The organism is Streptomyces atratus, from assembly GCF_014648655.1.
GTDB classification, from domain to species: domain Bacteria; phylum Actinomycetota; class Actinomycetes; order Streptomycetales; family Streptomycetaceae; genus Streptomyces; species Streptomyces atratus.
Map to the genome: position 1 here is coordinate 1 of NZ_BMRN01000047.1, position 42,148 is coordinate 42,148.

General features: G+C 67.1%; 50 protein-coding genes and 7 pseudogenes. 40 read left to right on the forward strand and 17 right to left on the reverse strand.

Annotation, left to right across the window (positions count from 1 at the left end; all coding sequences use genetic code 11):
• Positions 1-59: 59 nt before the first annotated feature.
• Positions 60-434, reverse strand: a complete 375-nt coding sequence (locus tag IEZ15_RS36815; protein WP_373302698.1) for a transposase — start codon at positions 432-434, stop codon at positions 60-62.
• A 378-nt stretch (positions 435-812) separates the two neighbouring features.
• Here IEZ15_RS36815 and IEZ15_RS36820 point away from each other — a divergent pair, with 378 nt between their 5' ends.
• Genes IEZ15_RS36820 through IEZ15_RS36830 form a run of 3 tightly spaced genes read left to right on the forward strand, consistent with a single transcriptional unit; the run spans position 813 to position 3,604 of the window.
• A complete protein-coding gene (locus tag IEZ15_RS36820) occupies positions 813-1,022 on the forward strand; it encodes a ferredoxin (protein WP_189281207.1) in 210 nt (69 codons plus the stop codon).
• Complete coding sequence (locus tag IEZ15_RS36825) at positions 1,012-2,385, forward strand: NAD(P)/FAD-dependent oxidoreductase (protein ID WP_189281208.1); 1,374 nt, start codon at positions 1,012-1,014, stop codon at positions 2,383-2,385. Before IEZ15_RS36820 ends, IEZ15_RS36825 begins: the two co-directional genes overlap by 11 nt.
• 34 nt (positions 2,386-2,419) lie before the next feature.
• On the forward strand, positions 2,420-3,604 hold the full coding sequence (locus IEZ15_RS36830) for a cytochrome P450 (RefSeq protein ID WP_189281209.1): 1,185 nt from the start codon (positions 2,420-2,422) through the stop codon (positions 3,602-3,604).
• A gap of 381 nt (positions 3,605-3,985) precedes the next feature.
• Here IEZ15_RS36830 and IEZ15_RS36835 read toward each other — a convergent pair whose 3' ends face one another.
• Positions 3,986-4,159 carry a CsbD family protein gene (locus IEZ15_RS36835; protein WP_114243069.1) on the reverse strand — a complete coding sequence of 58 codons (174 nt, stop codon included), beginning with the start codon at positions 4,157-4,159 and terminating at the stop codon, positions 3,986-3,988.
• 865 nt (positions 4,160-5,024) lie between these two features.
• On the opposite strand from IEZ15_RS36835, the gene IEZ15_RS36840 reads away from it, so the two are divergent.
• Complete coding sequence (locus tag IEZ15_RS36840; protein WP_189281210.1) at positions 5,025-5,594, forward strand: type 1 glutamine amidotransferase domain-containing protein; 570 nt, start codon at positions 5,025-5,027, stop codon at positions 5,592-5,594.
• Between the two features lie 1,563 nt (positions 5,595-7,157).
• Here the strand turns inward: IEZ15_RS36840 and IEZ15_RS36845 are convergent.
• Positions 7,158-7,721: a hemerythrin domain-containing protein gene (locus tag IEZ15_RS36845; RefSeq protein ID WP_189281211.1), complete on the reverse strand. Its 564-nt coding sequence runs from the start codon at positions 7,719-7,721 to the stop codon at positions 7,158-7,160.
• A gap of 739 nt (positions 7,722-8,460) precedes the next feature.
• Between IEZ15_RS36845 and IEZ15_RS36850 the strand changes: the two genes are divergently transcribed.
• Positions 8,461-9,246, forward strand: a complete 786-nt coding sequence (locus tag IEZ15_RS36850) for a transposase (protein WP_189281212.1) — start codon at positions 8,461-8,463, stop codon at positions 9,244-9,246.
• A gap of 550 nt (positions 9,247-9,796) precedes the next feature.
• On the opposite strand, the gene IEZ15_RS36855 is transcribed toward IEZ15_RS36850, so the two are convergent.
• On the reverse strand, positions 9,797-10,585 hold the full coding sequence (locus IEZ15_RS36855; RefSeq protein WP_189281266.1) for a hypothetical protein: 789 nt from the start codon (positions 10,583-10,585) through the stop codon (positions 9,797-9,799).
• A 193-nt stretch (positions 10,586-10,778) separates the two neighbouring features.
• On the opposite strand from IEZ15_RS36855, the gene IEZ15_RS36860 reads away from it, so the two are divergent.
• Genes IEZ15_RS36860 through amaP form a run of 5 tightly spaced genes read left to right on the forward strand, consistent with a single transcriptional unit; the run spans position 10,779 to position 13,210 of the window.
• A complete protein-coding gene (locus IEZ15_RS36860; protein ID WP_189281213.1) occupies positions 10,779-11,210 on the forward strand; it encodes an Asp23/Gls24 family envelope stress response protein in 432 nt (143 codons plus the stop codon).
• A 38-nt stretch (positions 11,211-11,248) separates the two neighbouring features.
• Entirely contained in the window at positions 11,249-11,458 is a 210-nt protein-coding gene (locus IEZ15_RS36865; protein ID WP_189281214.1) for a hypothetical protein, read from the forward strand.
• Between the two features lie 14 nt (positions 11,459-11,472).
• Entirely contained in the window at positions 11,473-11,925 is a 453-nt protein-coding gene (locus IEZ15_RS36870; RefSeq protein ID WP_189281215.1) for an Asp23/Gls24 family envelope stress response protein, read from the forward strand.
• Positions 11,922-12,605, forward strand: a complete 684-nt coding sequence (locus tag IEZ15_RS36875) for a DUF6286 domain-containing protein (RefSeq protein WP_189281216.1) — start codon at positions 11,922-11,924, stop codon at positions 12,603-12,605. The genes IEZ15_RS36870 and IEZ15_RS36875 overlap by 4 nt, the downstream gene beginning before the upstream one ends.
• 8 nt (positions 12,606-12,613) lie before the next feature.
• Positions 12,614-13,210 carry an alkaline shock response membrane anchor protein AmaP gene (gene amaP, locus IEZ15_RS36880; RefSeq protein WP_189281217.1) on the forward strand — a complete coding sequence of 199 codons (597 nt, stop codon included), beginning with the start codon at positions 12,614-12,616 and terminating at the stop codon, positions 13,208-13,210.
• 115 nt (positions 13,211-13,325) lie between these two features.
• On the opposite strand, the pseudogene IEZ15_RS45605 reads toward amaP, so the two are convergent.
• Both IEZ15_RS45605 and IEZ15_RS47380 read right to left on the reverse strand, forming a co-directional pair.
• Positions 13,326-13,542 (reverse strand): annotated as a pseudogene (locus IEZ15_RS45605) (hypothetical protein); the annotation flags it as partial.
• Positions 13,543-13,570: 28 nt separating this feature from the next.
• Positions 13,571-13,666: pseudogene (locus IEZ15_RS47380) on the reverse strand (transposase); the annotation flags it as partial.
• A 277-nt stretch (positions 13,667-13,943) separates the two neighbouring features.
• Between IEZ15_RS47380 and IEZ15_RS36890 the strand changes: the two are divergent.
• Positions 13,944-14,099, forward strand: a complete 156-nt coding sequence (locus IEZ15_RS36890; RefSeq protein ID WP_164495245.1) for a DUF6131 family protein — start codon at positions 13,944-13,946, stop codon at positions 14,097-14,099.
• Positions 14,100-14,255: 156 nt separating this feature from the next.
• Positions 14,256-14,702: an SRPBCC family protein gene (locus IEZ15_RS36895; RefSeq protein ID WP_189281218.1), complete on the forward strand. Its 447-nt coding sequence runs from the start codon at positions 14,256-14,258 to the stop codon at positions 14,700-14,702.
• Between the two features lie 23 nt (positions 14,703-14,725).
• On the opposite strand, the pseudogene IEZ15_RS47715 reads toward IEZ15_RS36895, so the two are convergent.
• A pseudogene (locus IEZ15_RS47715) lies at positions 14,726-15,031 on the reverse strand (hypothetical protein); the annotation flags it as partial.
• A gap of 304 nt (positions 15,032-15,335) precedes the next feature.
• A complete protein-coding gene (locus IEZ15_RS36900; RefSeq protein ID WP_189281219.1) occupies positions 15,336-15,548 on the reverse strand; it encodes a hypothetical protein in 213 nt (70 codons plus the stop codon).
• On the opposite strand from IEZ15_RS36900, the pseudogene IEZ15_RS36905 reads away from it, so the two are divergent.
• The 3 genes and pseudogenes from IEZ15_RS36905 to IEZ15_RS36915 all read left to right on the forward strand — a co-directional run bounded on the left by IEZ15_RS36905 (position 15,547) and on the right by IEZ15_RS36915 (position 17,678).
• A pseudogene (locus IEZ15_RS36905) lies at positions 15,547-15,790 on the forward strand (gas vesicle protein GvpG). The gene IEZ15_RS36900 and the pseudogene IEZ15_RS36905 sit on opposite strands and share 2 nt — an antisense overlap.
• A 7-nt stretch (positions 15,791-15,797) precedes the next feature.
• On the forward strand, positions 15,798-16,622 hold the full coding sequence (locus IEZ15_RS36910) for a histone protein (protein ID WP_189281220.1): 825 nt from the start codon (positions 15,798-15,800) through the stop codon (positions 16,620-16,622).
• Positions 16,623-16,628: 6 nt separating this feature from the next.
• The gene (locus IEZ15_RS36915) at positions 16,629-17,678 is read left to right on the forward strand and encodes an SRPBCC family protein (RefSeq protein ID WP_189281221.1); all 1,050 of its coding nucleotides are present in this window, start codon (positions 16,629-16,631) and stop codon (positions 17,676-17,678) included.
• A gap of 175 nt (positions 17,679-17,853) precedes the next feature.
• On the opposite strand, the gene IEZ15_RS36920 is transcribed toward IEZ15_RS36915, so the two are convergent.
• Entirely contained in the window at positions 17,854-18,150 is a 297-nt protein-coding gene (locus tag IEZ15_RS36920; RefSeq protein WP_189281222.1) for a hypothetical protein, read from the reverse strand.
• A 323-nt stretch (positions 18,151-18,473) separates the two neighbouring features.
• Positions 18,474-18,709 (reverse strand): annotated as a pseudogene (locus IEZ15_RS36925) (LysR family transcriptional regulator); the annotation flags it as partial.
• A 214-nt stretch (positions 18,710-18,923) separates the two neighbouring features.
• Between IEZ15_RS36925 and IEZ15_RS36930 the strand changes: the two are divergent.
• Positions 18,924-19,313, forward strand: coding sequence for a VOC family protein (locus tag IEZ15_RS36930; protein WP_189281223.1), 390 nt, complete (start codon positions 18,924-18,926; stop codon positions 19,311-19,313).
• 444 nt (positions 19,314-19,757) lie between these two features.
• Here the strand turns inward: IEZ15_RS36930 and IEZ15_RS45620 are convergent, their stop codons facing one another.
• Entirely contained in the window at positions 19,758-19,913 is a 156-nt protein-coding gene (locus tag IEZ15_RS45620; RefSeq protein ID WP_229846355.1) for a DUF6131 family protein, read from the reverse strand.
• Positions 19,914-20,381: 468 nt separating this feature from the next.
• On the opposite strand from IEZ15_RS45620, the gene IEZ15_RS36935 reads away from it, so the two are divergent.
• The 10 genes from IEZ15_RS36935 to IEZ15_RS36980 all read left to right on the forward strand — a co-directional run bounded on the left by IEZ15_RS36935 (position 20,382) and on the right by IEZ15_RS36980 (position 25,905).
• Positions 20,382-20,777 carry a gas vesicle protein GvpO gene (locus tag IEZ15_RS36935; protein WP_189281224.1) on the forward strand — a complete coding sequence of 132 codons (396 nt, stop codon included), beginning with the start codon at positions 20,382-20,384 and terminating at the stop codon, positions 20,775-20,777.
• An 87-nt stretch (positions 20,778-20,864) separates the two neighbouring features.
• Positions 20,865-21,329: a gas vesicle structural protein GvpA gene (locus tag IEZ15_RS36940; protein WP_189281225.1), complete on the forward strand. Its 465-nt coding sequence runs from the start codon at positions 20,865-20,867 to the stop codon at positions 21,327-21,329.
• A 3-nt stretch (positions 21,330-21,332) separates the two neighbouring features.
• The gene (locus IEZ15_RS36945; RefSeq protein WP_189281226.1) at positions 21,333-22,046 is read left to right on the forward strand and encodes a GvpL/GvpF family gas vesicle protein; all 714 of its coding nucleotides are present in this window, start codon (positions 21,333-21,335) and stop codon (positions 22,044-22,046) included.
• 9 nt (positions 22,047-22,055) lie between these two features.
• Positions 22,056-22,307, forward strand: a complete 252-nt coding sequence (locus IEZ15_RS36950; RefSeq protein WP_189281227.1) for a gas vesicle protein GvpG — start codon at positions 22,056-22,058, stop codon at positions 22,305-22,307.
• A gap of 82 nt (positions 22,308-22,389) precedes the next feature.
• Entirely contained in the window at positions 22,390-22,845 is a 456-nt protein-coding gene (locus IEZ15_RS36955; protein WP_189281228.1) for a gas vesicle protein, read from the forward strand.
• Positions 22,842-23,654 (forward strand): GvpL/GvpF family gas vesicle protein, encoded by an 813-nt coding sequence (locus IEZ15_RS36960; RefSeq protein WP_189281229.1) that lies wholly within the window; start codon positions 22,842-22,844, stop codon positions 23,652-23,654. The genes IEZ15_RS36955 and IEZ15_RS36960 overlap by 4 nt, the downstream gene beginning before the upstream one ends.
• On the forward strand, positions 23,651-23,899 hold the full coding sequence (locus IEZ15_RS36965; protein ID WP_114243088.1) for a gas vesicle protein: 249 nt from the start codon (positions 23,651-23,653) through the stop codon (positions 23,897-23,899). Before IEZ15_RS36960 ends, IEZ15_RS36965 begins: the two co-directional genes overlap by 4 nt.
• Positions 23,889-24,296 (forward strand): gas vesicle protein K, encoded by a 408-nt coding sequence (locus IEZ15_RS36970; RefSeq protein WP_189281230.1) that lies wholly within the window; start codon positions 23,889-23,891, stop codon positions 24,294-24,296. Before IEZ15_RS36965 ends, IEZ15_RS36970 begins: the two co-directional genes overlap by 11 nt.
• Positions 24,297-24,312: 16 nt before the next feature.
• Positions 24,313-24,486 carry a CsbD family protein gene (locus IEZ15_RS36975; protein ID WP_114243090.1) on the forward strand — a complete coding sequence of 58 codons (174 nt, stop codon included), beginning with the start codon at positions 24,313-24,315 and terminating at the stop codon, positions 24,484-24,486.
• Positions 24,487-24,906: 420 nt separating this feature from the next.
• A complete protein-coding gene (locus IEZ15_RS36980; RefSeq protein ID WP_189281231.1) occupies positions 24,907-25,905 on the forward strand; it encodes an iron-containing redox enzyme family protein in 999 nt (332 codons plus the stop codon).
• Here IEZ15_RS36980 and IEZ15_RS36985 read toward each other — a convergent pair.
• Positions 25,885-26,088, reverse strand: coding sequence for a CDGSH iron-sulfur domain-containing protein (locus IEZ15_RS36985; RefSeq protein WP_189281233.1), 204 nt, complete (start codon positions 26,086-26,088; stop codon positions 25,885-25,887). The two genes, IEZ15_RS36980 and IEZ15_RS36985, sit on opposite strands and share 21 nt — an antisense overlap.
• 37 nt (positions 26,089-26,125) lie before the next feature.
• Positions 26,126-26,812, reverse strand: a complete 687-nt coding sequence (locus tag IEZ15_RS36990) for a HemK2/MTQ2 family protein methyltransferase (RefSeq protein WP_373302701.1) — start codon at positions 26,810-26,812, stop codon at positions 26,126-26,128.
• Between the two features lie 59 nt (positions 26,813-26,871).
• Here IEZ15_RS36990 and IEZ15_RS36995 point away from each other — a divergent pair, with 59 nt between their 5' ends.
• Positions 26,872-27,138 carry a hypothetical protein gene (locus tag IEZ15_RS36995; RefSeq protein ID WP_189281237.1) on the forward strand — a complete coding sequence of 89 codons (267 nt, stop codon included), beginning with the start codon at positions 26,872-26,874 and terminating at the stop codon, positions 27,136-27,138.
• A gap of 1,230 nt (positions 27,139-28,368) precedes the next feature.
• Here the strand turns inward: IEZ15_RS36995 and IEZ15_RS37000 are convergent.
• On the reverse strand, positions 28,369-28,752 hold the full coding sequence (locus IEZ15_RS37000) for a hypothetical protein (RefSeq protein ID WP_189281240.1): 384 nt from the start codon (positions 28,750-28,752) through the stop codon (positions 28,369-28,371).
• A gap of 156 nt (positions 28,753-28,908) precedes the next feature.
• Between IEZ15_RS37000 and IEZ15_RS47720 the strand changes: the two are divergent.
• The 4 genes and pseudogenes from IEZ15_RS47720 to IEZ15_RS37015 form a co-directional block, all read left to right on the forward strand.
• A pseudogene (locus IEZ15_RS47720) lies at positions 28,909-29,164 on the forward strand (IS701 family transposase); the annotation flags it as partial.
• A gap of 85 nt (positions 29,165-29,249) precedes the next feature.
• A pseudogene (locus tag IEZ15_RS45625) lies at positions 29,250-29,612 on the forward strand (PAS domain-containing protein); the annotation flags it as partial.
• Positions 29,613-29,845: 233 nt separating this feature from the next.
• Positions 29,846-30,991: a hypothetical protein gene (locus tag IEZ15_RS37010; RefSeq protein ID WP_189281244.1), complete on the forward strand. Its 1,146-nt coding sequence runs from the start codon at positions 29,846-29,848 to the stop codon at positions 30,989-30,991.
• A gap of 503 nt (positions 30,992-31,494) precedes the next feature.
• Positions 31,495-32,127 (forward strand): SMI1/KNR4 family protein, encoded by a 633-nt coding sequence (locus tag IEZ15_RS37015; protein ID WP_189281246.1) that lies wholly within the window; start codon positions 31,495-31,497, stop codon positions 32,125-32,127.
• A gap of 94 nt (positions 32,128-32,221) precedes the next feature.
• Here the strand turns inward: IEZ15_RS37015 and IEZ15_RS37020 are convergent, their stop codons facing one another.
• Positions 32,222-32,584, reverse strand: coding sequence for a hypothetical protein (locus tag IEZ15_RS37020; protein ID WP_189281248.1), 363 nt, complete (start codon positions 32,582-32,584; stop codon positions 32,222-32,224).
• 359 nt (positions 32,585-32,943) lie between these two features.
• On the opposite strand from IEZ15_RS37020, the gene IEZ15_RS37025 reads away from it, so the two are divergent.
• The 3 genes from IEZ15_RS37025 to IEZ15_RS37035 all read left to right on the forward strand — a co-directional run bounded on the left by IEZ15_RS37025 (position 32,944) and on the right by IEZ15_RS37035 (position 34,666).
• Positions 32,944-33,615: a hypothetical protein gene (locus IEZ15_RS37025; RefSeq protein ID WP_189281250.1), complete on the forward strand. Its 672-nt coding sequence runs from the start codon at positions 32,944-32,946 to the stop codon at positions 33,613-33,615.
• A 103-nt stretch (positions 33,616-33,718) separates the two neighbouring features.
• Positions 33,719-33,934: a hypothetical protein gene (locus IEZ15_RS37030; protein WP_373302700.1), complete on the forward strand. Its 216-nt coding sequence runs from the start codon at positions 33,719-33,721 to the stop codon at positions 33,932-33,934.
• Between the two features lie 525 nt (positions 33,935-34,459).
• A complete protein-coding gene (locus IEZ15_RS37035; RefSeq protein ID WP_189281252.1) occupies positions 34,460-34,666 on the forward strand; it encodes a hypothetical protein in 207 nt (68 codons plus the stop codon).
• Here the strand turns inward: IEZ15_RS37035 and IEZ15_RS37040 are convergent.
• Positions 34,663-35,190, reverse strand: a complete 528-nt coding sequence (locus tag IEZ15_RS37040) for a hypothetical protein (RefSeq protein ID WP_189281254.1) — start codon at positions 35,188-35,190, stop codon at positions 34,663-34,665. The genes IEZ15_RS37035 and IEZ15_RS37040 overlap by 4 nt on opposite strands.
• Before the next feature lie 131 nt (positions 35,191-35,321).
• Positions 35,322-36,080 carry a GntR family transcriptional regulator gene (locus IEZ15_RS37045; protein WP_189281256.1) on the reverse strand — a complete coding sequence of 253 codons (759 nt, stop codon included), beginning with the start codon at positions 36,078-36,080 and terminating at the stop codon, positions 35,322-35,324.
• 264 nt (positions 36,081-36,344) lie between these two features.
• On the opposite strand from IEZ15_RS37045, the gene IEZ15_RS37050 reads away from it, so the two are divergent.
• The 6 genes from IEZ15_RS37050 to IEZ15_RS37075 form a co-directional block, all read left to right on the forward strand.
• Positions 36,345-37,454: an ABC transporter substrate-binding protein gene (locus IEZ15_RS37050; protein ID WP_189281270.1), complete on the forward strand. Its 1,110-nt coding sequence runs from the start codon at positions 36,345-36,347 to the stop codon at positions 37,452-37,454.
• Positions 37,451-38,377 carry an ABC transporter permease gene (locus IEZ15_RS37055; protein WP_189281258.1) on the forward strand — a complete coding sequence of 309 codons (927 nt, stop codon included), beginning with the start codon at positions 37,451-37,453 and terminating at the stop codon, positions 38,375-38,377. Before IEZ15_RS37050 ends, IEZ15_RS37055 begins: the two co-directional genes overlap by 4 nt.
• Positions 38,365-39,192, forward strand: coding sequence for an ABC transporter permease (locus tag IEZ15_RS37060; protein WP_189281260.1), 828 nt, complete (start codon positions 38,365-38,367; stop codon positions 39,190-39,192). Before IEZ15_RS37055 ends, IEZ15_RS37060 begins: the two co-directional genes overlap by 13 nt.
• A complete protein-coding gene (locus tag IEZ15_RS37065; protein WP_189281262.1) occupies positions 39,189-40,325 on the forward strand; it encodes an ABC transporter ATP-binding protein in 1,137 nt (378 codons plus the stop codon). Before IEZ15_RS37060 ends, IEZ15_RS37065 begins: the two co-directional genes overlap by 4 nt.
• A 123-nt stretch (positions 40,326-40,448) precedes the next feature.
• On the forward strand, positions 40,449-41,138 hold the full coding sequence (locus IEZ15_RS37070; RefSeq protein ID WP_229846358.1) for an HAD family hydrolase: 690 nt from the start codon (positions 40,449-40,451) through the stop codon (positions 41,136-41,138).
• Positions 41,139-41,142: 4 nt separating this feature from the next.
• Positions 41,143-42,148 (forward strand): alkaline phosphatase family protein (locus tag IEZ15_RS37075; protein ID WP_308427481.1); only part of this gene is annotated, 1,006 nt, incomplete at its 3' end.

The window sequence follows — 42,148 nt, forward strand, 5'->3', positions numbered from 1 at the left end:
CCACGTCCCGCCCGTCGAGTACGAAGCCAACTACTACATGGAATCCACGAAACCCCAGGTCACAACCACAATCTGAGATCTCTACCGAACCCGGGGCGGTTCACGTTCTCCGCCTGCAGCTTCTCGTTCTCCTTCTCGGCGGCCGACCTGCCCGGCGGTCCGGTCGGCCTGGCGGCCAGCGCGTCGAGCGCGCCTGCGTCGCGGGCAGTCCGCCAGTCGATGATGTGGGAGTGGTACAGCCCCTCCCGACGTACCAGCGCGCCTTTCGCACCGGGCTCGGCCAGCCGCTCGTACTCCGCCACGATCCGCAGCTTGTACTCCGCGGTGAAGGATCGCCGCTTCGGCCCGCCCGCACGAGGACTCTGCTTCTTCTTGCCCACGACCTCATCGTCGGCCACACCGGTGGCCAAGAGATCGGCATTACTCAGCGTCACGCTCGAAAGATCCTGTTCTCGCCCTACTCACAACAGAAGACTCGATTGTCCTCATGTCTCACGAGAGTCTGACAGGGAGGGGCCTTCACCCACCTCGCCTTCATCAGCGCCCATTCAACCTCGACCGCGCCCTGGGCTGACCCGCGGAGCAGCTGCGTTCACTCGTTCAGCCCACCGAGTTCCTGTGCCACGGCAGCGGCCGCCCCTGCGGGATCGGCACCAGCAGGGCACCAGGGCACCGGCTGGGAACTGTTGATGGACAACCTGGCAGGCATCCGTCATAGGGCCCCGACGCCGGAGCAGTGGCCGTGCGAGTGACCGGTTCTCCGCCCATCCTGAAAACGGAAGGGGGTGAGATGACGGAGGGACTGGTGGGAAATGCGGATCGTTGTGGACCTCACGCGTTGCCAGGGCTATGCGCAGTGCGTGTTCCTCGCGCCGGAGGTGTTTCAGCTGCACGGCGAGGAGGGATTGCTGTACGCCCCTGCCGTGGCGGACGGCCAGGCCGAGCGCGTGCGCGAGGCTGCGGCGGCGTGCCCGGTGCAGGCCATCCTCGTCGGCGAGGAGGTGAGCGCCGGTGACCGGTGATCTGCGGGACGGCCGCATCGTCATCGTCGGCGCGTCACTGGCCGGGTTGAGGGCCGCGGAGACGCTGCGTGACGAGGGATTCACCGGCTCACTGACCGTGGTCGGGGACGAGCCCTGTCCGCCCTACGACCGGCCTCCGCTGTCCAAGCAGGTACTGCTCGGCCAGGCGGCGGCGGACACCACGGGGCTGCCGATGCGCCGGGACCCGGACGCCGACTGGCTGCTGGGAGTGCGTGCCACCGGCCTGGACCCTCTCGGGAAACGGGTGATGCTGGCCGACGGCGAGTCGCTGTCGTACGACCGGCTGCTGATCGCCACCGGGACTCGGGCCCGGCCCTGGCCCAACCCGGAGGAGGCCGCCCTGGACGGAGTGTTCACCTTGCGCACCCGCGACGACGCCGCGGGGCTGGCCGAGCGACTGGCCGCCGGGCCGCAGCGGGTGCTGGTGGTCGGCGGCGGCTTCACCGGCTCCGAGATCGCCTCGGCCTGCCGGGAACGGGGGCTGGATGTCACGGTCACCGAACGCGGACCCGCGCCTCTGGTGGGCGCGCTGGGCGGGACGCTGTCCAAGCTCGCGGCCGTCATGCAGCGCAATCACGGCGTGGATCTGCGCTGCGGGGTGACGATCACCGCCCTGCGCGGTGACGGGAACGGCCGCTTCATCGGTGCGGAGCTGTCCGACGGCAGCCGCATCGACGCCGACGTGTGCGTCGCGGCACTGGGGGCGATCCGCAACGTCGAGTGGCTGGCGGACTCCGGACTGGCAGCGGGCCCGCGCGGAATCGCCTGCGACGCCGGGTGCCGGGCCTTCAACATGTACGGGATCGTCACCGACGACGTCTTCGTGGCCGGCGATGTCTCCCGGTTCCCGCACCCGCTGTTCGGGTACCAGATGCTCTCCCTGGAGCATTGGGGTAACGCGGTCGCGCAGGCCGAGGTCGCGGCCCACAACATGGTCAATCCGGGGCCCCTGCGGCGCCCGCACCTTGCCCTCCCGACGTTCTGGTCGACCCAATTCGGGCTCAACATCAAGTCGGTGGGTGTGCCTACCTTCTCCGACCACGTGGTCATCGCCCAAGGCTCTCTCGAGGCGCGCCGTCTGACGATGGTCTACGGATACCAGGGGCGGGTCACCGCCGCCGTCACCGTCAACATGGCCAAGTCGCTCGACTACTACACGCACCTGATCGAGACTGCTGCTTCATTCCCGCCCCCGCCCGGCGCGGCGGACCGTGCGATCGCGGCCGACATCCCGATTCCGTCCGACGTGCCGGATCCGAAGCAACTGTCCCACGGCCCCACCGTGGCGCTCACCGGTTACCTGCCCGACCGCCGACTGACCGTAGTGCAGCCCACCGGCTGACCCACGTCCCGCCCCACCACGAGGAGCCGTACGCATGACAGCCGACACCCTCCTGGCACGGATCACTGACTACGCCAACCGCCCCGACCCCTGGGCACTGTACGCGAAACTCCGCGAGGCCGGCCCCGTGGTGCGGCAGGCAGACGGCAGCTACGTGGTCGGCACCTACCACGAGATCGCCGCTCTGCTCCACGACCCACGGATGAGTGTTGATCCCCGCATCCGTGGCAAGGCGACACACAAGCCGCCGTTCCTGCGGCTCGACGACCCCGAGCACCACAGGCTGCGCACCCTGGCCATGCGGCCGTTCGGCCCGCCGCACAGCCCGGGCCGGGTCGATGCCATGCGCGGCGAGATCGCCCGGATCACCGAGGAACTGATGGAGGTCTTTCAGCCGGGCCGACAGGTCGACGTCGTCGACGATTTCGCCTACCCGCTGCCCGTCACGGTGATCTGCCGGCTGCTCGGGGTGCCGCGCGAGGACGAGCCGCTGTTCAGGGAATGGTCCGACGCGCTGGTCGCGTCCGCCGATGTCAGGCCCGAAGAGGACTCCACCGAGCGGGACCGGGCAGGCGACCAGGCGCGGATCGAGATGGGCCGGTACCTGGTGGACCTCGCCGAGCAGCGCCGTGGCCACCCGAGCGACGACATGCTTTCCGCCTTCGTCAATGAGCCGGATCCGGCCCTGCGGCTCACCGCCGAGGAACTCGCGGAAACCGCCGTGCTGCTGCTCATCGCGGGACACGAGACCACGGTCAACCTGATCACCAACGGGGTGCTCACCCTGCTGCGCCACCCAGAGCATCTGGACCAGCTGCGCCGAGACCCCGACCTGCTGCCGCGAGCGGTGGAGGAACTGCTGCGCTACGAGCCCCCGGTCCACATGCGCGAGCGCATCCCCCTCGCCGACATCGACGTCGCCGGCACCACGATCCCCCAAGGCGCGTCCGTTGTACTGGTGCTGGCCTCAGGCAACCGCGACCCCAAGCGGTTCCAGGAGCCCGACCGGTTCGACCCGACCCGCCCCGACAACGAGCACCTCGGCTTCGGCAGCGGTATCCACCTGTGCTACGGCGCACCGCTCGCCCGCATCGAAGCCCAGGCCGCGCTCGGCGCGCTGCTTCCCCACCTCGGCACGGCACGCCTGGTCCAGGACCCGCCCCCTTACCGGCAGAACGCCATGCTCCGTGGACCCCGCCACCTGCCCATCCAACTTTGAGGCTGCGTGGCGGCAGACAGCAGGCCCGACCATCTAGTCCGCCAGACTGGCCTGATCCGCATCGACCTGACCTGCTGGTTCGAGACCGGCTCGACGGCGGTGGCGGTGTGGGTGGACTTGTGTGGGTCGACACCGAGCGGACAACGGGGACAGCCACGGTCGACACGCCGACTTCCGGAACCAACCTGGCCGGGACACGCCTCTGTTGAGTCAGACCGCGGACGGACACCGGACCGGCGACATACCCCGGGAGAGCCAGCCCCGAAGAGCGGCTGACGGTTCACGAGTCACCCGGACCGGCGTCCTACGGCACGCTACGAGCGGCCAACCCGACCGCGTCCCGCTTTCCCCATATAAGTCGGCCCCCTCTGTGTCAAGGCCCTACTGTCCGGACTTCTTCAGCCGCTCAGCCGCCTTTGCTGCGGTCTCCTGGGCCTTTCCCGTCATTTGCTCGCCGCGGCCCTCTGCCTGCATGCGCTCGTCGCCCAAGGCACCGCCAGCGGTTTCCTTCAGCTTGCCCTTGACCTGCTTGGCTTTCGCCTTTCCCTTACCCATGACACTTCCGTCCTTCACTGTGAGGGGGTTGACGTCTCCACCTTGCGCCGGTCAATCTGAGGCCGCAATCGGTGAGGTGTCGCCGTAGGGCGGCGCTCTAGCCGGTCGGGCAGTTCGTGGATCCCAGGACCTGGCCCCAGGGGGCAGCTCCGCATCTGGCTGGGAGTCGGGTTCGGACCTGATCCGGACGGCAGTTGCGGGTCGTGGGGCGCCGGAATTCGGCCTACCGACGACGGGTCTCGGGGCCTCTCCTGGATGAACATGGATGAACGCCGGGAACAGCAGCCTCATCTGCCTGCTCAGCGCGTGTACGGAGGAACAGCACAGCGGCTTCCTGCTTCGGCTTCTCGCTGTACGCTCGCCGCTGGCGCGCCGGACGCGCATGCTGGTCAAGACATCCGATGGAATCTTCTACGGCGAGGTACTCAAGTGGGCTGCGCCAGGCCCGGCTACTGGGAGGTCCGCTACGAGACGGCGGCGTCGCGATCCGGGACGTCGGCAGCGTGGCAGCCCGCCCGGATCGTACCGGCCGGTTCGATGCTGAGCGGCGAGCGGACGAGTCCGCGCTGGAGTCTCTACTTCCCCGTACCGAATGCTGGCACGGCGGGGGTGGCCCCCGGCATGGCGGCGGAAACATGCCGGGTGGTGGAGGGCGATCACCGCAACAGCCTTGTCGTGCGGCCCCCGCGGCGCGGTCTTCGGCGCCGAGTCTCCACGCAGCCCCTTGATCATCACTGCGGCGATTGAGCTCCGGCCCTGCGCTGTTTCCGGTCGGCCCCCGCGGGCCGGGAGGCCTGGCAGGGCCGCAATGGGCGCAAGGCAACAGCGCTCCCGGCGGACCGTTCCATCCCGAAAGGACCTGAGAATGTCTGACAACGACGTGAGCATGAGGAGGGTCCTGGCAATCGTCACGAACTACGGCGTTGAGCAGGACGAACTTCTGGTGCCCCTCGAACACCTGCGGAGCTGGGGCGCCGACGTGGACGTCGCTGCCGTGTCGGCGGACGATATTCAGACCCTGGTCGGCGACAGGGCTCCCGGCAAGACCATCCGACCCGAACTCACTCTGAACGACGTTGACCCGGCCGATTACGACCTACTGCTCGTGCCAGGTGGCACGTTGAACGCCGATACTCTTCGTCGGCAGGAATCGGCAACGGAGATCGTCCGTTCCTTCACGTCGTCCGGTCGCCCCGTAGCGGCCATCGGCCACGGACCCTGGACCTTGGTCGAAGCGGGTGTCATCAAAGGTAAGAGACTCACGTCCTACCGCTCGCTGAGGACAGACATCGCCAATGCCGGTGGTGAATGGGACGACGAGCCGGTCATCAAGGACGACTCCCACGGCTGGACGCTCATCACCTCGCGCAACCCAGACGATCTGGAGCCCTTCCTGCAAGAGATCGACGCGGCGCTCGCCGTAGATACCCACTGAGCGGACCGGTAGACCGGTCCCCGCCGCGCGCCTCCGGCTCACGGGAGGACTCATCCATGCCAGCGTACAAACGGATCACAGGCCACCATACGGGTCTCGTCAGGCGCACCTGCAACAGCTCCAGATCGGGGTCGAAGTGCCGTATGGCGATTTCCGCACCGCGGGAGATCGCGGTCAGCCTCCTCCTGCTGCCGCACCTGCCCTCCACGCCTCGATGTAGCCGCCCCCGCTCCCATGCCGGTGTCCTCTCGTGAGACTCCGCAGGTCAGCCGCTTGTCCCTCGCGGCTGTCCCTAAGGATTCGGACACGATCGTGAGACTGACCGGCTGGACACGACGTGAGACACCGCGAGAAGCCACAAGTCACAGCGTCGCCGTAGGACACGAGCGGCGAGACCCTATGTGTGTCGGGAAGCGGACCGGAGCACTGGGGAAGAGTGCCAACGCCCCGCGCAGGGAGTCGGGGCGCAACCGGGCCACCGCCCGTAAACCGATCCTCATGCGGCGCGGGTGTGACCGCATACGGAGACGCAGCGCACCACAGCGGGCTGAGCGCGGTATCCGGACGACAGAGACGGCAGGCCAGTGCGCTGTCCTCGGCAGGCAGGCTCACTGCCAGCTCGCGCGACGGCCTTCGCCAAGGCCCTGCTCGACCGTCCAGCCCAAGGGTGGGGACGGGGGCTGGCGTACGGTATGCACGCTTGGCGCCTTTCCTCTCCCTTCCGCCAGCGGCGGGTCGCTGTCGTCAGGTGTCGGACACAGTGAAGAGGGCGCCATCGGAGTCGCGGATGACGAAGGCGTCGTTTGAGACATCGGCGAGTGAGGGAACCGGTGAGGATTCGCCCCTGGCAGCAACGGCGGCCGCCGCGGCCTGCTTGCTGCTCTGGACACGGAAGTCCACGATCCACGGGCCGGATTCTCGGGTCCGGGTCGATACCTCCGCCGCGCAGGGTGGCGACGGTGTGTCCCACGGCCTGGATGAGGACGTGGTCCTGCGCGTAGTCGACCGTGCAACCGCCGGGCGGTTGGGCCCAGTCGAAGATCTCCGCGTAGAAGATGGTGGCCTCGAACGCGTCGCGGGTCTGCAGGTCCAGCCGGGCTGGAGCACTGCCCCGCCCCACGGACCAGAACAGGCCCGGGCCTTCCCAGAATCCGAACACGGCACCGTCACGGTCGGCAGCGATCCCGACGCGGTCCTCGCCCAGGGGAAGCGGCCCCACGGCGAGCGTGGCGCCGCGCTCGCCGATCCGGACCGCCGTCTCATCCGCGTTCTTGACGGCGAAGTACGGGGCCCAATCGGCTGGAGGGCCACCAGCTGAGCAGCATCCGATTCCGGCGACCGGTTCACCGCAGGCCAGAGCCACCGAAAAGTTGCTGCCCAGGATGCTCTCCCGGAACATCCAGTCCATGACATCGGTATAGAAGGACTGTGCTGCGCGCAGATCCTGCGCCATCAGATTCACCCAGCAGGGCGCGCCGGTCACCGGCCTGATCTTTTCGAGGGTCGGCATTCGATACCGCTCCGGCTGTGTGACGGGCAGCGAGGCATGTTGGCGGCCTGGGGTCAGCCTTTGGTCGTGCGGCCGCTGAGCAGGTCGCGTACGCGGTCCACCAGCCCGGCCCCGGGCACGAGCAGCTTGTTGGCGGGCGGGGTGTTCGGGAGCGAGGGGTGGGGGCGGGTGGGGGTCATCTCCTTGGCCCGGCGCACCAGCCGCCCCAGCTCGTCCAGCTTCTCGGGTGGGAGGGACGCCGCGAGTCTCGGGAACAGTTCGTGCTCCTCCTCGCGAACGTGGGAGGCGACCGCGAACTTCAGCTTCGCGACGATGTCGTTGAACTGCGGATCAACGGCGTGCAGGTCTTCGAGATCCTTGAGCATCTGCTCGACCTTGGCATGATCGGCGAGTTCCTTGTCCGCCAGTGCCGCACCGTCCGATACGTGATTGCGTACCGCCGGATACAGGTGCAACTCCTCGGCAACCGAGTGCCGTACCAGTTCCGCAGTCAGCCGGTCCGCCAGTTCGCGCCGCTGCGGATGGTCGACGGGCTGCGCTTCGATCTGCGTGAACAGTGCCTCCAGCTCACGATGATCGGCCGTGAGCTCCGCGATCACATTGCCGCCGTGTCCCATGACAGTCCCTTTCCTCTTTCTCGGGTTCATCGCCCCTCAGAAGGAGGGTGCAGACGCCCAGACAACAGGCCATGGACGCAAAACCTGCGCCCTTCGCGCGAAGACAGACCCGGCACTCACCTCCCCGGCACAGCCACATCAGGGCCCACACTGCTGCTGCCCCTGGTTTCCTGGGGCCGACCGGGATTACGGCTACTCGTGACGGTGGGCGTCGGCTCCGCGCGGCGGTGGCAGGGTCATGCCCTCACACTGGCCCCGACCACGCTCCACCGCGCGTCACCATCACAGTGCCCGCGCCCGATCCCGCACCGCCGGCCAAGGCGCCATCCGGACATACATCAGGCACATGGCTCATCAGTGGGCGTCGTTTGATGTTGATTCGTGATGGGTATTTCGACCCGCTTTCCCGTATTCATCGCCAACGTGCACAGCCTGAAATGCTGGAAGCTCCGCACTGGCGGGAATCTTCCGCCCCATTACTAAACCAGACGGAATCCAGTGCCGAGAAGTGGATTTAACAGGCACACAGGTCGGCGCCCGGAAGGCTGTGAAGGCGCACGTAAGGTGTAAATCAACCCGAAGAACGTTGGCCGCAGGAGTGACTTAGCACCACAATCCATCCCTAAACGCCCACTGAGAGGGCGGTTTGTGATTCTTTGAGTGGTTCTGTCATCGCCTGATGGTGTGGGTGCGAGCGGAATCTGCTGGTCTGCGGCCGGTGGTCTGCTGGTGTGGCGGGGTGAGTGAACGCAAGCCGTACCCGAGCGACTTGTCGGACGTGCAGTGGTCGTTGATCGATCCGGTGATCACGGCATGGAAGGACCGGCACCGTTCGGTGAGCGGCCACCAGGGCGCCTACGCGATGCGGGAGATCGTGAACGCGATCCTCTATCAGGGCCGGACCGGCTGCCAGTGGGCCTACCTCCCGCACGACCTGCCGCCGAAGAGCGCTACGTACTACTACTTCGCCGCGTGGCGCGACGACGGGACCGATCAGGTCATCCATGAACTTCTGCGCTGCCAGGTCCGTGAGAAGGCCCGCCGATTAGAGGACCCGACCCTGGTGGTGCTGGACACACAGAGTGTCCACGCGGCTGCCACTGTTCCCGCCTCCACGACCGGCCGGGACCCGGCGAAACGGGTGCCCGGCCGCAAGCGGGCACTGGCCGTGGACGTTCTGGGCCTGGTCATCGCCGTCATCGTCCTCGCCGCCAGCACTCACGACAACGCCGCGGGCATCGCCCTGCTGGACCAGGTCGCCGTTCACGGCACCCGCATCGGCATCGACGTCGAGATTGTCGAACGCAACCCGCAGGACAAGGGGTTCGTCCCGCAGCCGAAGCGATGGAGGGTCGAGCAGACCTACGGGATCCTGATACTGCACCGGCGCCTGGTCCGCGACTACGAACACCACCCGGCCTCCTCCGTCTCCCGCGTCTACTGGGCGATGACCCACACCATGACCCGCCGGCTCACCAGCACGACCACCCCCACCTGGCGCGACCCGCAGGCCGTGCCCGCATGAACATCCAGCCCCTGCTCGACGCGCTCGACATCCAGGAAGAGGCCGCCCGCGCCCTGGCCGACGACCTCCGCGCCCAGATCACGGAACTACAGAACCAGCTGCGGGCGGCCGAGACCCAGCTCGAACACCTGGCGATCACCGGAAGACCGTCACCGCCTTCACCGAACGGCTCCCCGCCCACCCGGTCTCGCCCGACCTGCCCGAGCACCCGGACTATCCCCACATCCTCGCCGTCTTCAACGAGGCCACCGGCCCCCTACGAGCCCGTGACGTCTGCGAAGCCCTTGACCACGAACTGCTGCCGAACAACATCGAAGGCACCCGCGCCAAGCTGAAACGCCTCGTCAAGCTCGATGTCCTCACCGAGGTCGACACCGGCAGCTACAGGGGCACCCTGGCGGCACGTGCCAGCGATACGGCCCGTGGGCCGCACTGAACACCGTTTCCACCGCTGAGCCAAGGACGGCACCTTCGAGCGGATGCTCCGGCCGGCCCAGGCGGAAGGAGATGCGGCTGGCCTCAGTTTCAACAACGCTCGTGATCAATACAGTTAGGCTGCGGTTTCTGTGATGAGGACGGCGGCGGTCACCGGGCCCGAGGTGTCACTGGTGGCTGCGTCGGCTACCGCCGCCCGGACGGCGCGGGCGACTTCCAGTGGTTGATATCCGGGGGCGACCGCAAGCTGGACCTCGATGTGCCGGCCTGGTGGATGGTCATGTTGCTCTACTTTGACCGGGCGGCTTCCCAGCACGGGGGTGAGGCGGGCCACGCCCGGAACAGCCGCTGCGACGTCGGCCAGCTTCCCGATGGGGCCCCGCATGGGTCCTGTTCCGGTCGTTGGGAGCGAGCTTCGCGCGGCTGCAGCCTCCGGCGGGGGCCCCATGGCGTTCTCTGCGGTCTGCGGCCTGACGTCTCTCTCCGGGCCCTCATGGAGATCCGTGACGCGCAGGTCAACTGCCACGGTGGCCAGGCCGAGCCGTTCAGCGGCCACGTTGAGCAATGTGCTCCTCAACTGCTCCGCGGTGCGGGGCAGTGGCTGCCCCATGAATGCGGTGAACGCGGCCTCGATCCTGAGCGGGCCAGGCGGTAGCGCGCTGGCCGGCGGACGGACGGACGGCTCGGACACGGGCCCGAGCGATGCCGGTCCGATGCGTAGGCTCTCCAGCCAAACGCCAGGAATCTCAGCGGCCGTGCGCCCGAGGGCCCGGACGGCCGCTTGCTCGGTGATCCACGTCCCGTCGTCAGGCCCTCCGAGCGGGAGCAGCCGACCCAGGCCGAGTTGGCGCCGTACTGCCTCCATCCACGCCTCAGTTTTCACCGGCCTCTCACCCTCTTCCATTGCCGCGGTTCTCCCCCTCCCACACTGCGCCCCGACTCCGCAGGGGCTCTGGGCAGGGGCTCTGGGCAGGGGCACTTCGTACCACTCGTTGGACCACCCCGTCTCATGGTCCGCACATCTGATAAAACCCACTAAAACGAATATAATCTGATCAAAGAGTGCTAGGTGATCTCCTTCAGGGAGGAACAGCCCGATGACTGAGAACACCGGCGGAAAGCACGGCGGTGCGCCCGGCTCTCGCGGTCGGACGACCATCGCCGACGTGGTGGTAGAGAAGATCGCCGGAATGGCAGCACGCGATGTGCCCGGCGTCCATGCCCTGGGCAGTGGATTCGCGCGCTCGATGGGATCCATGCGGGAGCGGATGCCCGGCGCCGGTAGTGGCAAATCCGTCACGCGCGGGGTCAGTGTCGAGGTGGGAGAGGTGCAGGCGGCCATCGATCTGGAGATCGTCGTCGACTACGGCGTCTCCATCACGGACGTGGCCAGTGACGTACGCGAGAGCGTGATCTCCGCAGTGGAGCGGATGGCGGGCCTGGAAGTGGTGGAAGTCGATATCGCGGTCAGCGATGTGAAGCTGCCCGACGAGGAGGACGAAGAGGAACAGCGGCAGCGGGTCCAATAGCCAAGGGGGAGCAGCCCGCTTGAGCGAAGGAGCGCGTGATGAGCAAGGCTGTGGTCGGCTTGATTGCCGGAATGGCACTGGGCTTCGCCGGATACTTCGGTGGCTTCTGGGCCTTCCTGCTCGTGCTGATACTGGGCGCCGTCGGACTTGTCGCCGGGCGCTTGATGGAAGGTGATCTCGAACCGGGTGACTTCATCCGCCGCCGTGACGACCACCAGCGGATGCGCGATGACCGGCGACAGGCATAGGGAGACTGGCGGCAGTGACCAGTGACGTCGATCGTCGTCCGGGCATTCCTCGCGGGGAGCGGGGTGCGACCACCGTCTCCGACCGTGTCGTTGCGAAAATTGCTTCCCACGTGGCCCGCGAGGCGCTGAGCCGGTTCACCGAGTCGGCCGGCCACGTACCGCCCGGCCGCCGGACACCACGCGTGACGACGTCTGTGCGGCGGGCACCGGAGCGGAACGAGAACGCCGCAGGACGGGACGGCGATCCTGCCAATAGCCGTCCGGCCGTGCTCGGCGAAGTACGGATGCACATCGCCGTGGAGCTGGGCTATCCGTCCGACATCGGGGCTCAGTGCGCTGCGGTGCGCCGCGAGGTCATCGAACGGCTCAGGACATGGGCCGGCATGGACGTGTCCGAACTCGCGGTGTCGGTCGAGAGGCTGCACTCGGTGCACTCGCGGCATACAGACCGGGAGAGAGTGAGATGAGCGCGAACACCTGGCGACAGCCGACCGGCGATGGCGACATTCCCCCCGGTGCGGGACAGGCAACTACGTCCGCGGGCAATCCCCCAGGCAAGGGCACGACGGCAGCGGTCCGTAGAGCGGGCCGGCCGGCGCGCCGCTTCTGGTCCGCACGGCGGATCCCCGCAGCCATTGTGGCGCTGCTGTCCGTCGCAGCCATTGGGCTGCTCCTGTACGACGTGGTCTCGGTGCGGGCAGACCGGCCCGGGATGAGCTGGCGACGGCGGCTCGCCGAGGAACTGGCCACACGACCACTGCATGACATCTGGATGACCGTCGGGGCCGCAGTAGCGATGGCCCTTGGCCTGTGGCTTCTCCTGCTGGCGGTGACGCCGGGACTGCGCGGACTGCTACCCATGCGGCAGCCCACCGGAATCCCCAGAACAGGGGAGGTCCGCGCCGGGCTCGACCGCCACGCAGCCGCCCTGATTCTGCGCGACCGAGCCGTACGGGTGTCCGGTGTGCAATCGGCACGGGTCGATGTCGGCCGCCGGAAGGTCAAAGCCCGGGCACAGGCCCATTTCCGCGATCTCAACGAGGTCCACGCGGATCTGGACGCCGCGCTGAGCGAAGCCGCAACGAACTTGGGACTCGCCCAACAGCCCACGCTCGACGTGCGCGTCCGGCGCCCGAAGAAGGGGTGAAGTGTCCCATGCTCAAGGCGGTAAACCGGGTGCTGCTGGGGCTACTCGGCCTTGGACTGTTCGCCCTGGGTGGCGGCGTGCTGCTGGGCGGACTGGATCTGCAGCGCCACTGGGGGTTCGACGTGCCGGGCTGGTGGCCCTTCCGAGGTCCGAACGATGTCGTGCTGGGCACCGAGGGACGCACCCGGTGGCGGGAAGAGGACTGGTGGTGGCCGGCCGTCATTGCGGTGCTCGCCGTGCTTCTCGCGCTGCTGCTGTGGTGGCTTCTGGCGCAACTGCGCAGACACCGGCTGGGCCAGGTCCTCATCGAGAGCGAAGACGACTCCACGGCCCGGCTCAACGGCCGCGCGCTGGAGGACGCACTCGAGGAAGAGGCGCAGGTCCTGGACGGGATCTCGCGGGCTCATGTGCGGCTGACGGGTCGGCGTACTGCTCCGGCCGCACGAGTACGGCTGTTGCTCAAGCCTCACGCGGAACCGGCGCGAACTCTGGAGCAACTGAGCCGGGAAACGCTCGCACACGCACGGGACTCGGCAGGCCTGGACCGCCTCTCGTCGGAGGTCCGACTCCGGGAAGTCCGCCACCGCGCCCGCCGCGTCGCCTAGGTGATCTGTCCACGAAGGTTGGTGACGGTTATCGCCGGTGTGGTGATCTTGAACAGGTGAGGGCCTTCTGAGTTCGGTGTGGATTGCGACATCTCCACCGACCAGCACAAGGCCCTCATGCGGGTCTGCCAAACGACCGGTGTAGCTCACGTTGTTGAGGTTTCTGGCGGACTGCTGAGAGACGGCCGTCGAAGGTGATGTCGAAGGCGTTCAGTGCGGTCCTCCAACACATGGTCCAGCGGCTTGGACCCTTGCCGGTGAAGTCCAGGGACGTGATCTCCATGTTGACGCGCTTCAGTGCGGCCTTCGTTGGGGAAGTGACCGCGGACCTTGCCCCCCCGGCAGAGGCTTCTGCCGCTGGCGTATGATCTTCGGCTCGAACGCGCCTTCACGGTCCCTGGGCACGGTGATCTCCATTGGGCCGACGTCGGTCCGTGCCGTCTTGGAGCGGGTCCCGTTGTGGGAGGTGCCGCCATGGAGCCTCGTGCAGACGGGGCCATGCCCCCTAGATTCGAACTGCGCTTTTCAGGACGGTTGTCGGAAGCTGATGAGTTGCATTACGGCGCCTCTGGTGCCGAGCGCACTGGCGATGACAGCCAGGCGGAAGCACAGGATGCGCCTGCCCTCGCGGCATGGTTTCCCTGGTCTGGTGGACGATCGCCTCGCGCGGTCTGCATCGCCGTGTGTATGTGTGAGGCGCATACTGAAAAGACCTGGGAGAACGGAGGACGCCATGATCATCCTCGGCGTCATTCTGCTGGTCATCGGTCTGGTGGCCGGCATATCGATCCTGTGGACCATCGGTATCGTGCTCGTCGCGATCGGCATCGTTCTTTGGATCCTGGGTGCCGTCGGGCATGCGGTGGGCGGCCGACGGCATTACTGGTAGGGCTGCTTGTTCCGGCCCCCCGTGCGGCCAATGTGATGTCCAGCGGCGGCTGTGATCTCGGTGTGCTCGGGTGCCGCATGCTCGATGCGGATGTTGGTGCCCGGCCCGCAGATCGCTACCAGGGTCGGGAATTCAGCGTCCCGGATGGGAGCACACATGGCTGTACGTCATCAGCTCATCGCAAGGGAACCGTCCATACTCTGGGCGGTTCTGGAGGACGAGAGCCGTTACACGGACTGGGTGGTGGGGACCTTCGACTCCGGCCCGGGTGACGGGCGTTGGCCGGAAGTCGGATCGTCGATCAAATACACGGTGCGTGTGGGGCCGAAGCAGTTCCACGGACGCACGACGGTCCGTCGCCTCGACGCGCCGCGCGCGCTGGAACTCGAAGCGCACGGAGGGCCGTTGGGTACGGCACGGATCGCCTTCGACATCCGGCCGTGGGGCGACAAGACCCTGGTCATTCTCGACGAGCATCCGCTGCGCGGACTGGGAGGGAGTCTCCACAACACAGTTCTCGACGCCTTTGCGCAGATCCGGCACCGCAGCATGCTGCGGCGACTGGCGGAAGTCGTCGAGGGAATGCCCCAGGACACGGGGTGAGCGACAGGACGGGAGGACCAGCCTTAACAGTTCGTCTTCCCACCGATGCCCGGTGGCCGGCGGATTTGAGGGGTCGTCTCAACACTGCTGGTCAGCTGACTGATTCCAGTAGCTTTAGCGAGACGCTCGGCTGGGGCTTCCCCGAGCGTCTTTCGTGGTCGGCTGTTGAGTTCGGCGGCCACCACCTCCACTCTCTGGTCCCAGGTCAGGGAAAGCCACAGGTGCGGCGGAAGGGATTGGACCGTCGCGGCGAGAGCGTTACGGGTGGCCAGGACACTGTGGCCGCGCGGCAGATGTACGAGCATCAGATAGCGGGTGGAGCGCTCGACCGTCAGGTGGCGACGAGAGTGGTGCTCCTGGCTGCAACGCCGCGCGCCGCAGTTACACGGAGCGTCTGTCTCGCCCTTGCCCGACGTGGACTCGCACACGCCACGACCACAGCCGTGGAACAGCCCTTCGTGCACCCGGCCGGCAGCCTGACCGTACGACCGGCACCTGGACCCCGCAGCCATGCAAAGGATGGGCTCGTGCACCGTCGTCCGCTACACCGCCAAAACATCGATCACCAAAGCAGTCGCCCACCCCGGCTGGTGCGCCCGACAGCTCCTCAAGGTGCGAGGCGCTCGATACCGATCAGACTTGGATGCATGGCAGAAGAACGTCGGCCGCGCGGCGGGAAAGCTTCGACGCCAGCCGCGTGGCGCAAACGACGACTTCCGAAGCGCGGCGGAGCGATTCGGAAGCGCAGACCGCGAACACGTCGAGCTGCGTCTTGCGGGCCCGCTGCCCTGTTGCAACTTCGTCGCCGCTGCAGGCACTCACGTGCAGGCCGCCGGAGTCTGACATGGGACTGATCACGCTCCCCAACGCACCGGTCCGCGGAGTGATCTGGGTGGCGGAGAAGCTCAACGACGCTGCCGAGCGCGAGCTGCACGACCCAGGAGTGCTCCGTGCCCAGCTGGCTGTACTAAACCGGGAGCTTGAAGACGGAGATATCAGCACGGAGGAGTTCGAACCGGGAAGAGGAAAGGCTGCTCGACCGGCTGCATGCTGCACAGGTCGGCCCCGCACCGAACGATCGAAGGTGACGCACTTATGGATGACACAGCCAAGGTGACCCTCGCGGCCGCAGTAGTGGGCGGCTATGTGCTGGGCCGGACGAAGAAGGGCCGGCTGGCGCTGACAATTGCGACGTATCTGGCGGGGAGACGATTCGGCCTTGAACCCCGCCAGCTTGCCGCCGAAGGGATGCGCAGACTCGGAGAGATTCCCCAGTTCGCCGAGCTGCAGGAGCAGCTGAAAGGGGAAGTCTTCGACGCAGGCCGTAAGGCAGTGGCTGCCGCCGCCGATCGGGGCATGAGTTCGCTGGCTGACGCCATCAGCGACCGCACGGCGCGGCTCGGTGAGAAGCAAGATGAGGGGGAGGAAGAGGGGGAGGAAGAAGAGTACGAGCCGGAAGAGGGAGGCGCGGAGTACGAGGAAGAGGAGGAACCGGAAGAGGAAGAGCCTGAGGCCGAGTACGAAGAGGGCCAGGCTGAGGAAGAGGAGGAAGAGGAGGAGGAAGAGGAGGAACTACCGGAAGAGGAATACGAGGAAGAGGAAGAGGAAGAGCCGGAAGAGAGGCAGCCGAGGCGGCGCCGCAGTCGCGCCCAGCCTAGAGGGAGCGCGGAACGCAAGAAGGCCGCTCCCGCCCAAGGAGAGAAGCCTCGGACGGCCAAGAAGTCTGCCGCCCGGAAGGCGGCTCCGCCAAAGAAGACGGCTGCGAAGAAAACTGCTCCGGCCAAGAAGTCCGCCGCCCGGAAGACGGCCCCGCCAAAGAAGACGGCTGCGAAGAAAACTGCTCCGGCCAAGAAGTCCGCCGCCCGGAAGACGACGTCGTCGAAGCGAGCAGCGTCCAAGCGCGCCGATCGTCGGAGGTAGCCAGTCATGACAAGGACGGAAACAGACCAGCCCACGGCACAAATGTCGGGTGCGGACCGGCTTCGCGAAGAGGCGTCCAACTTCCTCAGTGCACAGGTGGAGAGGCTCGCCGAGAAGGCGGGCGACAAACTGGCCGATGTCACTGGGCAGCTCACTGATGTGGCCGAGAGTGGATCGCTTCCCGCGATCGGCTCCCGTATTCTCCAGGGCGACTCCCCGCTGAAGGCATTCGTCGGGGAGAAAGCCAAGGGCGTCAAGGACAAAGTCGTGGGGACGGTCAAGGAAGCGTTCGGCGGCGGAAAGGGGAAACGCAAGTCGAGCGGCGGCAAGGTCATGAACATCATCGAGGTGCTCGATGTGGGAGTGCCCCTGCGTGTCGCGTACGACCACTGGACGCAGTACGACCAATTCAGCAGCTTCGCGAAGGGTGTTCGCGACGTCTCGAAGAGCGATGAGATGTCCAGTGACTGGAAGGTCAAAGTCGGCCCTTCCTCGCGCAGCTTCAAAGCGACTGTCCAGGAACAGATTCCCGACGACCGCATCGTTTGGACGTCCGAGGGAGCCAAGGGAACTACCCGTGGTGCGGTCAGCTTCCATGAGCTGGCACCCAGCCTGACTCGAATCGTCCTGGTCGTGGAGTACTACCCGTCCGGGTTCTTCGAGAAGACGGGCAACCTGTGGCGCGCCCAAGGGCGCCGCATGCGACTCGACTTCAAGCACTTTCAGCGATACGTCTCCCTCGCCCAGGAAGAGCCCGAGGGCTGGCGCGGTGAAATCCGGGACGGTGAAGTCGTCGTGTCCCACGAAGACGCCATGGAAGAAGAAGAGGCCGCCGAGCAGGAGGACGCACAAGGCGAGGAGTCCGAGGACGAGGAATACGAGGAGGAGCCTGAGGACGACGAGCCCGAGGACGAAGACTACGAGGACGAGGACGAGGACGAGGACGAGGACGAGGACGAGCCTGAAGACGAAGAAGAAGGCGAATACGAGGAAGAAGAGGAGGAAGGAGAGGAAGAGGACGTAACACCCTCCAGGAAGCAAAGGCGACAGAGGTGACGCCATGACTGACGTCGGCTTCAGGCAGGGGTCTACCCCGTTTCGGGGCCGTAGACCACCAATGTCGGGCCGCAGTCTGTCCAGATGGGTCGTGATCCACCGCAGGACTTTGCGCGGCTTGCGCATCGTCCGGTGCAGCGGGGGCGGATCACCTCGAAAACCCTGGTCGCGGACTTCACGGAAGATCTGGCTGGCCGGCGTTGTGACAGCCCTCAGCGAACCGCTTGTAGATGTTCGGCTTGAAGTCGTCCAGCAGCGTCCGGCGGGAGGTGACCTTGACCAGCAGATCGTCGACATCTGGAGTTCTGGCATGGCGTCGGATCGTGTAGTAGTCGAGCTGCAAATCGCGGCTGATTCCACGCAATGGGCATCCATGGGAAAGGAGTTCGTGCACGGCCTGGCGCCGTTCGCGGATACCGGCGATGATGCGGCGCGGACGGCCGTTGACGTCGTTGGTTCCGTCCGGGGCCAAACGTGGCTCCGCTTCGGAAGAGGCGGGCCCGTATCGGCGAACGCGGACCGAACGCATTTGCAGTGTCCTCGCACGTACGGTCTTCTCCACAGTTACTGTCCGAGGCTGTTCCACAGGTGCCAGGCGTCCGCGACCTGGACGGCCTGCGGTGCCGCCGCGCATGCGGCCTCGGCGTAGGTGGAACCACGGTCCTGGCAGATGACCTCCACCTCAGGATGGTCGGCGAGCCAGCGGGCTCTGGCGCGGATTCCCTGCCGGGCAGCACATCGATCGGTCGCCGGGGGCTTCGAGGTCCACAAGCAACGTGCACGTACGTATGTCCGCGCAGCAGTGCGAATCGATCCGACGGTCAGATTGCCTCGTATCTCGCCAGTGGCCGCCGCCACCTCCGCCCCGGCCCGCTCAGCCGCACCCAGCGGCTGGTCCGCTCGAACAGCCGGGCACGCAGTTCCTTCTCCAGCCAGGCCACTTGGTGGCGGAGCGCGGACTGGGCGACGTGGCACCGCTCGGCGGCGCGGGTGAAGCTCGTGGTCTCCGCTACCGCGAGAACGTAGCGCATCTGCTGGAGATCCCCATTGAACCATCGTGAACCACGATGGATCGGATGACAAACATGCGTTGGACCAATGGATGCCTGTTCGGCGATGCTGAAGTCAAGGGCTGGCCACGGCAGTCAGCGAACAGCCACCGCCCCGGACCGGCAAGGCCCGGAACCGCCGGCCCCGTCGTACCACCACCGGTACCCCGGCCGACCCCACCCTGCGGAGACATCCATGCGCGTGATTGCCTTCGACCACCTCGTCCTGAACGTCGCCGACATCGAGCGCTCGCTCGCCTTCTACACCGGCCCGCTGGGGCTGCAACCGGTGCGGGTGGAGGAGTGGCGGGCCGGCAAGGTCTCCTTCCCGTCCGTGCGGGTGAGCCCCACCACCATCATCGACCTCGTCGAGGCGCCCGACGAGCAGCCGCAGGGCTCCAACGTCGACCACATCTGCCTGGTGGTCGAGCCGCTCGACTGGCAGCAGGTCATCGATTCCGACGTCTTCACGGTGCTGGACGGTCCTGGCGAGCGCTTCGGCGCCCAGGGCACCGCGGCCTCCCTCTATGTGCAGGACCCGGACGGCAACACCGTGGAACTGCGCTGGTACCCGCAGGACGCCTGAGAATCCCCACGGCAAACCCATCGGACACCCCCTATTGATCAGAAACTCAATGGGTTCTCGTCCAGGACGTAGCGGACAGTGGGACCGCCGAAGTAGCCCCGGACGATGTGTGGCTGTCGCTGGCGTCTGCGGAAGAACCGGCTTGTTTCGGTGGCAAGTTCGGCTTGGTTCCGGGCTCGGTGCTGCCACCAACGCGGCCACCGCCCGCAACCGCAGGGCCTCCTGCGCCGACGGCGACAGGTGCCGCGCGTCCCCCACCAGATCGCTCACACACCACCAACGACCCAGAACCCAAAGCGTTTCGGGGATCAATATGCTTCGGTGGCCAGTTCGGAGGCCTGCTCGAAGTGTTTCGGGGTCGGCAGTACCTGAAAACTGCGGCGGCCTCCAACCGAAGGCCAGAAAACACCTCCACAACTCGCTGAGTGGCGAGACTCCGCCGGGCTACCAGTAATGCCTTCGACCAGCGACCGCGTGCCCCAGCGACCCCAAGATCCACAAGACAACCCCGATGACCGCGAGAACAATCCCGATTGTCCACAGTATGGAGATCCCGGTCACGAACCCGACGACAAGCAAAATAATTCCGAGAATTATCACGATGTGCTCCGATCTCGCACATGCCCTCTGTTTTTTTACTGTGATCCCTGCACACCGCAAGGGCAACTGCTCAGGGATGTCGGCGGTCTCTGAACCTGGACCCCTTGGGGTCGGGGACTTTTGGCCCCGTCTGCAGTTGTTCAGCCGGTTGCCGCGCTCGGTGTGCGGCCGATGTCGCGGTCTTTGAGCTGGTAGGAGTCTCGCGCCCAGGGCCTCAGTGGAAGCGATTCCTTCCTTGAGGGATAGCGTGCCCACCACCCCACCACCCCACCACTCACAGCGTTTCTCATGCGGCAGCGATGGCGCTATGCAGCCAGTGGGGGCTACGGCGCGCGGTTAGGAGGCTGTGCCCGGCGCTGAAGCAATGTGCGAGCTCCGAGATGCCGTCAGCCCTGGCCGTATATCATGGAACGGCGTCTTGTGAAGGTGACGCGGGCATCATGTCGTCTCCGATTCCGGAGCGGGAACATGGCCGTAGGCGAAGAGGACGAGACAGGGCGCGTCCGGCGTCCGTCCAGCAAGAAGCCCGTCAAGAAGACCGCCAGGAAAACCGGCACCGGACGGGCCAGCAGCCGCACGAGCGAAACGAAGCGTGCGGCCCGTAGGGTTTCGGCCCCGCGGGCCATGCGGTATGCGGCTGAGCAGCTCCAGGAGCTTTTGGGGCGAGCACCCGAGTCCGTCTCGGCGGTGAAGCCGACGGAGAGCGGCTGGCAGGCGGACGTGGAAGTTTTGGAGCTGGAGCGTATCCCCGCTACTACCAGCGTGATGGCGAGTTACCGGGTGACGCTGGACGAGGAAGGCGAACTGCTGGCGTACGAGCGCACCCGCCGCTACACCCGAGCCCAGATCGACCCGCGTGGCTAGGGCCGGAATACCACTGCTGCACCGCTCGCCGGTCGAACGGAAACGGCCTCGTCCGGAGCCACGGGTGAGCTGCTGAAAGGAGGCACCATGACTATGGTGCCGCAGGGCGGAGGAACCATTTCCAGGGCCGGCGGAGGAGGGTCGGGGAATCTTTACGACATCCTCGAGCTGATTCTGGACCGCGGCCTGGTGATCGATGTTTTTGTACGTGTGTCCTTGGTGGGCATCGAGATCCTCAAGATCGATGCCCGCATCGTCGTGGCGAGCGTGGATACCTACCTGCGTTTCGCGGAGGCCTGCAACCGCCTCGATCTGGAGGAGGGCCGCAAGGCTCCGTCTCAGCTGACCGACCTGGTCGGCGAGGTAACCGAGGGTGGAGCACATGGCAAAGCCAAGGGTGCGCTGAGCGGGGCCGCTGACGTGCTGACCGATGCTCTGAAAGGGGGACGTGACGACGACGAGGCCGAGCAGCCAGAAAAGAGGCGCAAGGAGCCCGAGGAGAGGCGGGAGCGGCCGCGGCGTCGGCCTGCCGCCCGACGCCGCGAGGAGTGAACCATGGCCGTATACGTGTATTCCATTGTCAGGGCCACCCACCCGCAGCGCTTGGACGGCCTCCACGGGGTGGGGGACCCGCCTGCGACCCTACGCACGGTGCGCACCGAAACACTGTCCGCGGTCGTCAGCGACGCGCCCGAGGAGCTGCGTCCCAAACGCCGAGACCTCAGCGCACACCAGTCCGTCCAGGAACAGCTGATGGCCGACGGCACCGTTTTGCCGCTGCAGTTCGGCTTCACCACCACGGACGACGACGCTGTACGAGCGGTCCTGGAGGACGGTACGGATAATTTCAGCGAACGCTTGCGGGCGCTGGAGGGCTGCATGGAATACCACCTGAAGGCCGCCCAGGACGAGGATGCGCTGTTGCGCCAAATCCTTCAGGAGTCCGACGAGGCGCGCGAGCTCAACGAGGAGATCAGAAGCGGCCGCAGCAGCCCGGAACTGCCGCTCGCCCTCGGGGAGCTGGTCTCCCAGGAAGTGCAAGCGCGGCAGGATCGGCTCGCCGTCGGAGTGCTCGATGCGCTGCGCGGATTCGCGCGGGAAGAACGCTCGTCGCAGCCGACCGGGAACGACTTCTTGAATGTGTCCTTCCTTGTGGAGCGGGACAACGAGAAGAGCTTCCTCGGCGCGGAACAGGATGTCGCCAAGGAACTGGGCGAGGACTTCGACCTGCGACTGGTCGGCCCGCTGCCCGCCTACAGCTTCGTCTAAGGAGCCCTCATGGGACTGCTGACTCAACTCGCGACTCTTCCGCTGGCGCCGGTGCGCGGCGTGGCCTGGGTCATGGAGCGCGTCGTCGAGGCCGCGGAGAACGAGTACTACGACCCGGCACCCGTCGAACGGGAACTCGCCGCACTTGAGCGAGCGCTCGTGGCGGGAGACATCGACGAGGAAACCTTCGACCGGCGCGAGGACGAGTTGCTGGACCGGCTGGACGAAATCAGGGCCCATGCCCAGGGCGTCGATACCTGATCGCGGCAGCCGGTGGAACGGGCGCATTTCCACGCGCTCCCGTCGAAGCTCCGGGACACCAGGGAATTGAGGTGCAGCGGCCGTGACCGAACCCGTCGCCAGGAGGCTGGGCGACCTCCCGTCCAGGTCCGCCCCGTATGGCCAGGGCTCCTCGGCCAATCTCGCCGACATCCTGGAGCGCGTACTGGACAAGGGCATCGTCATCGCAGGCGATATCCAGATCAACCTCCTGGACATCGAACTACTTACCATCAAGCTGCGCCTGCTGATCGCTTCGGTGGACAAAGCGAAGGAAATGGGCATTGACTGGTGGGAGCACGATCCCTCACTGTCGTCACGCGCCAACGACGGCTACCGCTCACTCGCCGAGGAGAACAAACGGCTGCAGGCTGAAATCACGGCGCTGCGCCAGGACCGCGAGCTGCCACGGGTCAAGGACGAGGAGAGCCGCGCTGCGACTCCCCGGCGCACCTCACACACCTCACACACCAAACGAGCAGAGCCCATCCCCCGCAGCGAGAGGCGGGACGAGCCATGACCGCCACGGTCTCCTATGCCTACGCCGTAGCACGGGACGCCGACGGATCGCTGGAAGAAGCTCTGTCCGGGCTCCCTGGAGTGGCGGAGGCGCCGGTGCATCTAGTGCGTGTAGAACACAGCGACGATGTGGTCGTCGTGAGCCCGGTACCCGAGCGAGACTTCCAAGAAGCCGCGCTGCGAGCGCATCTTGAGGACTTGGACTGGCTGGAGTCAGTCGCCCGCGCCCATCACCGGGTGATTCAGGCCTTGGCCGCCCGCACCGCCGTCCTGCCACTGCGTCTGGCGACGGTATACCTCGACGACGAGCGGGTGCGACTCATGCTCCGGGTCCGCCACGAGGCGTTTGCCAGCAGACTGACCGACCTGGCAGCGCAGGTGGAGTGGGGCGTCAAGATCTATGTCGAAGCGGCCGCTGAGACCGAGAGGCCAGCAAGCCCACCCACAGATGCGGGTCTGAGCCCCGGGCGGGCCTACCTCAGCCAGCGCAGAGCACAGCGACACGCCCGCGAAGACGCCTATCGGGGCGCCGAACAGGCAGCCGAGCGGGTCGAGGCCGCCGCCCGCGCTTATGCGGTTGATCGCGTCCAGCACCGGCCGCAGCAAGGCGAACTCGCCCGCGGGCCGGGAGAGAACGTCATCAACGACGCCTACCTTGTGCCGCTGCAACAGGCCGAAGACTTCCGCGCCGATGTCATGCAGGCCGCGGAAGGACTACCCGGGGTACGCGTCGAAGTCACCGGGCCGTGGGCCCCGTACTCCTTCGCCGCCCTCGCCGAAGCAGAACCGCTGAAGGGGACCACGCCGTGAGGGCGGCGAGCAGGCCGGAGGCCACGCCGGAGGAGCCGCTGCCGCAACGGCAGATCGCACTGATCGACCTGCTGGACCGGTTGCTCAGCGGAGGGGTGGTCCTGACCGGTGACGTCGTGCTCTCCATCGCCGATATCGACCTCGTACGCATATCGCTGCGCGCGCTGATCGTCTCCATCAGCGAACAGAATCCGTCCCCCTGGCATGCCATCTCAGCACCCACAGGAGACGACCATGACAGGTGAGGACCGTCCGCCCGGAAGCCGCCTCGACGAGATCGCCGATGCCGCCGCCCGCGCCTTCCGCATGCTGCCCGCGGTGCCGCAGGACATCCTGCCCCGGGGCGGTGCGGAGGCGCGAAGGCCCGCCCACCGGATCACTACCGACCCGGACACAGTGGAACGGGACCTGATCAAACTCGTACTCACACTCGTCGAGCTACTACGACAGCTCATGGAACGCCAGGCCCTTCAGCGGGTCGACGCAGGAGACCTCACCGAGGAACAGGAGGAACGCCTCGGAGCAACTTTGATGATTCTGCACAGTCGTATGATTGAACTCTGCTCTCGATACGACCTTTCCATGCAAGATCTCAACTTGAATCTCGGACCTCTCGGAACTCTACTGCCACCACCCGAATGACACCAGGGAGAACGACATGGGTATCGGAAAAAAGTCCAAGAACATAGGCAAAATCGCAGAGGGGAAAACAAAGGAAACGGTCGGGCGGGCCGTGGGTAACGAAAGCCTGGAGGGAAAGGGGAGGGCCCAAAAGATGAAGGGCAAAGTGAAGCAGGCAGTGGAGAAGGGCAAGGACACCTTCAGGCACTGAAGGAAAGACATGCAGCACTGACTCGCTGCCACACTCCGAACAAGGGCGGGCCTGCGTCCAGCGGAGCGGCAATCGATGCATGCAGCTGGCGGCGGGACAGTGCGCGCTCGGTGTATGAGTTTGTCTGCGCTCACTTCATGTATGCCCGGGTGGACCGGATATGCAACGGGCCGCTGAAACGAATGTGGCCGGCGAGCGTCTCCGTAACCACTGGCCGCCCGTTTCTCTCAACGCCGAGGGGTATGGGAAGTCACACGCCTGTCAGAGTCCCCCGTTGTGGGCTGCTCCGAGTCCGAAGCCGTGGCGAAGCGCTCCGCTCTCTACTCGATGCGGAAATCCTGGTTGTGAGCGATCCTGATTCAGATGTGGACGAGGTGGAACGCGAAGCTGGAAGACCCGTCGCAAGGGCGATGGAGACGAATGCCAAGGAAGGAAAACACCGTGAGGCTCCCGGAGACCCGGGGTGAGGTGTCTGCCGCTCTGATCGAGGCGCTCGGCCGGGAACCGGGTCGGCGCAGCCTGCCGGACACGTCCCTGGTAGCGGATGCCGATCCGTACGGCGACGACCTGCAGCTCGCCCTGTACCTCTGCTACGAGTTGCACTACCGCGGCTTCGACGGAGTGGACGGCGCCTGGGAGTGGGATCCGGAACTGCTCAGGGTGCGCGCCGCGCTGGAGCGGGCGTTCATGGCGGCTCTGCGCGCTGACGTGCCGGTGGCCGAGGACGTCGGCAGCGCGCTGGACGAACTCGTTCTGGAGCCGGTGGACGGCGACGGCGTGTCGTACTTCCTGCGGGACGAGGGCGAGCTGTGGCATCTGCGCGAGTATGCCGCCCACCGCTCGCTTTATCACCTCAAGGAGGCCGATCCGCACGTGTGGGTGATCCCGCGCCTGACGGGCCGGGCCAAGGCAGGAATGGCTGCTGTGGAGTACGACGAATTCGGAGCGGGACGGGCGGAACAGGTCCACTCGAAGCTGTTCGCCGATCTGATGGCGGACCTCCAGTTGGACACCTCGTATGGGCGCTACCTCGACGCCGGCTCTCGGCAGATGCTCGCGACCGTCAACCTCATGTCACTTTTTGGGCTCCACCGCTCACACCGTGGTGCGCTGGTCGGTCACTTCGCCTCGGTGGAGACCACGTCGCCACCGGGGTCGCGGCGCCTCGCTCAGGCATTGAAGCGGGCCGGTGCCGGGCCTGCGGCCATCCACTTCTACACGGAGCATGTGGAGGCCGACGCCGTGCATGAGCAGCTCGTACGGCATGAGGTCGTCGCCGGTCTGCTCCAGGAGGAGCCGGATCTGGCACCGGACGTCGCCTTCGGCATCGCGGCCACCGGATGGTTGGAAGACCGGTTCGGGGAGCAGTTGCTCGGCGCATGGCAGGGCGGCGAGTCCTCAGTCTGTGCGCCGCTCTGAGGCCGGCGGTGGGGCTTTCGGCCTCTTCCGGCCACGGTGGCTCGTGTCGCACCAAGGGAAGATGAGGCTCCGCCGACAGGTACACAGTGCGACAACAGGCCGGTCCGAGCGAGCAATGGTGCCGTCCTCCTGGACCACTTCGACAGGCCCCTCTACGAGCATGGGCCCGCCCGGTTCTTGCATGACACGGCGTGCAGCTGCCCGAGGTGCGGTCTCTGGTTCAGTACGGCCGTTCTGCACGGATCACCACCAGTTCCTCTTCCTCCTGGCCGGCTTCGATCAAGCCCTGGGCCTCCAGCCAGCCGGCCCGTTCTCGCAGGACAGGTCCGAAGGGAACGAACCGGCGGTCGGTCACAGCCACGCCCAGTCCGGCTTCAGCCAGCCGCGCCAGGGTCATCGCTGGGTTGCTCAGCACGGAGTGGACCGCGAGCAGCACACCTCCGGGGCGCAGCAGAGCGGGAACCTTGGCACAGAGCCGGTCGAGCACCGCCCGGCCGTCGATCCCCGCCTCCCAGGCCCGAGCAATACCGCGACGCGGTACGCGGGCGTTCGCGGACGGTACGTACGGCAGGTTCGCCAACACCAGGTCGAACCTCAGGCCGGTTACAGGCTCCGTCAAGTCGCCCCGGCTGGTCCGGATCACCCGTGCGTACCCTGACAGCAGTGCGTTAAGGCGTGTGGTGAGCACCGCCGCGGCCGAAATATCGATGGCGGTTACCCGGGCAACACCGAAGCGGGCGGCAGCGATCGCCGCTGCGCCGGTGCCGGAACCCACGTCGAGCACCTCGGCTCCAGGTGACAGATGTTCGCGCCGCAGAGCGGATACCAGCATGACTGTGTCTTCCTGCGGCGCGTAGACACCCGGAGGCTTGAGGAACTTCAACTGTCGTGCCCGTCTTTCAGAGATCGCAGGGCGGGTAGCAGGCTCTTTTCCTTTCCTCCCAGTCAAGAAAGGGCCGCTGACTGATGGTCACCCACGACCTGGACGAAGGCGATCTCCGTGAAGCCCGCTTCGGTGAGACGCGCTGCGGCTGCCACGACAAGGTGCCGACGTCGTCACCGCACGGGATGGAATCCGCGATGTCGTCCGGCAGCACGAACTGGGGAACCTGGCAAATCCGGCTGGGGCAGCTCTGCTTTGTCCTTCCAGCCGTCGGCCGGCCAGCGGAACTGGTCGTGCGTCCGTGCGACCGTCACAGCCCGGCCGGCGTCGTAGCAGCCACGCGCCTGTGACCACTCGGAAGCAACATCACGGCTCCTTAAGCCGGGTAGCCGCCGCGCCTGACCTCGACCATCCTCAGCTGCACCCGGCAACCTCGAGCGGATGCGCGCCATGACGGCCGCACAACAAGCCCGGATGCGGTCCGGGTACCTGGCCCACTCTGCGACCGGGGCCGACCGTCTCCATCAGCAGTCTTTGCCGCGGGCATCTGCCCTGATCGTCTTTTCTCGCCGCGTCCCTCTGCCTGCGGGCCCTTGTCGTCCCGCCGACGGTTTCCTTCAGTTGTCTAAACCTTCTTCGCCTTCGCCTCTCCCTTACCCATGAAGACTCTGCCCTTCGCTGGAAAGGCCCTGACGTATTCACCTTGCGCCGATCACTCTGGGGCCGCAATCGGTAGGACGTCACGCTCACGAGTCTCCGGGGAAAGAAGCACTGGAAAGAATGACCGTAGCGCCCCGGTCAGTCAGGCGGCTCGGGGACCGGGCGGGTTCCGGGGCCCGGAGGTGGCTCCGGGTCTGGCTGGGGTTGAGGTTCGCTGGGGCCTGGCTCGGACGGACGTTGCGGGTCGTGCGGCACCGGATCCGGCCGGCTGGGGACGGGTCCGGGGCCTTCAGGTGTGGGTTCCGCGGTCATCGCTCTCGTCCTTACGTTGTGCGTCAGTCGCTGAACTCGTGGATGTACGCCGGGAAGGTCGGTCACTCCCCCGCGCACGTGCAGTCTCCGCGCGGCCAGCCTGGCGGTGACCGATTGCGTCGTTGCGATCTGCGACCGACTGGCGGCCGGGCTGTCCGAGGTCCCGGCTCGAGGTTCTGGAATGGTGGGATGGGCGGCGTACAGCGCGATGCGCAGGCTCAGCCCCAAGACGGCCAGCGCCCCGACGGCGATGCCGTAGAGGAATAGCGTGCCGGTGGAACCGGTCACGTAGCCGAATACCGAGAAGCCGTCGGTGAGATGGTGTGCCTGCCAGAATTGGTGAGAACGCCAGCCACGGCGACGACTACCGCGGCGATCAGGATGATGAGCCCCAGGATAACGACCACGACGTGCTCCGGGAATTTGCGGCGTACAACCACACCAAGTCCATAGAAGCGCAGGAAACTCAGACCGCGACGTCAGGCACGGCGAGAAGCAGGTTGCGGGCTCCCCGCACCAGCGTGTCACTTTCGGAACTTGATGGTGTCGCGAGCTTCGACGTACGACTCTCGGCGGGGCACGAACAGTGTTGTCTGGGATCGATGGGGTCAGTCGGAGTCAGAGCGCGGTTCCTGCGGGTCGACTCCCGTGGATGCGGAGGCGTCCCGGGTGCCGCTGAGGCGTTGGGACCGGCCCCTGGGGCCGGTGTCGTGCATACCGCTCTCGCCGGATTTCCCGGCGCGTTCCTGACCCGGGCGATGTGTGCTCTTGACTGTGTTGCCGGGGACCTCCTCGGTTTCCTCCTTGGAAATCTTCCTGCCGGGGCCGGGCTTCGGCGCGTACTCGTCGGGATGGAAGGACCGGTGTGCGCTTTCGTTGGCCTCCTGATGGGTCTCGTCCACATCCGACGACCAGCCATGCTGGTGAGCACCCTTGTGACGGCTTGGTCCCTCGCCATGCGAGGGCTGGGACGACTTCTCGTTCTTCGGCATGACCGGGCTTCCTTTCGAGTCTCCGCGACCGCGCGGATGGCGGTGCAGTATCCAACTGCAAGCATAGTCAAATCGAACATTCAGGCATCTATTACGCAAAAGGATGCATTGATCCACCGGGATCGAAGCCTCTTTCCCAGTTGCTCGTGTGCGCGACTCGGCCCGCGTCCGCTGCCCCGCTACCGCACCCGCCCGGTCAACCTGCGTGAACACGTCCTGGCTGCCGGGCGTAAGAAGGCGGTGACGGTCACCTGGCGCAAGGGCTCCGAAGCCGCGATGCCCTCCCGATTCATGTTCCTGCGCATCCGGCTCGCGGGACGCCGTCCAAAGCCCGCGGCCGATCCTGACCTGGCTGATCGCGCAATGGCCCGAGGGCAAGGACGAGCCGGTCAAGTACTGGTTCGGGATGCTTTCGTCCGCGCCCACGCCTAGCGGTTGCGGTGCTCTGGAGTGCCGACCTGCCCGGAGCGCCGCTGGTGCCTATCGCGAAGGAGCACATGATCGACATAGCGCCGTGGGCAGGTGGCGTCGTGGACACATCCGGGATCGACTATGAGGCGATATTCCAGGCGCTGCCGAGCGCGGTGGCCCTGTTCACCACAAACCTGGTGTACATCGACGTCAACGAGGCATGTCTGAGCAGCTTGGGTACCCGTGGCCAGGTGGTAGGCCGCTACCTGTTTGATGCCTTCCCCGACGACCCCAAGGACCCCGCCGTAACCGGTATGCGCAAGCTGCAGGCATCGCAGCGGTGGGTGGCTGCCACCGGGAAGCGCGACGCCATGACGCTGCACCGCTACGACGTGGAGCACCCGGACCGGCCCGGGGTGTGGGAGGAGCGGTACTGGAGTCCAGTCAACGTCCGCTCGAAGACGACCCGCAGAGCTCGCTTTCAGCGGGCGGACTGCTCCTCAGACACCTCTCGGCCATCGCAGTCAGCGGCCACGCGGCGGTACCGCCCACGGGACCTCGTCGTCATCGGGGTCGGCGAGACGGACACGTCCCTCGGCGACCGGACACTCGATCAACTCGCCTGGGATCCCCCTGGGACTTTTCTGGGACTTCCGGCCGCATCAACGGGCATGACCGTGGGGTGCCGCACGAGCTGATCCGCTGGACCTCACGGCGCGGCGACCAGATAGCCGCCTGCTTGGCAGAGCTGGAGCACGAGTACGTCACCGCCGTCGACGACGACGGCAACCTGAAGTTCGCGCCCGAGGTGTCCGAGCCGGCCCGCGCCAAGCTGAACCGGATCGCGGCGAAGATGACCCGCCCGCCGAAGCAGCAGACCCGGCCGCTCGCGCAGCTGCGCGCGTGGTGGAAGACGAGCGCGATCCCCACTTCTGGGGTGGCCGTCGACGTCATCAACTCCCTCCTGCAGCGCGCCCGTGCCGCGGCGGCGGCGATCCGGGCCCGGGTCGCCGCCGTGGTCGATGTCGCCCTGGCGGCCGTCGACGTCACCGCGATGGTGTTCGTGATGAACAAGGACGGCTTCTTCCACCGCCGGCACCTGCTCGCCGAAGCCCGCCGCCACCTCGCTCTCGTTCTGCGCGGCCGCCGCCGCGAGCCGGGCCTGGACGAGGAAGTCGTGGACGCCGCCATCGCCGCGCACTGCCTGGACATCAGCGAGCCGAAGACGCTGCGCGGCCGTATGCCGGCCTACCGCTTCTACACCGCCCGCTGGTCCCTGGCCTACCCGCCCACCCGCCGCCGCCCACCGGACGCCGAACCCGATCCGGGCCAGCCCCCGGCCGGCCCCGGGGACCCGGACACGCCCCGCCTCCCCCTGGAGCCGGGGGAGTGGGACATCCCGCGCGTCCCGCTGCTCTACGACCGCGCGGTCATCGCCTCCACCGTTCTCAGCGCCCGGCTGCGTGCCGCGCGCCGCACCGGCCGCGCCCTGTACGACGACGTGGTGCACCAGCAGGCCGCGATGCCCGAGCAGCTCCTCATCCCGTTCTCGGACGCCGACGCCGGGCCCCAGTCGGCGCTCGACATGACGGCGCTGCGGGCCCTGCAGGAGTCCCGCACGGACGTGGAAGCCCTCGACCTCACTGCCGAGCGGCTGCGCCACCTCCAGGACGCCTTCACCGCGGCGGCCGACCGGGCCCGCGCCACCATGGACCGCTACGCCGACCGCGAGAACACCGACGGACCGCACCCGGTGCGCGAGGACGACCCGCAGCCGCACCGCCGGCAGCAACCCGGACCGCACCGCGGCCGGGAGGGCGGCCACTGAGTGCACCCGTTGTCGCGCACCCAGTGTGGCGGCGCGCACGACGATGCACCGCACTCCACTCGACCGAGTGGAGCCCATCGGCCGGGAGTGGATTCCACCGGCTGGGAGTGCTTGGCATCCGGTGCGCGCCACCGCATCGGATGCCCGGACGGTGCACGGCATTCGATGCTCGGTATCGGCCGGGAGTGCTCGACATCGGGTCGGGAGTGAGCCTCCACCAACCTGAAGTCGCAGGTCAAAAGGCTGGTGTGCCGCTTTTCCGGGATGTTCGCGCAGGTCGTGGGCGGTGGTCTGAGACGTAGACCGTCCGTCACCGGGTGAGGCCCGCGCCGCCCCACTACAGGCACGGGATCCGTGTTCTCCATGAAAGACAGATCGCCTTTGCCGGGCGGGAGACGAAACCGACGACCGGTATACCCAGCCTGAATTCTGTCCTCGGCTGGAAATCCGTCCCGCCTTCACAGACCGAAGGGCGTGTCAGTGCTCACCCCTAACCTTCCGCCATGGGAAGCACACAAAATCAGGATGATGGGCGCTGCTACGCATGGCGGAATCTGCTGCAACGGTGGAGCGACGAGTGGCTCGACCCTGTACTGCACGAACAGGAGCGGGCCGAGCCGTTTCCCAGCAAAGTGCGCAAAGCTCGCTGGCTGGGGGCTGCTGGGGCTACCGGCGAGGACCTCAGCGCGCTCGAACAGCGCCTGGGCACCGTTCTGCCGGCGAGCTACCGGCAGTTCCTGCTGACCAGCAACGGCTGGCTCAACACAACCCATGCCATCGACCGAATCTTGCCGCTCCAGGAAGTCGGATGGGCCCGGGACCTGGACCCGGAACTCATCACAGGCTGGACAGGTGGACCCACGGAGACGGCGTCGCGGGTGAGTGACGAGGAGTACTTCGTCTACGGCGAGGCCCAGGACCCCACCTCGCTCCGCCCCGAATACCTGCCGCACACCCTGATGATCAGCCATACCCCGAACGCCACCGACGTCTACTTGCTCAACCCCTGCGTGGTCACCGCAGACGGAGAGTGGGAAGCCTGGTATCTCGCCCACTGGCTGCCCGGAGCGGTCCGCTACCGGTCCTTCTGGGACCTGATGAATGACGAATACAACAGCTTCCGCGAAGAACAGTGAAAGTCATGGGTCCTCGTCCCTGTGAGGACAGGGCAGGACAGGGTTCGGGCTGCTGGATCAGCGTGCGATCCCACCGCGTCAGAGGTGGGGATGATCAAAATCCGCGGTTGACTTCGAGATTCGTCAACACGAGCAGGGCGCGCAGGAGCTGGGTCACCGCTTCCCCAAGGCGAGCGCCTGGCAGCTCCTCGGCTACCTCCTGCTCGACACCACCGACCACCACCGGATCGACACCGTCGGCTTCTACCTCTCCCGCTCCGCCGTCCTGGCCACCTGGCCGGTGGAGAACTACCTCGACCTCCCTGGCACCTGCCGCCGCGAGCTTGCTGCGCTGCGCTCCGTATTCCCCGAACTCCTCACCGGCTGCCGGACCGACGCGGAGCCGTACACCCCGGAAGACCAAGACCGCGTCCGGCGGCTGCTCCAGAACCTGGCCCCAGTCATCGAGGCCGGCCACTGCCCCACCTGCGCCCAGCCGCTGCCCCAGGCCACCCGCCGCCCCCGCAAGTTCTGCACCACCTGGTGCCGCAGCCGCGACCAGGCCATGCGCCGCAAGGGTCTCCTCCCCGGCGGCCCCGTTCCGGCTCTGCCACGCCCGCGAAAGGAGCGCCTGGAACCCCCAGAAGACGCGGAGATTGTGAGCCACAAGTAGACGCGTTGCGCAGCAAGGCTGTGAGGGCGTGAGACGGAGCTCGCGGCTGCACTCTCCTACGTTCCGGCCGCAGGCTCTACCGGGCCGCCACGCAGCGCTTCCCCACCCCGGCCTGGCGGTTCGGGACGGCCCGGGGGAGGCTGGAGAGGGGGCAGGAGGCCGTCATGCGCGTCCAGGACATCCAGATCGGCGAGACCTACCAGGTCAAGGTCCCCCAGCGACTGCCGCCGGCCCTCCGCCACCGTATCCCCCGCACCCATGCCGACTTCGCCGCCGACATGCGACTGAACCTGCGCCGCGGCGACCGCTTCGACCTCACCGTCACCGGTACCGATCCCGAGGGCGCCACCGTCGACGGCTACGAGGCCACCACCACCAACCGGGTCACCCTGCGCCTCACCGCCGACCAGATCGAACTTCTGGACCTCCCCGCCGGCCCCGAGTACGAGATCGACGGCTTCGTCACCGACACCGACGGCAACGAGGTCACCCTCCCCGCCGCCACCACCTACACCGTCCTGCCCGCCGTCTGGCTGCATCCCCTCGAAGAACCCGTCCCCCTCGCCCCCAGCACCGCCCGGTTCTACCGTGCCCGGGTACAGGCACAGGCCACCGGGATGACGGTCCAGGACGTTGCTCGCGCCGCTGAGGACGCACAGGAATACCAGCGCGACATCGCCGGGCAGGCACTGGACAGCTACCGAGCCGAGGAATGGCTCCGCACCGCCGAAGTGGAACACCAGGAATGGCTCCGGATCTCAGCACTCATGACAGACAAGGCAATGAAGACGTACGCCCCGCAGAGCGACCCGCAAGGAATGACACCCCACTCCTGAGAAGCACGCTCCCGTCCCCCTGACCGTCGCGGCTGAGATCGCTTCGCGCGCCAGTTCCCGGCGGGCCCCTTCCCGGCCTGAGTTGATCAGCGGGACCGTACGAATGAACGCAGAGGTAGGGAACATGGTCGGCCTGGTGCTGCTCGGCGTCTTGGTGCTCGCCGCCGGCGGGTGTGCGTGTGTGGTGTGGGCGGAGCGCGGCGGGCCCCGCTGGGTCCGCGGCGTGGCGACCGTGACGCTCGCCGCGAGCGAGCTGGTGCGTCGCTCCGAGAAGAACCGGCGCCGGAGTCTGAACCGGACCACCAGCGACGGCGAGTAGGAACGGACGAAGCAGCCTGAACCGGGCGGTCAAAGTCGCCTGGCAATCGGTCAAGATCACTTGTCAGAGGTCACCTGCGGCTGCTGCATTGGCTTCGTTCATCTCTGGGGACAGCGTTTGTCGACAGCGCCGGCATCGTGTAGGAAGGCGACCCGCGACTGCATCGCGTTGCCCATCCTTTCGATCTGCCTATGGGCCATCGGGCGATGAGGGCCTTGGCTTCGGGCGTGGTGACGCCCTGGCCCTTGAGCGGCGGGAGCCAGAGGAGCGGCGGGCGCTACTGGCGTCCGCCGTCGAGGCTTACGCCGACGCGGCTATCTCAGTCGGTGATCCACCCGGAGTAGCCCTAATGTGCATGGCAGAAAGCTGTAGGCAGGCAGGTTGGGTTGAGCTGCGGTTCTGGCTCCTGTTGATCACGCGTTGAGGGTGAGGCCGGGAATCTGCCCGGTAGGCGGAAGCTGGTGACAACGGTCGTTGACCAGCTTCGCGGCCCTCGCGCCCATGCGAGCGCGTAGCGTGTCTGTCATGAGCATCACGGGCGGGGGCCAGGGCGGTTGGCCCAGGGCGCTGGAGCACGCGAGGATGCTGTGCAGATGGCGGGAGGGCCGGCTGCTCGGTGTGTCCCTGGAATCGCGCAGCGCGTACATCCATGAACGCCCCGGAACTGTGCGACGCTGGCTGCGGGAGCAGACGGCGCTGGCGATGGCGATCATGCACACTGGCCGCGACTAGGGCCTCGCGGTCGACGACAGCATGCTGACGGACGTGGTCGGCCTGTGCCGCCGGATCGGCCCGGAAGAGGCAAGGAATCTGCTGCACCTCCCGGCTTGATAAGGGCCATGGGCGATTTCCCGGTGGCGATCGCCGAGCAGTAGTTCTCCGCCGCGGTCTGCCGTATCGGTGGCCAGGTTCCACAACAGCGCTCTGCGAGCCCGCTCGATCAGGTCCCCGTTCTTGCCGTACCTGCTCCGCGGCGGCCTCAGCATGCCGGGGCGCAGCACGGGCATGGGGTCAGCGATCAGGCCATTGGCACCCGACAGGAACGGGCGGGCCTGGTAGAGAGGGACGTCGTCGACCAGGACATCCATGGTGCGGGCGGTTCGCCACAAGGCGAGAGTAAGAAGCAGGGTAGCGGGGACCCATCGGTCCTCGATCTCGTACTTCTCCTCCTGGATTCCTGTGGTCCCTTCGGCCTCGATGCGGTCCAGGTCCGTCGGGTCGTAGCCGAGCATCGCCTTGACCAGGGACCATGCCATCCTTTCGGCACGCCGCGCAGTTCTCCGGCCAGCGGCACCGCACGTGGGTCGACTGCCCTCGCGCGGCAGGCTATGGCAATGACGACCGGCTCGGTCGGTCACGGCTGACGCGCCGCCTTTGGGGCGATCGGTCAGCCGCGTCGGCGCAGCAGAGCCGTCGTCGCCACTGAATTGTGCACGGTGAAGGCAATCGTGCCCGGCACAAAGCGGTCGTCCGACCACAGCAACGGTCTGCCCGCCTGGTCCGTGGCCCGCCGCCGCTCTCGCATCAGTGGCGCGTCGGGAGCGCAGCCGAGCAGGCGGGCATCGTCGGCCTCGGCGTGGACGAGGTCAATGGTGTGTTCCGTGTCCGCGAACACCACTCCCTCCTCCGTCAGCGACTCGGTGTGCGACATCGCATCGTGCTCAAGGCGGGCGATCATGGCACCGATGTGCTCGGGGTAGAGGGTCCGCTCGATCATGATCGGAACACGCGACAGCGTCCGTAGCCGCAGCACCCGGTAGATCTGCGCCCCAGGCTCGAGGCCGAGTTGCTCGCACTCCGACGGGTTGGCCGGACAGCTTTCGATGTCGATCGTGCGGCCGCCCGGTTCCTCTCCGAGCGCGCGTGCCCAGCGGGTGAAGCTCAGCAGTTCGAAGAAGCTCTGGGTGCGTGCGGTGCCGAGCACGACGCGCCGCGTCCCCCGTCTGGACGTGACCAGGCCGTTGGCGCGTAGCACTGCCAGCGCCTGACGGACGGTGCCGCGTGACACGCCGTACTGCTGGGCGAGCTGTTCCTCGCTGGGCAGCCGGCCATCCGACCCGAAGGAGCCGGCGGTTATGGCCTCACGCAAGTCGGCCGCCAACCGTCGATACCGGGCTCCGGTGGTGCCGCCCCCCGCGACCGCCATGTCGTTCTCCTTCGCTCAGCCGCCCATTGATGCTCTGACGTGACCCTATCCACTCACCGGGCCTGGCTCACCGGCCGGGCGTTCTCGCTGCGTGGTCTGCGCATGTCTTCCCGAGAGGCTCATCGGCCCGTTCCTCGGCGTTCATCCTCCATACACGGCCCCCCGAAGTAATGGGCCAAGTTGTACAGCCAACTTTTGCCCTTTCGGGAGACCCTTGTGAGACTGCACTACGTTCGCTCGGCGGGCCTTGCCTGCTTCCTTGCCATGGCCGCGCTCGGGCTCACTGCATGCGGACTGACCAGCACAAACGATGTCAGCGGCAGCGACGGCAAGGCCGCGGCCGCCACCTCGGCAAAGGACTTCGGCGGCATGGACGCCCTCGTCGCTGCCGCGAAGAAGGAGGGCAAGTTGAACGCCATCGCCCTTCCTCGCGACTGGGCGAACTACGGCGAGATCATCGACACCTTCGAGAAGAAGTACGGGATCAAGGTCGAAGTCGAGAACCCCGACGCCTCCAGCCAGGACGAGATCACCGCGGCCACCTCCCGCAAGGGCCAGGACCGGTCTCCGGACGTCATCGACGTGGGCAGCGCCTTCGCCGTCAGCGCGGCCGAGCAGAACGTACTGGCGCCGTACCGGGTCAGTGCGTTCAACCAGATCCCGAAGACGCAGAAGGACTCCCAGGCCCGCTGGTACAACGACTTCGGCGGCTATGTCTCGATCGGCTGTGACGCGAAGCGCGTCAAGAAGTGCCCCAAGACCTTCGCCGACCTGATGGATCCGCAGTACAAGGGTCAGGTCGCGCTGACCGGCAACCCCACGAAGTCCAGCTCGGCCTTCGGCGCCGTGTACGCCTCGTCCCTTGCCCGCAAGGGTTCCTTCGACGACATCAAGCCCGGCCTGGACTTCTTCGCCGACCTGAAGAAGGCCGGCAACTTCAACCCTGTCGAGTCGAGCCCTGCGACCATTCAGAAGGGCGAGACGCCGATCAGCATCACCTGGGACTACCTCAACACCGGGTACGCGGACGATCTCCGCGCCAAGGGCGTCGACTGGAAGGTCAGCGTCCCGTCCGACGGCGCGTACGCCGAGTACTACTCGCAGGCGATCGTGAAGTGGGCGCCGCACCCGGCCGCGGCCCGACTGTGGCAGGAGTTCCTGTACAGCCCCGAGGGCCAGAACCTGTGGCTCAAGGGCCACGCCCGCCCGGTGCTGATGCCGGCGATGCAGCAGTCCGGGACTCTCGACGCGGCCCTCGCCGCCAAACTCCCGCAGACACCCGGCAATGGCAGGATCGCCTTCCCGACCGAGGGCCAGATCAGCAAGGCCAAGCAGGCCGTCGTCCAGGGCTGGGCCCAGGCAGTCGCCGGATGAGCGCCATCCAGACGGCCGGGGGCGACAGCCGGACCCGCTCCTACGGCAGCAAGGCCGGCCTCGGGCCGCCCCGGCGGCGCGTCCCGCGCGTGGCGGGCTGGCTCGGTGCCGCGCCGCTGCTCGTCTTCACCGCCGTGGTGTTCGGCCTGGTTCTCGGGACGATGATGGTCGGCGCCTTCACGACGCCGGAGTCCGCGCCCGGAGGAGCCCGCCTCACCGGCGCGAACATGAGCGCCTCGCTGCACGGCCCCTACCTGACCGCGTTGATCGGCAGCGTCAAGCTGTCCGCCGTCTCCGCGTTGATCGCCACCGTGGTCGGTCTGCCGATCGCCCACGTGGTCGTGACCTCGCGCTTCCGAGCCCTGCGCGAGGCGGTCCTGGCCGCATCGGGCGTACTGGCGAACTTCGGCGGTGTGCCGCTCGCATTCGCATTCGTGGCCACGCTCGGCAACGCCGGCGTCCTGACGAGCCAATTCCACTTGCTCAGCCACGGCTGGAACCTGTACAGCTTCTGGGGTCTGACCTTGGTCTACCTTTACTTCCTGATTCCGCTCATGGTGCTCACGCTCACCCCGGCTCTGGAGGGGTTGCGGCGGCAGTGGCGGGAAGCCGCCCGCAACAACCGCGCGAACACCTTCCGGTACTGGACGCATGTCGCGCTGCCGATCCTCATGCCATCGCTGCTCGGCGGCTATGTGCTGCTGTTCGGCACCGCGTTCAGCGCCTACGCGACCGCCGCGGCGATGGTCGGCAGCTCGGTACCGCTGGTCACCATGCAGATCGCGGACGCGCTGTCCGGGAACGTCCTGGTCGGCCAGGGCAACGTCGCACTCGCGCTCGGTGTCGACATGGTGCTGGTCGCGGGGCTCATCGTGGCCATTCAGCTGCCGCTGCAACGCAGGAGCGCGCGATGGCTCGCCTGACCACGCCCCGATACGGGCGCGCCGCCGTGTTGTTGCTCACCGGTGCGTACTTCCTCGTCCCGCTCGCATGCGCCGTCGCCTTCAGTACCGGCGTCGGTGTCCCAGGCCAGCACATCGGCTTCGAGGCCTACACCGGTATCTTCACCGCCGGCGGCTTCACCGACAGTCTCGCTCTGACCCTGAAGCTGGCCACCGCCACCATCGTGCTCGTTCTGGGTCTGCTCGTGCCCGCTCTGGTCACAGTACGGCTGGCCGCGCCACGCCTGCGCACACTCGTCGAGATCGTGTGCCTGCTGCCGCTGGTCGTACCCGCTGTCGCCCTGGTCGCCGGATTCAGCGCGGTGCTGCGCTGGGGATCGGACCATGTCGCCGGTACGCCGCTCTTCCAAGCCCTGGTCGCGCTCCAGAATCCGGACTTCCCCCTCGTCCTGGTTCTCGCGTACACGCTGATGGCGCTGCCGCTGGCGTACCGCACGCTCGACACCGGGCTCGCGGCCATCGACCTGCGCATGCTCGTCGAGGCCGCCCGGGCCTGCCGGGCACCATGGTCCCGCACCCTCCTGCACGTGGTACTGCCCAACCTGCGCGGGGCGCTGCTCAACACGGCGTTCCTGACCCTGGCGCTGGTGCTCGGCGAGTACACCGTCGCCGCGATCCTCGGCTACCAGCCCTTCGCCGTGTGGATCCTCGCCATCAGCGGCTCGCAGGCCCAGATGTCGGTGGCCGTGTCGGTGATGGGCCTGCTCGTCACCTGGATGCTGCTGCTGGCCGTCGCCACAGCCGGACGCGCTCGCCGCCCCAAGGAGACCTCATGACCGACCTGACAAGCACTCTCGAAACCATCAGCCGGACGCGGACCGGTGCCACCGTCGAGTTCCGCGGGCTGCAACGCTCATTCGGCGCCACGACGGCGCTGGACGGTCTGGACCTGACGGTCGAGCCGGGCGAACTCGTGGCACTGCTCGGCCCGTCCGGTTGCGGCAAGACCACCGCACTGCGGACCCTCGCCGGATTCGAGCGGCCCGACTCGGGCACGTTGCTCGTGGACGGCGAGGACATCACGGGCGTCCCCGCCCACCGCCGCGACGTGGGCATGGTGTTCCAGTCCTACAGCCTCTTTCCGCACCTGACGGCCATCGACAACGTCGCCTTCGGGCTGCGGATGAGTGGTGTCGGCAAAGCCGCGCGGCGGGCCCGCTCAGCCGAACTCCTGGAGCTGGTCGGCCTGCCGCAGCACGCCGGCCGCTTCCCGCATCAACTGTCCGGAGGCCAGCAGCAGCGGATCGCCCTGGCGCGGGCTCTGGCACTGCGGCCACGCGTGCTGCTGCTCGACGAGCCGCTGTCGGCGCTCGACGCACAGGTACGCCTGACGCTCCGCGAGGAGATCCGCCGTCTCCAGCAGCAACTGGGCATCACCACCCTGTTCGTGACACACGATCAGGAGGAGGCCCTGTCCATGGCCGACCGGGTCGCGGTGATGCGTGCCGGAAGACTGGAGCAGTGCGCACCTCCGGCGGAACTGTACGAACACCCTGCGACCGCGTTCGTCGCCGAGTTCGTGGGCGTGATGAGCCGGATCCCGGCCCGGTCCGGGGCGGACGACGGGACCGTGGACGCGCTCGGCCGCACGCTGCCCGTCCACGGGAGGCTTCCGGGCGCCGCCGAGGTCGCCGGTGGAACGGGTGAAGTGGACGTCCTGGTACGGCCGGAGGCCATCGAGGTCACGGCGGACGGCAAGGGCACGTCCCGCATCGTGGGGGCGACGTTCCTGGGCGCGACGACGCGGCTGACCGTGCGGCTGACCGACGGCGGCGAGGTGATGACCGATGTGCCGACCCACGCCATGGCCACTCTCCCGGTCGGTGCGCCGGTGACGCTGACACTGCCGGACCGCCCCGTGCTCGTGGATCGCCACCGCCGAGGAAACAGTGGTCGCGACGGGAGCTGACGGTTCCCGCCGGCGCCCGGCCGGACGACGCCGTCGATTCGGACCAATCCACCTGCCGCCCGGCAGCCGACGCGCAGAGCCCGCGCCTTTGCCCGTTCGCCACACACACTGGAGAAACTCACCTTGAACCATCGCATTGCAGCGCCCGGCCTTCCCGCTGCCGTCCTGTTCGACATGGACGGCACGCTCGTCGACACCGAACGGCTGTGGTGGGCCACAGCGGAACAGGTCGCCGACAGGATCGGGCGGCCACTGACCGACGCGGACATGCCTCATGTGCTGGGCCGCCCGGCCGCGCACACCGCCGCCCACCTGCACCGCACCGGCGGCCCGGCGGCCCCCGACCTCGCCACGCTCGCCACCGAGCTGGATGTTGCCTTCGCCGCCCGTGTGGCCCGCGAGATCGTCCCGCGCCCGGGCGTACTGCGCCTGCTGAACGAACTGGCCGCGGCAGGCGTGCCCGCGGCGATCGTCTCCGCTTCGCCGCGCCATGTCGTTGACCTGGTATGCAGGGCGCTGGGTGAGGACCGGTTCGCTCTGACCGTCGCAGTCGAGGACACCGCCCGCACGAAGCCCGCGCCCGACCCCTACCTCGCCGCGGCCGCCGCCCTGGGCGTCGAACCGCATGCGTGCGTGGTCGTCGAGGACACGCCCACGGGGGTCGCCGCGGCCGAGGCCGCCGGGTGCACGGTGCTGGCCGTGCCCTCCACCGTACCGATCCAGCCCGCGGCCAACCGGACCGTCCTCCGCTCCCTGGAGCGCGCTGACCTGTCCCTGCTCGCCTCCCTCCTCACGTCAGCGGAAAGGAACTAACGCTATGGACGACATCCGGCACGTGGTGATCCTGATGCAGGAGAACCGCAGCTTCGATCACTACTTCGGCACACTGAACGGCGTACGCGGCTTCGACGACCGCCAGGCCCTGACGTTCCCGAACGGCAACAGCGTCTTTCGCCAGCCCACCCTGGCCCGGCCCGACGGCGGTCATCTGCTGCCTTACCGTATGGACTCCACGAAGTTCAACGCGCAAAACGCCGACGGCCTGCCGCACGACTGGGAGAGCGGTCACGAGGCCATCAACAACGGCGCGATGAACCGCTGGACGTCCGCCAAGGGCGAGCAGAGCATGGGCTACCTCACCCGTGACGACATCCCCTACCAGTACGCGCTGGCTGACGCCTTCACGCTGTGCGACGCGTACTTCTGCTCACTGGCCGGGCCCACCAGCCCCAACCGCCTCTACTTGTGGACCGGCACGGTCGGCCCGGGCCGCGACGGTACGACGGGCCCGTGGATCGACAACACTCCGCTGCCCGAAAGCCCGGTCTGTGACTGGACCACCTACGCAGAGCGCCTGTCGGCCGCCGACATCACCTGGCGCGTCTACCACACGCCTGGTCTGGACGAGCGCTACGGCAACTACGAGGACAACGCCCTTGAGTACTTCGGACAGTTCCACACCTTCGACAAGGACGACCCGCGTTACATCAACGCGATGACGAAGTGGGACCTGTCGGCGTTCGACGCGCACTGCAAGGACGGCACCTTGCCGACGGTGTCCTGGCTGGTCTCGCCCTACCTGTTCTGCGAGCATCCGACCGCCAGCCCCGCCTATGGCGCGCATTGGGTGAACACCGCTCTTCAGTCGCTGTTCGCGAACCCGGAGGTGTGGCGGCACACGGTGTTCCTCGTGATGTACGACGAGAACGACGGCTACTTCGACCACGTGGTGCCGCCGTCCCCGCCCGCGGGGACCCCTGAGGAGTTCGTGGACGGGCAGCCGATCGGGCTGGGCAACCGTGTCCCGCTGTGGGTGATATCGC

Bases quoted from the DNA above. Each gene is read 5' to 3' on its own strand.
- IEZ15_RS36820 (WP_189281207.1), top strand. From the start codon at position 813: ATGCGGATCGTTGTGGACCTCACGCGTTGCCAGGGCTATGCGCAGTGC.
- IEZ15_RS36830 (WP_189281209.1), top strand. From the start codon at position 2,420: ATGACAGCCGACACCCTCCTGGCACGGATCACTGACTACGCCAACCGC.
- IEZ15_RS36835 (WP_114243069.1), bottom strand. From the start codon at position 4,159: ATGGGTAAGGGAAAGGCGAAAGCCAAGCAGGTCAAGGGCAAGCTGAAG.
- IEZ15_RS36840 (WP_189281210.1), top strand. From the start codon at position 5,025: ATGTCTGACAACGACGTGAGCATGAGGAGGGTCCTGGCAATCGTCACG.
- IEZ15_RS36845 (WP_189281211.1), bottom strand. From the start codon at position 7,721: ATGGGACACGGCGGCAATGTGATCGCGGAGCTCACGGCCGATCATCGT.
- IEZ15_RS36855 (WP_189281266.1), bottom strand. From the start codon at position 10,585: ATGGAAGAGGGTGAGAGGCCGGTGAAAACTGAGGCGTGGATGGAGGCA.
- IEZ15_RS36860 (WP_189281213.1), top strand. From the start codon at position 10,779: ATGACTGAGAACACCGGCGGAAAGCACGGCGGTGCGCCCGGCTCTCGC.
- IEZ15_RS36865 (WP_189281214.1), top strand. From the start codon at position 11,249: ATGAGCAAGGCTGTGGTCGGCTTGATTGCCGGAATGGCACTGGGCTTC.
- IEZ15_RS36875 (WP_189281216.1), top strand. From the start codon at position 11,922: ATGAGCGCGAACACCTGGCGACAGCCGACCGGCGATGGCGACATTCCC.
- amaP (WP_189281217.1), top strand. From the start codon at position 12,614: ATGCTCAAGGCGGTAAACCGGGTGCTGCTGGGGCTACTCGGCCTTGGA.
- IEZ15_RS36890 (WP_164495245.1), top strand. From the start codon at position 13,944: ATGATCATCCTCGGCGTCATTCTGCTGGTCATCGGTCTGGTGGCCGGC.
- IEZ15_RS36895 (WP_189281218.1), top strand. From the start codon at position 14,256: ATGGCTGTACGTCATCAGCTCATCGCAAGGGAACCGTCCATACTCTGG.
- IEZ15_RS36900 (WP_189281219.1), bottom strand. From the start codon at position 15,548: ATGTCAGACTCCGGCGGCCTGCACGTGAGTGCCTGCAGCGGCGACGAA.
- IEZ15_RS36910 (WP_189281220.1), top strand. From the start codon at position 15,798: ATGGATGACACAGCCAAGGTGACCCTCGCGGCCGCAGTAGTGGGCGGC.
- IEZ15_RS36915 (WP_189281221.1), top strand. From the start codon at position 16,629: ATGACAAGGACGGAAACAGACCAGCCCACGGCACAAATGTCGGGTGCG.
- IEZ15_RS36930 (WP_189281223.1), top strand. From the start codon at position 18,924: ATGCGCGTGATTGCCTTCGACCACCTCGTCCTGAACGTCGCCGACATC.
- IEZ15_RS36935 (WP_189281224.1), top strand. From the start codon at position 20,382: ATGGCCGTAGGCGAAGAGGACGAGACAGGGCGCGTCCGGCGTCCGTCC.
- IEZ15_RS36940 (WP_189281225.1), top strand. From the start codon at position 20,865: ATGACTATGGTGCCGCAGGGCGGAGGAACCATTTCCAGGGCCGGCGGA.
- IEZ15_RS36945 (WP_189281226.1), top strand. From the start codon at position 21,333: ATGGCCGTATACGTGTATTCCATTGTCAGGGCCACCCACCCGCAGCGC.
- IEZ15_RS36950 (WP_189281227.1), top strand. From the start codon at position 22,056: ATGGGACTGCTGACTCAACTCGCGACTCTTCCGCTGGCGCCGGTGCGC.
- IEZ15_RS36960 (WP_189281229.1), top strand. From the start codon at position 22,842: ATGACCGCCACGGTCTCCTATGCCTACGCCGTAGCACGGGACGCCGAC.
- IEZ15_RS36970 (WP_189281230.1), top strand. From the start codon at position 23,889: ATGACAGGTGAGGACCGTCCGCCCGGAAGCCGCCTCGACGAGATCGCC.
- IEZ15_RS36975 (WP_114243090.1), top strand. From the start codon at position 24,313: ATGGGTATCGGAAAAAAGTCCAAGAACATAGGCAAAATCGCAGAGGGG.
- IEZ15_RS36980 (WP_189281231.1), top strand. From the start codon at position 24,907: ATGCCAAGGAAGGAAAACACCGTGAGGCTCCCGGAGACCCGGGGTGAG.
- IEZ15_RS36985 (WP_189281233.1), bottom strand. From the start codon at position 26,088: ATGCAAGAACCGGGCGGGCCCATGCTCGTAGAGGGGCCTGTCGAAGTG.
- IEZ15_RS36995 (WP_189281237.1), top strand. From the start codon at position 26,872: ATGGTCACCCACGACCTGGACGAAGGCGATCTCCGTGAAGCCCGCTTC.
- IEZ15_RS37000 (WP_189281240.1), bottom strand. From the start codon at position 28,752: ATGCCGAAGAACGAGAAGTCGTCCCAGCCCTCGCATGGCGAGGGACCA.
- IEZ15_RS37015 (WP_189281246.1), top strand. From the start codon at position 31,495: ATGGGAAGCACACAAAATCAGGATGATGGGCGCTGCTACGCATGGCGG.
- IEZ15_RS37025 (WP_189281250.1), top strand. From the start codon at position 32,944: ATGCGCGTCCAGGACATCCAGATCGGCGAGACCTACCAGGTCAAGGTC.
- IEZ15_RS37030 (WP_373302700.1), top strand. From the start codon at position 33,719: ATGAACGCAGAGGTAGGGAACATGGTCGGCCTGGTGCTGCTCGGCGTC.
- IEZ15_RS37035 (WP_189281252.1), top strand. From the start codon at position 34,460: ATGAGCATCACGGGCGGGGGCCAGGGCGGTTGGCCCAGGGCGCTGGAG.
- IEZ15_RS37040 (WP_189281254.1), bottom strand. From the start codon at position 35,190: ATGGCATGGTCCCTGGTCAAGGCGATGCTCGGCTACGACCCGACGGAC.
- IEZ15_RS37045 (WP_189281256.1), bottom strand. From the start codon at position 36,080: ATGGCGGTCGCGGGGGGCGGCACCACCGGAGCCCGGTATCGACGGTTG.
- IEZ15_RS37050 (WP_189281270.1), top strand. From the start codon at position 36,345: ATGGCCGCGCTCGGGCTCACTGCATGCGGACTGACCAGCACAAACGAT.
- IEZ15_RS37055 (WP_189281258.1), top strand. From the start codon at position 37,451: ATGAGCGCCATCCAGACGGCCGGGGGCGACAGCCGGACCCGCTCCTAC.
- IEZ15_RS37060 (WP_189281260.1), top strand. From the start codon at position 38,365: ATGGCTCGCCTGACCACGCCCCGATACGGGCGCGCCGCCGTGTTGTTG.
- IEZ15_RS37065 (WP_189281262.1), top strand. From the start codon at position 39,189: ATGACCGACCTGACAAGCACTCTCGAAACCATCAGCCGGACGCGGACC.